Genomic DNA, 57,671 nt, shown 5'->3' with positions numbered 1-57,671 from the left:
ATCATCGCAGGGAATGACGTAATATCGCCCATAGTGACTAAAGTGGCAGGACTTGCAACCACAATACCAGCACTTTTTAAGCCAATTAACGCTAAAAATAAACCGATACCAGCAGCAATACCAAAACGAAGTGACATTGGAATACTGTTAACAATCCACTCTCGGATTTTCACTAACGATAAAATCAAAAAGCACACACCAGACATAAACACCGCACCTAATGCGGTTTCCCAGCTGTAACCCATCTCACCGACGACGGTATAGGTAAAAAAGGCATTTAATCCCATTCCAGGTGCTAGTGCGATGGGATAATTGGCTAATAATCCCATAATTAAACACCCCAACGCAGCGGCTAAGCAGGTAGCAACAAATACTGCACCGTGGTCCATTCCTGCATCAGCTAACATCATTGGGTTAACAAAAATAATGTATGCCATGGTTAAAAAGGTAGTTAACCCGGCAACAGCTTCTTGCTTTAGGCTGGTATTGTTTTGCTTTAATTTAAATAATTTTTCTAACATGGAACAAGGTTCCTTGGGTAAGGGTTAAGTATAAGTAATTGTTTTAAATGCATTAGGTGGGGGTTAAGCTAAATAAGTAAGCTGTCACACAACACAATAAAGCAGTATAACGGGGTCATAAAACCAACAATGTGAAGTTATGCCAACTTTAAGGTGGGGGATTATAATTATTTACAGCACCGATAGCTACAAACCGTCTTTTTATTCAAAGATTTCAGTTTTTTATACAGCGAATTAATAAATTTAAGGCAAAAAAAAGCCTACTCAATAGAGTAGGCAGACATGTTACAAGCATCCCATATGGGGAAAGGAAAGCTAACATCACTTAACGTGATGTGGCGATAAATTAACTAACTTACCACCTTGTCTAAAACGTCAAACGAGACGAACAAAAGGTTGATGGATATTAAAGCGACTTTAAGAGGGTCAATTCTTAAAGTTTCATGGCGAAAATACCGCCACGTAAAACTGATACATCAGCAAACCAAGTGTTTTGCCAATAAATTTTGCCGTTACCTGTATAAGACATGGTCTTCTCCTGAATAAAAGTTAAGTTGCATAAACCTAGTAAAGCTTGGCTCGGTTCCTTGGAACGTACATTTCTCAAATCCGTTGAGACAACTTGTCACTCAGATCCTTGGAGGCTATATCCATCCTGGATTAACTAGAGCCGACAATCACACTGCTTGCCGACGAAAAGAATTATACAAAACTGTAATTTAATTACAAGTATTATTTGATTGAATTCACAAAAATGTCATTAAAAGTTATTTAATTACCAATTTGGCACACTAAAACTATGTGTTATTATTGTTAACAGCTTGTGACGCAAAAATAAAACTGATACAAAACAATTGATTAAACCAAATCCTTATCACAAAAAACCAAACTGTAATAAAGCAACCAAAGGGTTAGCCGTTGGCTTGCCATAAAGAGGATCACCTTCAACAGCACTACCCGCGATATAAATATGAGTAAATGCCAGCTCAGATTGGGCTAATCCAGAAGCTTTTAAAAGAAAAGCCGCTGGATATTGGTGACCGCGAGCAGTAATCGATGACGGGCCATTATTAGACGACACAACATCTGCAGCACCATTTTTATCAGCCACTTTGTCAAAATCTTCTGGGCGTAGGCGAGACACTTCAAACGGCTCTCCCCATTGCTCGCCAACATCAGCTAAAGCAACTGCTATGCCTTTTTGTTTAGCCACACAATTCTCTACCAATGCTGTATAGCCGCCATAAGCTCGAACGACATGGCCTGTTAGCGTTGCAACTGAAAATAACTGAGGATTCACTTCATGCTCAGCTTGACTACGCAAATGCGATAATAAATCGGCCAGCACAAGTCGACCCTCGGCATCAGTATTACCAATCCGCACTCGCACTCCTGCATGGCTTTGTATTATTTCATCGGTAACAAAAGCATCGCTACCAATACTGTTTCTCACTAGCCCTAACTCTGCCACCACTTTAATGCCTTTAGGTTTTAGGATAGATAGCGCCTTCATTAGTCCAGCAACGGCTGCCGCGCCGCCTTTATCGCGGCTCATTCCAGCCATAGAGCCTGCAACTTTAATGTCTGCGCCGCCCGTATCGTAAACAACGCCTTTACCAGCAAATAATAAAGTTTTAGTTATAGTACCTTCGCCAACATATTCTAGTTTTACCACTCGCGGGTGATGACGTTCCACACCAAATGAGCTGCGACCTACCGCACTTAACAATGGATAATCATGCTTTAGTTGCTCAAGTTCATCGACTACCGACACCGTTAAACCGCTACCAGTAAAAGCATTGACACAATATTGAGCAAAACCAATAGCAGACATGCGTTCTGGTTCTGTGCCACAAAGATCACGAGCCAGCACTCTTCCTGACTCGGCAGCGTTAATCAGTAAGCTATGAGTATCGCTATTGAGTAATCCTATGGCGCTAAAACTTGGGGCTAATGATTTCGCTTCTCTTGCTTCTAGTGGTTGCCATAACTCTTGGCCACACGCCAGCGCTGCGACTTGCTGCGCATTTTTAAACCGAGAGTCACTCAAACTAGGTACAACAAGCAATGGCTTACTGGCTCCAGCCGCTTTTGCAATAGCAATCCCTTCTCTGGCCGCTTTAGCAAAAATTCGCACATCATTGTATGCATCATCAGCGCCTACAACTGGCGAAATAATTAAACGCCCCCCCGCTAAACCTGGCGCTAATAACAAAGTCGCACTTTTACCGACGCGCAGATCGATTTGACTAGCATGGGCTGCCAGTAAATTAATTTCATCCTGCTTAATATCAGCCAATCTTGGTGCTACGACCACAACGGCGTCCCAGCCCTCCCCTTCAAAAATGGCATCGTCATTTGTTACATCGATAAACGGCACTTGAAATGCCTGAGCAATTTGATTTGTTTGAGACATAAAATTCCTTATTCACGTTTAAAATTGCGGGTTCATAATTATTTACAGATTTATGATCTAAACCTTGGCAAATTGGTGCGCCAATATCAAGTAACGCCACAGAATATGTTAAAATACACGCCGTATTATCCGATTGAATTCTTCTTAGAGGGCGTTTCGTGACTGCATTAACTCAATTATATCCTCAGCCACTATGGCAATGGTTCGAACAAATTTGTGCAATTCCACATCCATCAAAACATGAACATGCGTTGTCGCAACATATTCAACAATGGGCTAAAGCACAAGGACTTGCCGTAGTTGAAGACAAAGTCGGTAACCTTATTATTCGTAAACCTGCATCGGCGGGAATGGAAAATTGCAAAACCGTGGTGCTACAAGCTCACATCGATATGGTGCCACAAAAAAATGCCGACAAAGTGCATAATTTTGAAACCGATCCAATCGAAGCCTATGTTGACGGCGACTGGGTTAAAGCTAAAGGCACAACATTAGGCTCAGACAACGGTATTGGTATGGCTTCAGCATTAGCCGTACTTGGCAGTACTGACATCAAACATGGGCCACTCGAAGTATTACTAACTATTGATGAAGAAGCTGGCATGACAGGCGCCTTTGGTTTAGAAGCCGGCTACCTTGATGCTGAAATCTTAATTAACACAGATTCAGAACAAGAAGGCGAAATTTACATGGGCTGCGCCGGTGGTGTTGACGCGCAAATCAGTGTACCCATGTCTTGGCAAGCGCCAGAGCATAGCAATGCCAGCTTTTCACTAACCTTATCAGGTTTAAAAGGTGGACACTCCGGCGTTAACATTCATCTTGGCCGCGGCAATGCAAACAAACTTCTAGCTCGTTTTTTGTTTAAATACAGTGATGAATTAGCTTTAGAGTTAGTGAGTTTTACAGGCGGTTCACTTCGAAATGCCATCCCACGCGAAGCCAATATTCACTTTATGTTACCAACCGAGAATATTGACGCGCTAAAGCAAGCTGTAGCTTCGTTTCAAGCATTAGTTCGTGAAGAGTTAGCGGTAGCAGATCCTGGCATGCTATTAGCACTTGCTGATATTGATCCTCCAACAAAAGTCATGGGCGAAGATGCACAAAACACCCTGATAGATTTACTTCATGCAAGCCCCAATGGCGTTATTCGTATGAGTGACGAAATAGAAGGTGTGACCGAAACCTCGCTCAATGTTGGTGTCATTAGTACCGAAGATGAAAGTGTTGAAGTGCTTTGCCTTATTCGTTCATTAATTGATTCAGGCCGAGAAGAGGTCGCAGGCATGCTTACCGCCCTAGCTAACCTGTCGGGCGCAAGTATCGACTTAAGCGGTGCTTACCCTGGATGGAAGCCAGACACAAGCTCGCCTGTAATGGCGATTGTACGTGACACCTACAATGATATTTACAAAAAAGATCCAACCATAATGGTTATCCATGCTGGTCTTGAATGTGGTTTATTTAAAGAGCCATACCCTCACATGGACATGGTATCGATTGGCCCAACCATTCGTTATCCACATAGCCCAGATGAGATGGTAAACATTACAACTGTGGGCCAATATTGGGAGCTACTACTAGCCGTATTAGCACGCATCCCAGCAAAAGCTGCATAAATGGGTTATTTATTTTAACGTTAGCAATACTAGCAATAAAGGCGACAATGATGTCGCCTTTATTGTATACCCAATCAACTAGAAGATACGTGTTTGAGAGCTTCACCGTGTTTTCAATACTAGCCGCGTTTATTCTTTGTTATTGATTTTGGAAAGGGAACAACCATTACCTACAATCAATGCCTTGCCTAAACGAGTGTAAACTCTTGCTGAAATCGCTAGGTCGATTGGGTATAAATACAAACATCTTTAAAACTGTAAATCCAGTTGGGTAATTTGATGGGTATTAACATCTGAATTATTTGTTGTTATGTCAGCTAGGCCAACACTCACACCCAGTAACCGAATACCTCGTCCATGGCTTCGCTGTAAAGCTTGTTGCAGTAACTCATGAAACATATTGATTGAAATTTCATCACTGCGATGTTCTATCGTGGTTTGTTTAAAATCATTAAATTTCAATTTCACCACCTGCTTATGAATTTTACGTTCTTTAGCACTTCGATGTACCCGAGCGCTCAATTCTTGAATAAGTTGCGGTAAAACTTGATGGCATTGCTCTAGGGTAAAAATGTCTTTAGCCAATGTAGTTTCAACACCAACTGATTTACGTACTCTGTGAGGGCTAATTTGCCGAGGATCAATGCCTTGAGCACGCTCAATCAATACGCGGCCAAATTTACCAAAGGCATCAATCAATTTAGCTTGGGGATACTGCTGTACGTCATAACAGGTGGATAAGCCAATATCAGCCAGTTTTTTAGAGGTTACTTTACCCACGCCAGGGATTTTACTCAAAGGTAAGTCCCTTACAAAGTCGCTGATTTGGTTGGGAGTGATTACAAATTGGCCATTGGGTTTATTTAAATCTGAGGCAATTTTGGCTAAAAACTTTATTGGCGCGACACCAGCAGATGCGGTTAACCCTGTAACGGCAAAAATCTCATCACGAATAGCGCGAGCGATTAAAGTTGCACTGCCCTGGTGGGCATCGCAATCAGTCACATCGAGGTAGGCTTCATCTAATGACAAAGGTTCGACTAAATCAGTGTAGCGATGAAAAATCTCACGGATTTGTAATGAAACAGACTTATAAACATCCATGCGCCCCGGGACTAACACCAAATGAGGGCACAATTGAAGGGCCTGATAACTGGACATTGCGCTTCGTACACCAAAGTGACGAGCTTCATAATTGCATGTACTAATCACACCACGGCGATCGCTTCTGCCGCCAACGGCAATGGGTTTTCCCCGTAACTCAGGAAAATCACGCATTTCCACAGCCGCAAAATAACAATCCATATCAATGTGAATGATTTTACGCATTATTAAACCATCACTGAATATTTAAACTAATCACATGTTACTGTATATAAAAACAGTATTCAATCAATCAGACACAAAAAAGCCCAAACACAGTTGGGCTTTTGATTACGTCGCATATAGCAATAAATTACATTTGCTTTTGTAGGTAGTTTTGCAAGCCTACACGGTCAATTAAACCTAATTGCTTTTCTAACCAGTACATGTGATCTGATTCAGTATCATCTAGCAACACTTCTAAGATTTCACGAGTTTGGTAATCGGCCTTTTCTTCACATAACTTAATCACTTTACGTAAATCGTTTGCGACCTTGTATTCATACTCTAAATCGTTTTTAAGCATTTCTTGCACATCTTTACCGATGTTTAATGCTTCACGACTAGCCACATCAGGTGTGCCTTCAAGAAATAAAATACGTTGAACAAGTTTTGCTGCATGTAATTTTTCGTCATCAGACTCATGCAAAATACGGGTATATAATTCGTTAAATCCCCAATCTTCGTACATATGAGCATGAACAAAGTACTGGTCCATTGCAGATAATTCGCCAGTTAACAGTAGGTTTAGGGCGTCGATAACTTCTGGATTGCCTTTCATGATAAATCCTATTAGTCGTTAATTTGTGATTGAAGATAGTTTTGAATACCGGTTTGGACGATGAGCCCTTGTTGTGACTCAATCCAATCTAAATGTTCTTCTTCGTCTTCTAGTAAATCCTCAAGCAGATCACGGCTAACGTAATCTTGCTCAGTTTCACACACAGAAATGGCTTCACGTAAAAGGCTTATCTGCTCGGTTACAGCTTGTAAATCACAGCTGAGCATTTCTTCTGCATGCTCACCAATACGTAACTTATCTAATTGCTGCAGATTAGGTAATCCTTCAAGAAACAATACTCGTTCAATCAGTTTGTCAGCATGCTTCATGTCTTGAATCGACTTTTTATACTCTTTTTCATTCAGCTTTTCTAAACCCCAATGCTTAAACATACGCGCATGCAAAAAGTACTGGTTAATTGCTGTCAGCTCGCAGGTGAGCACGCGATTAAGCTGGCTGATAACTTTAGGATGACCTTTCATAGTATTGTCCCTTGATAAAAAGTTTGATCTCGATCAATTCACTACAGAATAGAACAATGTAGAGGCAAAGGCAAATTTTCCTTTAATTTCACCAACTTACAATTGATAACCATTATCATTATAACTAAGCTTTGTAACTCTACTGTATTAAACTCGCATAAAAAAAGCCTTCATAATGAAGGCTCTTTACATTGTAAGCTATAAAATGATACGCAATACAAATTAAATAATTCTGTTTTGATTGAGCATGTCTTTGCGCTCTTGCTCTTTTTGCATGCGCAACTTACGCGCATCACATGGGTCATCACAGTCGCATGCTTTTTCAATACCGAGCACACCTAAACCACCACAACTGCCTTCTACCGCTTTCTTTTTCACGATATAACCGACAGACATCAACAAGAAAAAAATTAACAATACCACAAATGCTGCAATAAATGTGCTCATAACCAACTCCAATTAACATATTCTAGGCAGGGCTTAAGCATTAGCAAACCCTATTCCAGATTATTTTACATATGCCTTAAATGCATCACTGTAATGGACCTTAAAACCTTGCTCCTGCTTTTCAATCAGCATTATTGCTAAATTCTTTTCTTTAGCAAGTGCCAACGAAGCTTGTGTACCTAACACCATCATGGCGGTGGCATATCCATCTGCGGTCATACAACTAGAGTGTAGCACGGTTGCAGAAGCAAGTTTATGCTTAATCGGATATCCGCTACGAGGATCAATTAAATGTGAAAAACGTTCGCCATTCTCTTCGTAAAAATTACGGTAGTCACCAGAAGTCGCCATCGACATGGTTCCTGGCTCAATAACTTGCTGCACAGCTTGACCTTCATCAGTGGGTTGCTCAACAGCAATGCGCCAGGCAACACCGTCTGCTTTGGTGCCTTTAACATTTAACTCGCCACCAATCTCGACCAAATAACCACTGGCATTGTATTTATCTAAAATTGCAGCAATTTTATCCACACCAAAGCCTTTAGCTATTGATGATAAATCAACATACAAATCGGCATTATGCTTAGTTAACATCACCCCATCTATCGATAATTCATTAATGCCCATTTTAGTTTTGGCGGAGTCGATTTGCGCCTGAGTGGGTACCGATGTTGGCCGCTTATCAGGACCAAATCCCCATAAATTAACCAATGGCCCTAAGGTGATATCTAGTGCACCATCGGTTTCTTGGTGTAGACGTATACCCTCATTAATCACTTTAAGCGTATCGGCAGACACTTTAACGCTTTGCTTTACCTGCAACTGATTAAACTTTGATAATTCCGAGTTTGGTCGGTAAGTGGACATTTGCTCGTTAACGACTTCTAGCGCCATGTCTATTTCGGCTTGCAATAATTGCGCTTCTGGTAGGCTATCGTTAGGCACAACTTTTACATGGTAAGTGGTCCCCATTGTGCTACCAGACAAAGAAATAATAGGTTCAGGTGAGCTACAAGCGCTCATACCAACCAACAATAACGATGTTAACAACAACTTAATAGCATTTACGATCATGTCTAATTTCACTGGTTAAAATCAATAAAAAAAATTGCAGCTTGCAGACTCGTGATTTAACACCCTGTCTGCATTGCTGCAATTTCATGACTTACTTGTCAATGTAATGAGTTAACTCATTAGCCACCGAAATCATCGAGTAAGATGTTTTCGTCTTCAACGCCTAAGTCTTTTAGCATACCAATTACCGCTGCGTTCATCATTGGAGGTCCACACATGTAGAACTCACAATCTTCTGGCGCATCGTGGTCACGTAAGTAGTTCTCGTACAATACGTTATGGATAAAACCAGTGTAACCGGTCCAGTTATCTTCAGCTTGCGGATCAGATAACGCAACATGCCACTTAAAGTTATCATTTTCAGCTGCTAGGCCGTCAAAGTCTTCAACGTAGAACATTTCACGCTTAGAACGTGCACCGTACCAGAAGCTCATTTTACGTTTTGATTTAAGACGCTTTAATTGGTCAAAAATGTGAGAACGCATTGGAGCCATACCGGCACCACCACCAATAAATACCATTTCAGCATCGGTATCTTTAGCGAAGAACTCACCAAATGGGCCTGAAATTGTGACTTTATCGCCAGCTTTTAAGCTCCAAATGTACGAAGACATTTTACCACAAGGTAGGGTTAAATTACGTGGCGGTGGCGTAGCAATACGCACGTTCAACATAATAATACCAAACTCTTCTGGGTAGTTAGCCATTGAGTATGCACGAATGGTTTCTTCGTCAACTTTAGACTCTAATTTAAAGAAACCAAAGTGTTCCCAGTCGCCACGGTATTTTGCTGGTACATCGAAATCAGCGTATTTAACATGGTGAGCTGGCGCTTCAATCTGAATATAACCACCGGCGCGGAAAGGTACAGATTCACCATCAGGGATTTGCAGCTTAAGTTCTTTAATGAACGTTGCTTTGTTATCGTTAGAGATAACTTCACATTCCCATTTCTTGATGCCGAAGATTTCTTCGTCAAGTTCGATTTCCATGTCAGATTTAACGTTAACCTGACAAGATAAACGACAGCCTTGACGTGCTTCACCTTTACTAATGTGATCAAGTTCAGTAGGCAGAATATCACCACCGCCTGATTTAATGTGTACACGACACTGACCACATGAGCCACCGCCACCACACGCACTTGATACGAAAATACCGTTGTCAGCTAATACGCCAAGTAACTTGCCGCCTGCGCCAGTTTTAATTGCTTTATCTGTGTCACCGTTAATACCAATAGTGATATCACCGCTTGCAACTAGTTTTGACTTAGCGAATAAAATCACTAACACCAACACTAATACAATCACAGTAAACATACTCACACCTAGATATACATCTATTGGAGTAGATTCAAGAATACCCATTCACTTATCCTTAAAGGTTCAAATTAATGCGTCGTCTCAATGCTTTTCTTAAAGAGAAACACCAGAGAATGACATGAAACCTAGAGCCATAAGACCTGCGGTTACAAAGGTAATACCTAAGCCACGCAAGCCATTTGGCACGTCAGAATATTTCATCTTTTCGCGAATACCGGCTAGCAATACAATTGCCAATGCCCAACCAATACCAGAGCCGATACCAAATACCACGCTCTCGCCTAGGTTGTAATCACGTTCTACCATGAAAGATACTGCACCAAAAATCGCACAGTTCACGGTAATCAAAGGTAAGAAAATACCTAACGCGTTGTACAAAGGTGGAAAATATTTGTCTAACGCCATTTCCAAAATTTGTACAAGTGCTGCAATCACACCGATAAAGGTGATGAACTTCAAGAAGCTCAAATCAGCATCAGGCACACCAGCCCAAGCTAAAGCGCCAGGAGCAAGTAAACCTTGATAAATAATTTGGTTAGCAGGAACCGAAATAGCCAGTACCACGATAACTGCAACACCTAGGCCCATCGCAGTAGTTACTTTCTTAGACACAGCTAGGAAAGTACACATACCTAAGAAGAACGCTAGCGCCATGTTTTCAATGAAAACGGAGCGAATTAACAAACTAATATAATGTTCCATTGCGTTTACCCTTTTGCTTCAACTTGCTCTGGCTTATAAGTACGGATCAACCAAATCAAACCACCGATCAAGAAGAACGCACTTGGTGGAAGCAGTAATAAACCGTTAGGCTGATACCAACCACCGTCAGAGATTTTGCTGAGGATTTCTACGCCAAATAATGAACCATTACCAAATAGTTCACGCACAAAACCAACTGATAACAAAATAGCACCGTAACCTAAACCGTTACCGATACCATCCATAAAGCTCATCATTGGGGGTGTTTTCATAGCGTAAGCTTCTGCACGGCCCATTACGATACAGTTTGTAATAATCAAACCAACGAATACCGATAACTGTTTAGCAATCCCGTATGCATAAGCTTGTAATACTTGGTCAACCACAATTACCAATGAAGCAATAATGGTCATCTGTACAATAATACGCACGCTACTAGGAATGTGATTACGAATAAGCGAAATAAACAGGTTAGAAAACGCTGTTACCGCCGTTAACGCAATCGTCATTACTAATGCTGTTTCCATTTTACTGGTTACAGCAAGCGCACTACACACACCCAAAATTTGCAGTGCAATTGGGTTATTGTTAATAATCGGTCCGGTCAGAACCTGTTTAAGTTCTTTAGCGTCAGCCATTAGCTTAACCCTCCGTTGCGTGCTTTAGCGATAAAGCTTGCAAAGCCTTCTTTACCTAACCAAAACTGCAATGAGTGTTGAACACCGTTACTGGTTAAAGTTGCACCAGAAAGTGCATCCACACCATGTACAGAGCTAGCCACTGCAGGATTTTTAGTTACGCTGATAGCTAAGTCGCCTTGAGCATCGAATAACTGTTTACCTTTCCACAATGCTTTCCATTTTGGATTTTCAACTTCACCACCTAAACCCGGTGTTTCAGCTTGGTCGTAATACACTAAGCCTTGAATCGTGTTTAAGTCAGCTTCTAAAGCCAAAAACGCATACATGGTCGACCATAGGCCATAACCATGAACAGGTAGAATAACGCTGGTTAATTTACCTTCGTCATCACGAACTAAATAAACAACGGCTTTATCAGCTACGCGCTTAATTGAAGCGATGTCGTTTTCAGGGATAGAAGACATGCTTGTGTCACGCGATGCTTTACGTTGGTCGTAAAGATTCGCATCACCTTCTGCAAACTCACCGGTTTTTAGGTCAACTAAACGCGCTTCAACATACTGATTATACTTGCTCAGAATGTCTTGCTTTGTCACTTTACCTTCTTTGGTGTTGATTAAGCTTGCCGCTTCAAGAATGTACTTTTGCTTATCGAGTAGCTTATTTTCTTGCTGAGTTGGTTTTAAAACAACCGCAGCAGTCGATACAAGCACAGAACAAATAAGACATAAGCCGACAACAACAAATAGCGTTCTACCGAACGAATCTTTATTACTAGCCACGAGCAATCCTCCGCTTGATATTTGCCTGTACTACGAAATGGTCAAATAAAGGAGCAAATAGGTTAGCAAATAGGATAGCTAACATCATACCTTCAGGGAATGCAGGGTTAATCACACGGATAAACACAACCATTGCACCGATTAAGAAACCGTAAGCCCATTTAGCAGTATTAGTGAACGAGGCAGAAACAGGATCTGTCGCCATGAACATCATACCGAAAGCAAAACCACCAAGTACCAAGTGCCAGTGCCAAGGCATAGCAAACATAGGGTTAGTGTCGCTGCCAATGGCATTCAACAACATTGAAATCGCCACCATACCTAACATCACGCCGCCCACAATACGCCATGAAGCGATGCGAGTGTAGATGATGACCAAACCACCTAACAAAATAGCAAATGTAGAGACTTCACCAACAGAACCAGGAATAAAGCCCATAAAGGCATCTAACCAGTTTGCATTTGAGCTGTAGTCAAAAGTACCTTGTGCCGCTTGGCTCAATGCTGTTGCGCCAGAATAGCCGTCGGCAACTACCCATGAGGTATCACCAGACATGCTTAATGGGTAAGCAAAGAACAAGAAAGCACGGCCTGCTAAGGCTGGGTTTAAGAAGTTACGCCCTGTACCACCAAAGATTTCTTTTGCTACAACCACACCAAAGGTGATACCTAAAGCCACCATCCATAATGGGATAGTAGCGGGTAAGGTTAAGGCAAATAGTACAGAGGTGACGAAGAAACCTTCGTTTACTTCATGTCCACGCACAGAGGCAAACAGTACTTCCCAGAAACCGCCGACAACAAACGTCACTGCGTATATCGGTAGGAAGAAACAGGCACCATAAAACATCAAGGATGCTACGCCTGAATCAGCGCTAAGCTGTGCACCCAATAGTTCAAATAAGCCAACTTGCCACACATCTGGAGTACCAAAACCGGCTGCCAGAGCAATTTGCGCTTGTAGGCCTACGTTGTACATACCAAAAAACATCGCTGGGAATGTACAAGCCCAAACCGTAATCATCATACGTTTTAGGTCAAGGTTATCGCGAACATGGGTTTTACCGTGGTTCACTTTACCTGGAGTGTAGAATACAGTAGCTGCCGCTTCATAAAGGGCATACCACTTTTCGTACTTACCGCCTTTTTCAAATTGCGGTTCAATACGCTCGATAAAATCTTTCAAGCTCATTAGCCTTCCCTCTCGATCGTATCTAGACAATCACGTAAATATGAAGCGTAATCATACTTACCTGGACATACGAACGTACACAATGCCAAATCTTCTTCATCTAACTCTAATGCGCCTAAACGAGCTGCACCATCAAAGTCCCCAGAGACAAGGTCACGAAGTAGCATAGTAGGTAAAATATCTAACGGCATCACGCGTTCGTAGTTACCAATCGGTACCATTGCACGATCAGAACCACCCGTACTGGTGGTCATGTTAAACAAACGTGATGGGCTTAGGTGACCTAAAAATGCACGAGTGATAGAGAACTTGTTGGCACCTGGCATTGCCCAGCCAAACAATTCTTTTTCGGTACCTTCTTCAAGTACACTCACTTGCTGATGGTAACGACCTAAATAAGCATGAGGTCCAACGGCTGTGCGGCCACTTAATACCGAACCAGACACAACACGTACTGCATCACCTACGGTTTCATTTGCAGTAAGTTCAGCCGTGCTTGCACCCAATACAGTACGAACTAGACGAGGTTGTTTTGCACTTGGACCGCCAATAGCCACTACACGCTCAGTGTTTAACACACCTTGGGTGAATAACTGGCCAATCGCAATCACATCTTGATAACCTACATGCCATACACTGCGGGTTGCAGAAGCTGGGAGAACATGATGAATGTGGGTACCCACTAAACCTGCTGGGTGTTTACCCGCAAATTCTTCAACTTGCGCGTTAGCTGCAGGGATATCAGCACCTGACGCTTTACATAGGTAAACTTTACCTTCAGTTAATCGTGCTAACACCTTAAGGCCATTAGCAAAATCGTCTTTATGTTCAGCGATGACTACCACAGGATCGGCAGCAAGAGGTTGAGTATCAATTGCAGTAACGAAAATACCAGCAGCAGTAGCATCTACAGCAGGCACTTTACTGAAAGGGCGTGTACGCAAAGCGGTCCACAAACCTGATTCAATCAGATTATCACGAACTGCCTGGCCGTCTAACGTGTCTAGTTTATCTGCATCATATTGAGCAAAAGTAACGCTATCGTTACCTTCTACAGCAATAACTACAGACTGAAGTACACGTCTTGCACCTCGGTTGATTTCTAATATAGTACCACTGGCTAAAGCCGTATATTTAACGCCTAAATTCTTTTTATCTTCAAAAAGAACCTGGCCTTTTTGCACTTTATCGCCCACTTTGATCTTCATCGTTGGACGTAAGCCAATATACTCTTCACCCAAAGTAGCTACGTGTCTAATGGCTGGGCCATTATGGATAACTTGCTCTGGTCCGCCTGCTATAGGCAGTTCCAATCCTTTCTTAATTGTAATCATATCCACAAGCACTACGTTTGAAGGAAAGACAATGCGCCACGTTCCGCTGCAAAAACAAAGTATTAACAAATACTTGCCATTTGAGCTGGCGCAGATTTAATACGAAAATGCGATCGCAATCACGCTGGTCGCGCGCATTTTACCGTAAATATGAGACTATCGCCACGAAAATTATAGGTGTTTTCATACCTATACCTTAGTCGAACGATAGAATTTAACTCGAGCTCACTGTATAAAGTAAGTGTTTGAAACCATCACGACAAATCTTCAATTTGACATACTATAGCATTAATATTTATCGAAATAATTTTATCTATCTTGTCATCCAAAAAAACAGCAACTCACGTTTTAGTACGCTTGAGTTGCTGATATTGTTTTATTTATTGAATAAATTTCAGTGAGGCAAGACTTAGAAACGAGCTTGATATCCAATATAGGTTGTCATTTCTGATTGAGCCTGACGGCCAGCTACTGTTCTACTTGCCACTAAGGTTTCGTCAAATAAATTTTCTACACGCAAATACACTTCATGCTGCTGAGTAACCTGATAACTCGCAGCAAGATCGACTTTCCACTGACTATCAACAGCACCAAAGTCATTTAGATTACCTGCATATTCTAATTCTGACTGGTATAGCGCCTGTGCTATTACAGAGAGATCCCCCACAACAACACCAGAACTTAACGTTAATTGCTGTTTAGGTACCCAAGGTAACTGAGTATCACCATCAAAACACCCATTGTAACTTGAGCAATAACCAACATCAGACTCAGCTTGGGTGTATTGATATTTTGCTTTTAAAGGAATGGAGAAACTGTCAAACATCAAGCCATATTCAACAGAAAAATCAAGACCGTTTACCGTTACATCCTCAATGTTTTCTTGCAATGTAATTTGCTCAACACCACAAACCATACCAAACATACAACCTACATGTTGATTATCATAATCATGCATATAGGCGGTCATAGCCAACGCTAATGAGTCTTGCTTGTAAGCTACGGCTAATTGATATTGCAATGCTTCTTGCGCTTTTTGCTCAAGGTTTCCAGCTGATGCTGCAGTCCAAGCTTGTTTAGCCTGTGCTGCTGCAGACCAGCCCCCAGCGGTATAAGCCACTTCAACTGAAGGCATCCAACCATCGTCAGAGAAGTCTGCAGACACCAGATCATAATCATCACTGACACTACGAGAAACGCTTACATGCTCATACCCTAACCCTAAATTGACTGACAATTGGCCATAGTTGAGTTTGGTATCTACCGCGGACAAAAATGAAGAAGCATCATCTTTGTATACCGCAATAGCGGCATTATCACTGGCTGACGTTAACGATAAGTCTTGACCCCACATCCAATCTTGGTTGCCTAACTCCATTTCAGCTTTATCAGTATGATAACGAGCACTGTATGTCACTTGATGCTCACCATACATACTCACGCCTTTGGTTTGCACGCCAAATCCAGCAAAATCGTTATCTTTAGTTAATGCACCTAAGTTCATGCCGTCTGTTGTTGGGGTGATTTCAAACGCCGCAATCTCACTTAACAAAGCATTACTTATCGTTTGACCATCAACAAACATCATGTCCGCTGTTTTTTGTGAATAGGTTTGATAATAAAAATCGGTTGCGACTGTTGACGTTTTCGACAATAACAGTTTATGCGCTAACACATAGCGTTGGCGCTCACCGTCAGTAAAATCAATATTTGCAGCAGCATAGCGTTGATTTGGGACTAGCTCAAAATCAGTGTTGGTTAAACCGAGCGTACCTTGCTGTGTTTCTTGGCTAGAGTACTGATAACTGAATTCTGTGGTTTGTTTATTTCGCGCCCCTGGTAGGCTATCAGCATCAATCTTGAACATAATATCGGTTTGTTTGGTATCAGCATCTTTATCTAATGCATAACCCACTTCATCCGATGCCGATTGATAATCAAGGGCCAATAACATGCCGTATTCTTTAGTGGTACCGCTAACGACAACACCACCGCCATAGTCGGCGTCATCATTAACCTCAACATTAAACTTACCAGCATATTTTTTATCACTGATCGCAACAGACTGATATTCAAGTTTACCAAAAGCAGCTTCTGAGCCATCGACCACACTAGTCATGCCAGACAGGGTCGCACTTTGTTGTTGCTGTAAATTGGGTTGCAATACTAAATTTTGGCCAGAATATGGCGCAGGAGAAAAGAAAATACCATCTTGCATGATTGCAACACCGTCAGATACGCCACGATGCATTAACTCAAGGTTAGCTTGAGAAGCGCCAGGCAATACAGTTGCACCAGTTAGACCTATGGCAATATCACTTTGGCGATAATGAAATTGATGTTGACTTGATTGCGCTATATCAAGCTGATTATTTGCTTTATCAATTGATTCAGTAACGGTTTCAGCAACAGCTTGAGTTGAATGGCAAGCAAAAAAGACGGCTGCCGCAATGACTGACAAGCCAAATGGATGGTTAGACATGTTTATCTCCGTATATGTGTCTGGTCGTGCAAAATACAATATCTCTTATTATGCTCGATACAATAACGGTTTCAGTGACATAAAAACAGCATACTGATAACGTTTAATCCATAATTTGGCGATTTAATAACAAAAAAAGCGGCCTAAGCCGCTTTCTAATGCTAAATAAATGTTTATAGATTACCTAAAATTTCATCGCTTAGCTTTAAATCATCATTTAGGTTAACACTTACACCAGCAGCAATAATCATTCGGGCAATGTCTTGTGCTTCCGTTAGAGAATGCATTTCGTAAGTACCACATTGATATTCATTCAACTCAGGAATGTCTTTTTGATCAACCACATTAGTCACATCAACCATAGCAGCAAGCCATGCATCGGCAACGGCACTTTCAGACGGCTGACCGATCAAACTCATGTAAAAGCCTGTACGGCATCCCATTGGCGAAATATCGATAATTTCAACACCGTTACCATTTAAGTGATCACGCATAAAACCGGCAAATAAATGCTCGAGCGTATGAATACCGCGCTCGCTTAAAATGTCTTTATTCGGCGCGCAAAAACGCAAATCAAACACAGTGATTGCATCGCCACTTGGGGTGCTCATGTGTTTTGCAACCCGCACAGCAGGAGCATTCATGCGAGTATGATCTACGGTAAAACTGTCTAATAAAGGCATTGTTCTCTCCAGAATATAAAGTTAATTGGCGATGTTTCAGCTCAATATCTAAATAATATCACTATTGCGGCTACGCTACAGCTTGTGTGTGCATCATTTTATTCAACATGGTTTAAGGCAGCTTCTGTATAGTTAAAGTAACGTTTAACAGACGCTTCATTCGTTAGATATGCCTGTAATACTTTAGCAAATAATGGATCTTTAGCAGCCTCTTGCGCCAACACCTCATCTCGTGCATTTTTTAACGCAAAAATCACAGCGTCTGGAAACGGCTTAACCGTCACGCCATGTTCATTAATCAGAGTGTCCATTGCAGATATATGGCCTTGGGTGTAATCGTCAAGCATATCTTGATTCACCGCACGAGCAGCCACTTTAACAATCATTTGTAAATCATTTGGTAATGCTGCAAACGCTTGCTTATTGATTAAGAATTCCATGGTTGAACCCGGCTCGTGCCAACCGGGATAATAATAATATTTAGCCACCTGATTCAGCCCTAATGGTAAATCGTTATAAGGTCCAACCCATTCGGCGGCGTCTATCGCCCCCGTTTGTAATGCGCCATATAACTCTCGACCAGCCAAAGCATCAACTGGCACTGCACCCAACTTTTTGAGCACTTCACCGCCAATGCCTGGCAGGCGCATTTTTAGCCCTTTAAAGTCGTCCGGAGACACAATAAGCTTATTAAACCATCCGCCCATTTGCATGCCCGTATTACCTCCAGGTAAAGGTAAAATACCGAATGGTTGATAGACCTCCTCCCACAACTCTAAACCGCCGCCATAAAAAAGCCATGCGTTCATTTGTTGAGCGGTTAATCCAAAAGGAATTGAAGAGAAAAACTGCGAAGCCGGGGCTTTGCCTTTCCAGTAATAAGCAGCGCTGTGCCCCATTTCTACCGTGCCAGTGCTAACACCATCAAAAACAGATAATGCCGGCATCAACTCCCCTGCACCATAGACATCAATTGATAAACGCCCATTAGACATTTGCTCAACTAACTCAGCAAACCGCTCAGGAGCCATGCCCAAACCTGCAAGATTTTTGGGCCAAGAAGTTGCTAAACGCCACTTAATCACTTGATGTGGTATCACAGATGATTCAGTAACAGGCGTCGACATAGGTGGTTCTGGTTCACAACCTAATAAAAAAACTAACCCGATTACCCAACCGGCCTGTTTCAGCATACCCATGATAATATCCTTAGTTTTTAGAGCATAATGGTTGCTCTACATCATAAAAATCAACCTCATAGCGACAAGAACAATGCTTTTAGTAACCGAAAAATTAACGAATGCACAAGCGTTGACTGACGGTAAACGAGCGGTGAATACATCACTGCGTCAAATTTAATAAGAGCGATACTCGTTGCGCAAAGTATGAACGGTTTAATCTGCATATCGCATATTTTGCACCATGTTAAGGTTAATTTAACATATTCGTCACATCTGGCAACGATTGCACCAATAAAAAAACCTCACTAACTTGTGAGGCTTTATCGCTTAACGTACTGATTAAATTAATTTTGTTATCTCAAGCTGAACGTTGATATTAGTGAATCTCAGCGAGTGTTAACCCCTATCCTTTGCAGTTAGGTGTTCTTGGTACCGCATCTAATGACTGCCATTCAGCTTCAGTGTAAACATTAATTGATAAGGCATGTACACCGCTTGCTAGTTCATCTGCTAAAGCTTGATTAACTAAACGATGGCGAGCCAATAAACGTTGCTCGTTAAACAGCTCGCTGACAATGACTACTTTAAAATGGGTTTCTGAGTTAGGCGGCACATGATGACGATTACTTTCATTAATCACCTCAAGGTGCACTGGTGCAAAGGCTTGACTCAATTTATCTGTAATGATTTGTTCGACAGACATAGTGATACTCTTGTTAATTCATATCAATGAAACCGAAGGGTACTGGTTTGCACAATAAAGGTCAAACAAGCAAACCAAAACTGATTAGCAGTGCACAAAATATGACGTGCCAAAAAATACCAATCGCTTTATTAACAAGGCCAATCGGCCATGTCGACACCATCAAGTTCGCTAACGAGCTTAATGCTATTTTGCTGCAAAGCCACACTGCCAAGCCAAGCTTTAATAAACTGACCTTGAGGATCATATATCTGTTGCTGCTTGGCGAGATTAAACCGTCTAGATCCTCGAGGATCGGCCCCCACACCAGCTAAATATTGCCAATTACCCCAATTAATTGCTACATCATAATCGATTAATTGTTGCTGAAAGTAAGCCGCACCGTAACGCCAATCACATTGCAATTCATGAATTAAACAACTGGCCACTATTTGTCTTCCACGATTAGACATATAGCCTGTTTGATTTAACTGCGTCATTAATGCATTTACTAGCGGGTAAGGAGTGGTTGCCGTTTTCCATGATTGCAACCGCTTGGCATAAAAACTGGTTAAAGGCTTTTTGCCCGTTATCCCTGAAAACCAAAATAGTTTGTTGTTAAATTTATGTGCATACCAATGAAAATATTCGCGCCACAATAACTCATATTCAATCCATCGAGATGACTCATTAGCCCCATGTTGCGATTCAAATTCGTGTAATGCAGACAACACTTGTCGAGCAGATAAACAGCCATTAGCCAACCAAGGAGAAAACTTAGTTGAGTGCTCCCATCCAGCGAGTTCGTTTCGCACAATTTTGTAACTGTGGGCTAAGTTTGATGCAAAATAACTTCCTAATTGCAGTTTGCCTTGTAATTCGCCGCCGCTAAAGACATTACTAAGCATATGTGTTTGTGGTAACCAATCAGGATAAGCGACCCATTTTTGTATTAATTTATCTTGTGACTTTAGAGCAACCATAGGCGGCAACCAAGTGACTTCATCTTTCACTGCTTCAAAATGGCTGTTGTTCACTAGTTTTCGAAATTGGCTAAAGCTAGGTGGAAGTTCATCTAACTCAAAAGGAAGTTGCTGTGAGCTAAACAAGGTTTGGGTAGTAAATGTTGTAAATTCAGTATTTGAATCGCACTGTTGTTTAATCGCTTGCCATTTGGCGCGCTCATCTGCACCGCCATGGTCGCTTCGGTAAACTCGCGTAATATCATGAGTGTTAATTAAATATGGTAAACACAGCTGCGCCTGACCATACATTATATGCAGTTGCTGACCATATTGACTCAGTGCCTCGTCTAACGCTTGCAACGACTCAAGTAAGAATTTTAGCCTATGTTTCCCCAAATACTGTGCTTGGTATTGGGCCTTTGCAAACCATTGCGGCTCAATGCAGTACACAAGCATAAGCTGTTGAGCATTTTGGGAAATATCTGACAAAATGGCATTGTCAGCTAAACGAAGATCATCGCCAAGCCAATAAAGCGCCTTAGCTTTTTTGGCTGAGGACGTCGTATTACAGTCAGTTAAAGGTTGAACGTTTGCGTTACTCATGTATGACAGCCCTTATCAGGTGTTTTATACCTCATTGATACGGTAATAAACGGCAATAAGGTTCAAAACAGGCTGCTTTTTATCGTTAACTGGACTGAGATTAGCGGTAGTATTGAGGGGTAATATGCCTAAAGGTAAAGTTAATCCTAGGCTCGGTCACTTTAAGTCGCTTTGGTAACGCGTGTTGCCAATCTTGCTGCATACCTGGATGCATAATCAACAAGTCACCTGACGCCAAAGCAAAACTCACTTTAGTTTGTGTTTTTTTATGGCGCACAACAAAGTCTCTACAGGCGCCAAGCGTTACAGAAGCAATAGCAGACCCTGCTACAATTTCAGGTTCATCATCACTGTGCCAGCCCATACAGTCTCGCCCATTAGCATAACAATTTACGAGTACTGAATTGCTTTGTAGTTGATGGTCAGTAAGCAATTTTTGACGTAATCGGCTAAGTACCTTAGGCCATGGCAAGGCACTAATGTGCAATTTAGAATAATGATAATCACAACCTGGATCGCCAAACCAAGCTTGCGTACGCGGAATGAGGTGCTGTTTACCAAAGACCTCAATCGACACTCTTTCTAGTGGATAATGAGTGACTTCATTTAGTAACAACTGTTGCTGTTTACTGGACAAAAAACCTTTAATCCAGGTCACGGGGGGCGTTACTGCGTGATGCCTATGACCATTAACATCCAAGCTACTTTGTGGTGCGTCAAAGTCAAACCCTTGTTGCCAACCTGACAAGTTTGCCTCCTTGGTATTAAAACCAGCGCTTTAATTTAGCAATCCACAAACCAGATACGACAATTGCTGCCATTATGATCAATATTGCATAATAACCATATTGCCATGTTAACTCTGGCATATGTTGAAAGTTCATCCCATAAATACCCGCGATGACCGTTAGGGGTAAAAATATTGCCGTCACTAAGGTTAAGGTCATCATCACCCGATTAGTTTTATGGGCACTTACCGAAATAAAACCATTAATTAAATTACTCACCAGACCTTGGTACAAACTGGCACGACTCGATAAACGCTCAAATTGATTATACAAATAGCTTAACTGTTGATAATCAAACTCAATATGTTTTTGCGCTTCATTGTCTAACATTTGTTGCAAGAGTTCTTCATGATAGGTAAACGAGCGCTTTGCCTTTTGCAACTTACTGCTGTAAGCCAGCAGTTCTGCAAGTAAGTCGTCGCTTGATGCATCAAAAATCTCATCTTCTATGTCATTTAAGCGTTCTTCTAATGCCAGCATTACCGCTAAAAAATCTGTCACAATTTGGCGCATGATCAAAAAACATATCGAGCTCATATTTTGTGATTCAATGCTACGTTTATCATTTAAGCGCTCAATAACACTATTAACACTCATAGAGGATGCCAAATGCTGAGTAATTAAAAACTGTTGATTGACGTGTATCAGTAAGTGACTTCGGTCGAGTAAAAGATACGATTCTCGCGCCTTTAACTCATGAGTTAATAGGTAAGTATGATCACTATAAAATTCAATTTGAGGAGGGTGCCGCTCTCTATGAGCGTCATCAAAATCTAGGTTATCAATACCAAACTGAGGGTTATCTTGAAAAAATGCTCGATTATTCGGTCCATTAATATCTATCCATATTAAATGGAGTTCAGGATCATATTGCGCCATCAAATCAGCGTCACCAGATGATAACAACAGCCCTTGAGTATCAAATAATAAAATGCGAATGGTCATAATAGACTCAGAATAAACAAGATTAACACTCAATGTCTAACACGCTACGCCCTGACACTCACCCTCTTCTATCACTGATTGTATCAGTTGAAAATGGCTGCTTACCCATGCGCTGCTAATAGGCCCCCAAGTTGAAATACGATAAAATCCCTCATTATGTCGCTGACCATGTTGAATAAAATCAACTTGAATACCAATATCAGAAAAAGCTGAAATAGCATCCTGCAAGGTTCGCCTTGGCATGCCTGTTAACTTTTGTAAGCTTAATAAATTATGTTGTTCTTCATCGAGCAAATGCGCTAAATACAGCTTTCTTAAGAAGGCTTTTTGCGACTTACTGGCCTCACTAAGCTCAGAAAACATCATGATAACGTCCTATAAATAGTAGCCCTTAACTTGAAATTACTGCATGTGTTGCCCTGCATGCAAGTAATATCAACTGCTAAGCAATAATCAAACTGCGGCTTGAGATAAACATTTACAACCTTGAGATCGCAAATTGCCCTAAAACCATGGCAGTATGATAAGGATACGGTAACAAAGGTATAACATAATAATGAACATGGACCCGACACAAAAAAGCCAGCCTTTAGTCGCACAAGCCTCAGATTCAACAGCTGAGTCTGCGGCAGAGTTAAATCATTATCAACATGGCCCAAAGTTAACCCAGGTACAATATACCCCTTTAGCCGAATTAACTTTGCAAGCCGTTGATGCTAACTACCCTAAATTACTGTTGATTATTAGCATCACCATCGCCGTGATAATCATGCTAGCCCTAGGCATTGTCAGCCAAATTGCCCTCAACATCCCAATCAATGTAACCTTATCTATATTAACTGCTTATGCTTTGCTTGCATTGATTATCATTAAACTTATCCACCTAAAAGCTAAGCGGATAAGCTATGGGGTATTTGAGCATGAACTGGTATTGCGTGAAGGGCTGTTTTGGGTATCCACAACGGCATTACCTTATACCCGCTTACAACATGTTAATGTATCTCAAGACCCACTAGAGCGAAAATATCACCTTGTCACATTAAAATGCTTTAGTGCTGGCAGTGGCGTAGCAGAAATTGACCTCCCCGGCCTCAATGCTGACCTAGCCGAGCATCTTCGCCAGCATTTATTGGTAAAGGCAGCCACGAGTCATATGCCACAAAAAAGTGCTGCAATGCCAGACTCGCAAGCTCAGCAAAACAACAACTCAGAGCATGTAGACGAGGTTCGCCCTCATCATGAATAATCAACACAATATGACACCCCAAAATGTAAATATTGCTGATAATAGCCATCATTTTGCGGAGCAACTCACCCACTGGCAGGCATTATCGCCATGGTCAATTATTACTTATATTTTCAGCACCCTTAAAGGCATTCTTAGCAATGGATTTGCAGTGATACCCTTAGTGTATACGGGCTGGAAACAAGGATTTGATGCCCAATGGTTCATCATGGCTGTAGGTGCATTAATCATCCTTGTGAGCATTGCTGCCACCATAGAATGGCGAAAATTTCGTTTTCGTTTAAATGGCGAACAACTCGAAGTAAAACGTGGGCTTTTTTTTACTAAAAAAGATGAAATTCCATTAAGCAAAATCCAAAACATTCGCTTTGAACAACCCTTTTATTTTAAACCCCTATCACTAGGCACGTTAATCATAGAGACGGCCGGCTCCAAAAACGATGAAGCGCAGCTTGCCGCACTAGATACCTTACAAGCACAAACACTTAAACGCTTATTACTCAATTTAAAACGAACCATCCATACACACAATGAGCCTATAAACAATGGCGCAAATCAAGATACCGAGTCCGTAACTCATACACAGTCATTAATAGAAGATGACTTAGCTGAAAATGACTCAAAACCCATCGTTCGTAAATCATTTCGCGATTTATTATTGTTTGGTTTTTATCATAATAATTTTATTTGGTTTGCCGTTATTGCAGGTCCCATCGCTGGCCAAATCGATATGGAAAAGATATTTGACTCACCATTAGCCAAACAATTTTGGCTATGGATTGAAACCCAAACCCATCAAAACATCGGCTTACAAAGCTTATTTTTTATTCTTGGCGCACTGTGTTTATATGGACTCTTTTCGCTTATTTCGATTATCGCCGCCGTATTAAAATATTATCCTTATAAACTCGACAGACACGACGACACCTTACAACGCAGTGGCGGCATAATTTCACATCAACAAGATGCATTAGCCATCAAGCGGGTACAACTTATTCATGCCCAGCAACCTGCTTTAGCGCGCCTATTTAAACGTTGGACCTTATATTTTAAACAGGTCAAAGGCCAAGAGGTTGAGCAAAAAACCAAGCAACATATGCTTATACCCAGTGTACAACCCAGCGAAGTTGAAGCCATATTAACAGCCATGCCAAAGCTCAGTGGCGGCGCCAGCGCTTTACCCGATAAATACACACAAATCCACATCAATTGGTTTACAAGAAGAGCACTAATACCACTGGCAATCGCAATTTTGATATCAATAATTGGCGGGCTCAATGGGCGCAACTTACACTTTTTTGAAACCACCTGGCTCATCACATCAGTGATTATCGGTTTAATGTATTTACGCTATAAGCATTGGGGATATGTACTGCAAGATAAGGTGATTTGGCAGCACACAGGTTTATTAGGCAGGCAATGGAAACGCATTGCTTTTGACAAAGTACAGCATGTTAAAATAACCCAAACTCAAGGGCAAAAACGGGCAAGGCTTGCTTATGTTGAAGTCGGTCTTGCCAGCGGAAGTGTGGTGTTTCCTTACATTCCAGCGCATATTGCAGATCAAATTGTATCACGCTCACTGCATTCGGTGAGTCGTAACTCGCAAAACTGGATTTAAGTAACCTCAACTCTGGATAAGAGATGTATTGATAACGATATAAATCAATAGATTGACTAAAATCCACTGTCAAGCTTGTGATTTGTTTTGCTAACAAGACGAATTAACGCGTCAATAGCTAGCCTATTGCAAGTTAATTCAACGCAGTGAGGAAGGCAAAGGACTGCTTGAAAGGCGTTTGTTATCCAGAGCTGAGGTTAAGTAAGCACGATAAACTAAAGGGCAACCATGGATATCAGCTCTAACGACATCATTGATTTGTGGTTTAAACAAATAAGCCTCAAACAATGGTGGCTAAAAGACGGTGAGTTTGATGCTTTAAATTCACAGCTTTACACGATGCAGCAGTAAAAGGGGAGTTATACTCGTGGCGCAAAACGCCTTTAGGTCGTTTAGCTGAAATAATCGTATTAGATCAATTTTCCCGCAACATTTACCGAAACACCCAGCGTGCATTTATTGCAGATGCAACCGCATTCGTGCTATCTCAAGAAGCCGGTGTCCTTGGATGCTTAACACAACTCCCGCCACAACAAGCGCTATTTTTAATCATGCCGTATATGCACAGTGAATCAACATTAATTCATCAACAAGCATTACCACTTTTTGCCCAATACGCCCCAAACAATCTAGCGATTGAACAAGATCACCAAGCGATTATTACTCAATTAAAGCTACCCTCACCGTAATGCAATTTTAGGACGCACCTCAACCCCAGCTGAAATCGACTTTCTAAATGAGCCAGGGTCAAGTTTCTAGAGTCTGTTGTGGTTACTTTTACTTAACCACTAACACTGGGCACTTGGCTTTGTTTGCGACTTCTTCAGCCACATTATCATGTAAAAAGTGAGCAAGCCCAGTTCGACCATGGCTTGCAATCACCACCATACCAATCTCGTCGCTATTCGCTTCGGCTAAGATTTCTGTAATTGCATCACCACGACGGATAACCGTCTCGATTTTTAAATCGGTTTTTAACTGAGCCAGCAATTCATGCATTTGTTTCGCTGCAGCGTCTTCCATTGATTGGGCCAATTCTTCTGGCGTAATAGCAAGTATCATATAGTTTTCATCACCAAGAGGTTGATCGACTACATGTAAAATACGGATGCCAACATGATATAAATTGGCCATTTCAATGGCATATCGTAAAGCATGTGACGCCGTATCAGAAAAATCTGTAGGCCATAAAATATTTCGTGTACGCATTTTGTTATCCTCCTAACACGTGAACCACAAAAGAGTGAATTAACCACTTACTCCTTTACTGCTAATACAATCAATTTGACTCTATTAACATCCTTCACTCCTCTTATATTTAGTGTAGACATGAATACGTGACTTTTTAGTGATCACAATCAAATCAGTGTCTAAAACTTGCATTTGTTCAAAATACACCCTAAAGTTAGACCGACCAATCAGTCGGTTTATTGTGTTGTATGATTGCAAATCGCTATTTATTACACTTGTTTTAAGCTACATGGCGCAAACAACCGACTCAAACAACCCGCCGGAGAACAATATAATGAACATGGCAGTTGAACAAACCGTAAACTCACTCGCTCAATTACTCGACTTACAACGAAGTCGGTATCTGTCAAATCCGGCACCGAGTTATGAGTCTCGGGTAAAAAAATTAACTCAACTCAAACTCGCATTGCTTGATAACCAACAAGCAATCATCAATGCGCTTAATCAAGATTACGGTCACCGATCATCGAATGACACCGTTATCTCTGATATTTTGCCTTGCATTAACAATATCAATTACACCATAAAACACCTTAAGTCATGGATGAAACCCAGCCGTCGCCATGCAGGTATGTTGCTCTCACCGTCTAAAGTGTCAGTGCAGTATCAACCATTGGGGGTGATTGGTATTATCGTGCCATGGAATTTTCCCATCATGTTATCTATGGGGCCGTTAGTAACCGCTATTGCCGCCGGTAATAGTGCCATGCTTAAAATGTCTGAATTTACTCCAGAAACAAATACCGTGCTAAGGCAATTATTGGCCAGTATTTTTGACACATCTGAAGTGGCCATCGTTGAAGGTGAAGCAGAGGTCGCCGCTGAGTTTTCATCTTTAGCGTTTGATCATATTTTGTTTACCGGCTCAACTGTTGTAGGTCGTCATGTTATGCGCGCAGCAGCCAATAACTTAACCCCTGTCACCTTAGAGTTAGGCGGTAAATCACCGGCAATTATCGCCCCAGACATGCCCATAGAAACAGCCGTTGAACGGCTCATTTTTGGAAAATGTTTAAATGCCGGTCAAATCTGTGTTGCACCTGACTATATACTCTGCCCAGCCGACAAAGTAAGTGAGTTTATTGAAACTTACCGCGCTAGGTTTAACAAAATGTACCCTGACTTTGTTAACAATCAAGATTACGGCAACGTCATTAATGATCGCCAGTTTCAACGCTTATTGAAAGTGCTTGACGATGCTAAAGCCAAAGGTGCAAAAGTCGTGTCTGCAACAGATGCCCCTATTTCGTCAAATAATAGAAAACTAGCCACGCAACTGATCACCGACACAACAGAAGACATGTTGCTATTGCAAGACGAAATTTTTGGGCCACTATTACCCATTATTGCCTATCAAGACATCTCTGAAGCCATTGGTTATGTTAATCAAAGAGACCGACCTCTAGCACTATATATCATGAGCTTTGATAATAAGACCCAACAACATATTTTACAGCAAACCCATTCTGGCGGTGTCTGCATTAATGACACTGTATTCCATGTGGCCGCAGACGACGCGCCATTTGGTGGTATTGGTCCCTCTGGCATGGGACATTACCATGGCAAAGAAGGCTTCTTAACTTTTAGTCACGCAAAAACAGTGTTAAACAGTGGTAAAATCAACACCGGCATATTTGTCCACCCACCTTATGGCGGAGTCATTCAGCGACTATTAATGAAGTTTTTCTTACGTTAACCTCGCGACTGCCCACAATGAATCAGAATCATTGTTGGGCAGTTCATCACGTTCAACCACAGGCAGTTTGACTTAATGAGCAGTAACTCCACTACCACAGATAAAAAGCAAGCCATTTTAGACGCAGCGCTGCAACTGTTTGTCAATAAAGGCTTTAATGCAACATCGACCGCATCTATTGCTAAGGCGGCGGGCGTTGCTACGGGCACCTTGTTTCATCATTTTCCGACCAAAAACGACATAATGAATCAAGTTTTTTTAGCGATTAAACAAGAGTTTGCAGATAATATGGTCACCAGCACTCAGTTTAGTGGTGACATCGAGCAAGATGCCTATACCCTATGGCAAAAAGCTATCGATTGGGCCATTGCGCAGCCACTTAAGCAATTGTTCTTTTTACAATATTCAATGTCTGCCGATATTGATGTGATGATAAGAAAGCAAGCAATGACAAGTATTTTAAGCTTTGTCGTTGAGTTAATTGAGCAAGGTAAACAACAAGGCATTATTGCCAATTTCCCCAGCGAATTATTACTCGAAAATTGTCATGGTCAGTACTTAGCCGCCATTCGTTTTTTTACCGACAACCCACATTTAGGTGGAGATAAAATCCATCGTGATGCTAGCTTTACTTTGTTTTGGCATGCAATGAAAGCGCAATAGAATTGAAATTGGGATTAATCATCTAAACTAAAATCAGCTAGGTCGACATCATCAACCGAGTTTTGCTTGTCTTCAAAATCTAATTGAGGAGTGTGAGCCATTTGCTGATTAAGTAATTCTTGCTGTCTTGCTTTATGCAGAGCAAATTGACGACGTTTTTTGCGCTGCAAGCATAAACGAATGACATCTTGCTTTTGTAATTCACTAAAACTCATCCAGTTAAAGCGTTCATCCCGGCTTCTAAGGCATCCCAAACAATACCCGCGACTGTCAGACTGACAAACGCCAACGCAAGGGCTGGGCACGGCAAAAAAACTTAACTGTTCCATAATTAGTGAGATTAACTCCAGTACATAAATGCAGACTATTTATTGATATGCGATATATTGATATAAGCTTCGCAATGTTAAGGCAAACAATCGAAGTATATTAAGGTTATACTAATTGAGTTAATTTTGTACATTATTACACGTTTTAGGAGGTCATATGACAACATCAAAGCGTTTCGTGTTAAGGGAAAACCGCCCAACCTGGCACTACCTAACACTCATGATATTTAGCTTATTTATTCTCGCTGCCTGCGCGGCAAAACCCAAACAAGATTATGATGTTAATTATGATTTCTCAACTTTGAAAACCTTTAGTCAATTAACCTTAAAGCAAACTGACGACCCACTCACAGCCGACAGAATCAATGACGACATCAAGCAAACATTACTTAACCAAGGTTATATTTACCAGGCAGAAAATCCAGACTTTCTAGTTAATTACGCCTTTGTCACCCAAGACAAAGAAAAAGACTCAGGGCTCTCAATTGGTCTAGGTTCAGGTACATGGGGCTCGGGTGGTGGCATTGGAGTTGGTACCAGTATAGGTATTCCGATTGGCAGCGACACCGCTAAAACACAAACCATTCAAATTGACATTATAGACCCAACAGACAAACGCTTAATTTGGCGTGGTAATAGTCAATATCACTTTGATCAGGGCGGCGAAGAAAAAGCCCAAGGAATAAATCAAACCGTTGTGGCTATATTGGCGCAGTTTCCACCTAAAAAATAATCGTTTATGGCCATTGAGTCACCCAACAACTCTCTGGCCGACTCCCAAAGATAAAATATCTATTTAGCAATTAGCAGCCTCGCGGTAAACTAGCCTTTAAACTACATTATTGATTAGCGCTAATGACCACCGAAACCTATAACCAAGCCTTACTCACTTTAGCACTTGCAGGCATAGAGGCTCTTAACGCCTCAGCTTCACAACACAAGGCGACTCGAACCCCAGCACAAGAAAGCCATTATTTATGCAATTGGATGGTCGAGTCATTAAAAACAAAACGCTTTTCTAAGTTAGTCGCCGACGATTTAACAACCTGGATCCGTCAAGCCCGAAGTCAGGGTGCTGGGGCGCAACTAAAGCGCTTATTAACCTGCATTGCAGATCAATACCAACAAGCTAATAACAGCACAGTAGCAACCGGTGAAGGGCTTAAAAATCTATTAGTTGAGTTAGCGCAACAAGATTGGCTAATCATCACAGATACCGATATAGATGCTAAACTTAAGCTAGACAGCGATGGGCAATCAAGCCTTATCATCGCTAAAAAAGAGTTCGAACAACACATCGTAGATGACGTGATTATTAAGCCTATTTCAATGTACATACGTGGGGATGAAACGCTCGTTGCAGCACTTGCACTTAAACAGGGAATGTTACTGAGCCAGGGAAACAAGAAAACCACCTTAATCAAACACCACAAAACATATACATTAAGGCCAAATAACCAACATTCTAGTTTGTGTTTACTGTGTCTTGAACAATATTAGGTATGATTGACAAAACCCAATTTAATTTCGTCGTAGGCGTATGCTGAGGTACTACAATGAAAAGATGCATTATTGCTGTAATTTATTTCGTATTGTGCTCTTTTTGCTCACCGGTCAAAGCTGAAACGGTCCTCAAATACAATGTCAACGGCTCAAGTAATTGGGTTCCTTATTACATTGCTCACTCTCCTGATAATCCAGGCATTTTAGGTGAGCTAGTGCCACTTATACTTGCCACCGCAAACATCAAAATTGAAAAACATAACTTTCCTCCCAAACGAACCAACCATGCATTAGGCAATGGTTTATTAGACTTCGATTTTGTTAGCCCAAGTTGGTTTCCAAATGACGATTTAGGCGAACTATTTGTCCAATCATCGCCGCTTCTTATCATCCAAGAGAATATTATTACTTTAGATGAACATGCCAAAAACTGGCAAAATATCGACCAACTCAAAGGCAAAGAAATAGGCACCGTTAGGGGATATTTGTATCATGATGACGCAAATTTCACCCGGGTAGATTTCATCTCAGAGCGCGAGCTCATAAAAGCACTGTATAAAGACAGAGTAAAAGCAGCTATATCAGGTGACTTACCCGCATTGTACTGGGCAAAACAACTCAACAGCCCTATTACATTAGCGGCCGTCCATTCTAAAGGTCAGTTAGTCATGCGCCTTCGCAAAGAACACGCAGCATTGTTACCCCGTATTAATGCCGCGATAGACGAGCTGCAATCAAATGGCACCATCAAACGCATTATCGACAAATACACCAAACAAGAAGTCTTTGAGCATTTAGCCCAATAACTTTCTCACCTGAGATTTAGAAAGGGTTAACGCTATAACCTTCTTGAGCTAATATCGCATGGGCAGTCAATGCCGATAGCGCCATATCAACACCAGGAAGCAATTCTTCAGACGTGATGCCGTAGTAAGCCGCAGTTTGACCACATACATAAAACTTTACACCTTGCTTTACTAGCTGAGCAACGAGGTCAGCATTGGCATTATGCTTATTGGCATTTAACATTTGATAATATCTGGTCTGGGTCATATCACTTGCAGCTTGTCCATGCACAACCATTGCCAGAGATATGTCTTCTAATTTTACCCCAGCAGCCACGTGCATATTAATAAAACGCGCCAGGGTATCAATACTGCGGTTTAACTCACCAGGTTTAGCGGCTGTACCTAAATCAAAAGCCACTTTAAACTTCATCCCTTTGGGGATCACTAAGCTGCTATTCACTTGTGCAACCTTGCCATAATCTTTAATGACGGTGCCAGGCTTAAATGCCTCAATACCCGCCGTTGCCATAAAAGATGGGCAAGCAAGCACACTTAATAACGATATATAAACTGCTCTTGTAGACAAAAAAGGTAAATGGATTGCCATTGTGTTGATGTTCCTTCTAACAATAAATAGCATTAGCCAGCTAAAGCATATGAGTAAAACATAGCACTGTAGCATAGATAAACGTGTAGATATTTAGTTAGTGCTTGCTAACTTAGGGTTTTGTTTAACAACATGTTATTGGTTAATTTTACCAGTCATCAACGCTACTCACCTTTAACGCGACAACAAGCAGTAATAACACCAAGCCAATAACCGCCGCCAGCAGATCAGGTTGAACATGTTTTTTATGTAAGCATATTAGGGCCTAGATCGCGAAGCATTGCGGCAAAAGATAAACGCTTTTAAACTCGCACAAGATTCAACCTGCAAAGACCAACAGACCCAAGTATAATCGCAGCTCGAATAAACCAAAGTAACTGATTATTAATATGCTTATACGTCCGATTTGCCCAACCGACTGGCCAAGCATAATGGCAATTCAGGCTCAATGTTATCTTGACTTAACGCCAGAGTCTTTAGCTGTAATGCAAAGTAAATGGCAAGCGTCTCCTTCAACGTGCCTAGTCGTTGAACAAAAACAGCAAGTATTAGCCTATGCCCTAGTACACCCATGGTTACGAGGTGATGCACCTTCACTGGATAGCGAAATATCATTACAAGCATCTTCTAGTTGGTACTTACATGACATGGCCATTTCACCAAAAGCGCAAGGTATGGGAATAGGCAAACAACTCATTACCCACATACTTAATCAGGCGCATAAATTAAATATTGAAGGTGTCGGTCTTGTTGCAGTCCAAGGTGCCAACACTTACTGGCAGCAACAAGGATTTAAGCCACATGAAACATCAAAAAAATTAACCCAATCGCTTACCAGCTACCCTGCAGATGCTTGCTATTTATATTTAGACTTACAACGCCAAATGACTCAATGCTAAGCTAATAAGCATAAACAGTTAAGCTAATAAATTATCAATCTGCTTGGCGTTAGGCCACTTAACATGGGACAATTATTACCTACACGCAAGATGGAACCGCTTCACTCTTGCCGTTGGGGACTGTACCGCCTTATCACTAACACCAAGGCATGACCCCTTATTCAATGCTTTACAATAATGTTAGGAGTTCGCCATGGCGCGCCAAGTGATATACACCTTCAAAGGTCAAACAAAAACGATCCCGTTTAGCTACGACATACATCACGACCTTTATGAAGCAGCAGCCGAAGCTGAAGGGATTGATTTAAAAAAATTTCTCGCAATGGAGCAACAAATAGCATTAACCTCAAAAAAAGGGGCTAAGGCCGAAAAAGAATTTCGTAAAAGCGAATTTGCACGCTTTGGTTTCACCAGCATTAAATTTGTTCGTGAAGACGATGAAATTTAACCCAGTATCTGTTTAAAGGAATACCAATGTTAAACACTGAACACGCCAATTTTCCTCGAGCCAGTTTTGTTCGCCGGTTTGGTGCAATTGTCTACGATTTCATGCTTGCTGTGGCGGTAGGTATGTGTGCCGGTGCACTTGGTTTCGGCATTTTTTTTGGATTTTATAGCGCAGGACTTGTCCAAATGAACAGCTTTGAGCATATCTCAGATGCGCTGCTAGGCACTCCATTATATAAAGGTTTTTATCAATTATGGTTAGTGATATGCGTTTGCGGTTTTTATGCCATATTCTGGAGCCGAGGCGGACAAACCCTAGGCATGAGGGCATGGCGCTTAAAGGTTCAACATCCTAATGGGCAAAACCTCAGCTTTATCACAGCTTGCGCTCGCATAGTGTGGTCATTGTTAGGTGTAGGTAATCTGTGGATTTTAATCAATAGCGACAAACTTGCCCTGCAAGATAAAATGACCCGCTCAGAAGTGGTGGTGCTATCGGTAGAAGCCAATCAAATGCGCAATTGGCACGGCGCTTAATTTAACTCAGCAACAAAAACGGCAACCCCTCTGAGTTGCCGTTTTTTTTATCGCTTAACCATTATTTACGAATATAATGCATCGCCAAAATGGTAAATAAAATACTCGGTGTCACTGCACCCACAAACGCAGGTAATTCATACACAATACTCATTGGGCCAAAAATTTGATTGCTAATATAAAAACTAAATCCAGCGACAACCCCCAATAATACCCTCGCCCCCATGGTTACCGTACGTAATGGGCCAAACACAAACGACAAGGCCACTAACATCATCACAGCAACAGTGACAGGCTGCATAATCTTACGCCATAGCGCTAGTTCATATCGGCTTGAGTCTTGTTCATTCACCTCTAAATAATCTAAATAATCCAGTAAGCCTCTAATAGACAACGACTCAGGCTTAACAGACACCACACTTAGCTTGTCTGGTGTTAGTGACGATGTCCAAGTATCTTTATCAAGATGTTCTCTTATTACTCGCTCATCTTGAACATAAGTCGTCACAACACCAGAGAGCTGCCAAACATCATCAATAAAAATCGCTTTATTGGCATGAGTAACATCAGTTAAAGCTAACTCATCATCAAAACGGTATAGACTGACATTATTAAGCATATCAATGCTTTGAACTTCGCCAATATTAACAAACATATCACCGTCTTTTGCCCAAATCCCACGATGAGACTTAATCAAACTGCCACCAGACACTTTAACGGCCTGTAACTCTTTAGCACTTTTTTCTGCTGCGGGGGCGCCCCACTCACCCAAAACCATCACCATGATCATGAGTGGGATCGCTGTTTTCATTGCCGATTGAGTGATCTGTAAACGCGACATACCGGATGCCTGCATCACCACTAATTCAGAATTAGAGGCCAGCATCCCCATGCCAATTAAGGCGCCAAGTAATACCGCCATAGGGAAAAACATTTCAACATCACGAGGAACTAAAAATAAAACGTAAATGCCCGCATCAATTAACGTGTAACTGCCACGCCCCACTACACGTAACTGATCAACCCATTTAATAATGCCCGACAAACCAGTTAAAATAAGCAAACATAACGCAGACGTGCTCACAATGACACGAGCAATATAAAAATCTAAAATTCTCATGCAGCCACCTGCTTACGTTTAAATAAGCCCAGTAATTTTTTACCTGATGGTCGCTCTTTAATTAGTAATAACAAGCCTAAAATCAATGCACAGGCGTGGATCCACCACATACCTAAATACTGAGGCACAACCTCGTCTTGTAATGCTTTACGCCCCGCGACCATCAACCCAAAATAACCTAAGTACAATAAAATGGCCGGGAACATTTTGGCAAATTTACCTTGACGAACATTAACCCGAGCCAATGGCACCGCAATTAATGTCATTAACGGGATCGCAATAGGGATAGCCAACCGCCATTGAAATTCTGCTGCGGCTTCTGGGCCAGGCGTTGCCAATAACTGCTCTACTGGCAGAGCAGACAACTTACGTCGACGCTCATCGACCTCCTGCTCCTTGATTTCCATCTTATAACCACCAAACTCAATAACCTGAATATCAAGTGATTTTGGGCTTCCTTGATAACGTACGCCTTTTTCAAGCTGCAATTGTTGGCTACCAATATTGTCCTCTATTACTCGACCTTGTTGGGCAACCACAATATTAGTTAGGCCGTCTTCGTCTTCAGGATCGGGAAGCTGAGCAACAAACACGTTATTAAGGGTATTGTCTTTATTTATGCGTTCAACAAACAACACTGCACGGCCATTTGGGCTGGCCTGGAACCGCCCTTGAGTTAATGCAGCGAGTCCGGCTTCAGACTGGGCTTTTTCTAATACTTGATTTTGACGCTCTTCGGCCCAAGGCCCCACATATACCGACAAATAAGCAGTAAAGAACAAGTTGGCAAAAGCCACTAATAGGGTTACACGCGTAACATACCATTCGCTCACCCCAACCCCATGCAGTACCACCATTTCATTTTCGGCATACATGCGCCCGTGGGCCAATAAAATGGCCAAAAAGAAACTCAAGGGTAATACTAATACTGTTAATTGAGGCAAATTCAGCCCCAACAGTGTTATGACTAAAGAAGCAGGAAATTCGCCGTCAGAAGCGTCTGCTAGCACGCGCACAAATTGCTGACTGATAAAAATAGTTAACAGTACGATTAGTACTGCAAATTGCGCTTTTAAAACTTCACCAATCAGGTATCTAAATACAATCACAAGTAGGATCCGGTGGCTAAACTTATCTTTTTACTGGTATCAGAGCAACTTTCATGTAAACTGTCTACTTTCAGCAGTTTTGCTAGTTTTCTGACCAGCGCGGAAGGTGCATTGGGGTCTTGGTTAACATTTATTTTGGCTGTCAAATTTTGCCTTTTTTTAGTTAATAATCCCAAACAGTTAACACCTTTTCGTTGATTATATGCCAGATGGCCTAATGCAAACATTATCTAATAAATATAAAAATTTGTCTTTAAGAATCTAGGAGTGCTCATGGAGTTTAGCGTAAAGAGCGGCAGCCCCGAAAAACAACGTTCAGCGTGTATCGTCGTTGGCGTTTACGAACCTCGCCGTTTATCTGGTATCGCAGAGCAATTGGACAAAATCAGTGAAGGTTACATCAGTAACCTACTACGTCGTGGTGACCTTGAAGGTAAACCAGGACAAATGCTGCTATTGCATCATGTACCAAACGTATTGAGTGAGCGCGTGTTATTGGTTGGCTGTGGTAAAGAGCGTGAGTTAGACGAGCGCCAATACAAACAAATCATCACAAAAACCATTAGTACGTTGAACGAAACAGGCTCAATGGAAGCAGTATGCTTCTTAACTGAGCTGCATGTCAAAGGCCGCGACACCTATTGGAAAGTACGCCAAGCCGTTGAAACGACTCAAAACAGCTTGTATTCATTTGACGCCTTAAAAACCCGCAAGGGTGAAACTCGCCGACCATTGCGCAAAATGGTATTTAATGTACCAACACGCCGTGAGCTCACAATTGGCGAACGCGCAATTGAACATGGCGCATCTGTTTCTGCGGGTATGCATCTGTGTCGTGATGTGGCCAACATGCCGCCTAACATTTGTAACCCAGCATATTTAGCGTCTCAAGCTCGCCAAATGGCAGAAGTGTACGAAAACCTTAAAGTGACTACCGTAGGCGAAGAGCAAATGGCCAAATTGGGCATGAACTCATACCTTGCAGTCGGCCGTGCGAGCAGCAACGAATCGATCATGACAGTGATGGAATATCAAGGTGCAGTTAACAGCACCGAGAAACCCATCGTACTTGTCGGTAAAGGATTAACCTTTGACTCAGGCGGCATTTCATTAAAACCTGGCGAAGCCATGGATGAAATGAAATACGACATGGGCGGCGCTGCAGGTGTCATTGGCACTATGAAAGCACTGTGCGAAATGAAGCTACCTATCAATGTTATTGGTGTGTTAGCTGGTTGCGAAAACATGCCATCTGGCAATGCATATCGCCCTGGTGACATTTTAACTACCATGTCTGGCCAAACCGTTGAAGTACTTAACACCGACGCTGAAGGCCGTTTAGTGTTATGTGACGTATTAACCTATGTTGAACGCTTTGACCCAGAGTTAGTTATCGACACAGCAACCCTAACAGGTGCGTGTGTTATTGCTCTTGGTAAACATGCTTCAGGTTTATTTAGTTCTCACAACCCACTTGCACATGAGTTACTTAATGCGGGTGAGCAAAGTGGCGACCGTGCATGGCGTATGCCATTGTGGGATGAATACCAAGACATGCTAGACAGCCCATTTGCCGACATGACTAACCTTGGTGGTCGTCCTGCGGGTTCTATTACGGCGGCGTGTTTCTTGTCTCGCTTTGCTAAAAAGTACAACTGGGCACATTTAGACGTAGCAGGTACCGCTTGGAATAGTGGCGCCAATAAAGGTTCAACTGGCCGCCCTGTTCCTATTTTAAGCCAATTCTTAATTAATCGCGCTGGTGTCGATATTAGCGAATAATCTGTAATTAAACGCACATTAAAAGGGTAAAGCGCTGCTTTACCCTTTTTTATACCATTTCCAATAATTATGTTTTACACCCCAAACAAGCTTAAATATTGAACAGCAAGATTAATCAGTATAAGCTAAGAGCACATTAAATTATCTCTAACCATTCACTAACAGAGCTTAACGATCACAAGGATTTGATTGCATGGTATCGCTTAATCCAAATACAAAACTGACAACTCAGGAAATGATTAAGTGAAACTTCCTTTAGTGAACATGTCAGTGTACATACCTAAATGTAACTGCCTCGACGCGTTAATATCGTCGTTAACCTCAGCGGTTATGTTAGTGCTTATACTAACGCTAGCCTTGATGCCTTCACCTGCATTTGCTCAAGCAGATGGACACATCCGCTTTATTACCCATTCATTACATCCTTTTAGTTATCAACAAAATGCTCAGTTAACGGGCTTCTCTGTTGAACTCGTTAAAGGCATGGCTCAAATCAGTGGAATGCAAGCCAATATCGAACTACTCCCATTTAATCGTGCATTTCAGAACTTAAAAACACAGCCCAAAACGGCATTATTTGTTATCGCAAAAAGGCCTGAGCGAGAAAACGACATGAAATGGGTAGGCCCAATTATCACTAGTGGTGTGTATTTTTATCAAAAACGTAACTCAGGGCTAACATTAAAAGAGTTAACCGATTTAAAGCGCGTCTCTAAAATTGGCGTGGTACAAGGTAATGCCGACCACACCTATTTAGAAACGAATGAATTCTCAAATTTAAGTACCGACAAATCGCAAATCCAATCATTGAAAATGCTCAATCATGGACGGGTTGATGTTGCCCCAATGAGCGAACTGGTGATGCCATTTTTGGCCAAAGCAGCCAATATTGATGTAAACACCATAGAGAAAACACCCATTAAACTTTATGACTCAACTTTGTATATTGCCTTTTCAAACGACACCAATGATGAAACCATCGCACAATGGCAACACGCATTTGATCAATTAAAAGCATCTGGCCATTATCAAACACTCTACCAACGATACTTTGCATCTCAAGTCCAATAACCCAGCTTAATTCATCCCCTAAAAATCGAGCATAAACAATGTTTAACTTGTTAAATTAAGTAAAGTAACCATTATATTGTTTAGCGTCTACATGGGGTTAAGATGAACCAAGCCAAAGCCCGCAGCAAACAAGGCAAAGGTAATTACTACATTTAGCCTTTTTATACCCAATACCCTCTACTTTATTGCATTAAAGTCATTGAAATGGATGTTCAGATGAAAGCGTTAAAAGTCATTATCATTACCATCGTCAGCGCGTTAGCCCTTTATGGGTTAGCGGCCATTCTATTGGGCTGGCTACTTAACTCCATGTGCGGTAATACCGTTTACACCGAATCGCTATCATTAGATAACATGTACAAAGCTGTTATCTTTGAACGAAGTTGCAGCGGCGCTTCTGGCTTCTCAACCCAAATATCAATCATAAAAGCAGATGAGCAACTGTGCGAAAACTGCGCAGGCGATGTGCTTGTTGCAGACGGCCACCCTAACGACAATAAACTCAACTTAGTCTGGTTAGGGCCACAAGATTCTGACAACCAACAACTGCAAATTCATGTTCCTGCTGATCTTACAAATGAGATAAAAGAAACCAGCTGGTCTTCTTGGTTTAACAGTATCGATATTTCATATCATGTAATTGATCAATATCCATTAGCTTGCGAACAAAACCCAAAAGCTAAAGCGTGTCAATTCATAACAAATGATCAAAATCTGATCGAAGTGTTAAAGCAATTTAAAGACTTTAACGATCACAAAGCTCTTGCTGTTGCTGTTAGCGAGAGTGGTCATATTCGCTATGGCTACGGTTTTGGTTATGACACAATGCTAAAAGCACAACGCAGAGCATTAAAAGAGTGCACCAAAGGCACAAGCCCTACCCATGTAAAATGTGAACTAATTCGCTAAGGGTAGCTAATGCAAATGTCATATAAATCGCAGAACCACAGCCATTAACCCGCAAGCGATTTTAGTGTAAACTCGTGGCCAACTTATTAACCGCTAAAAAGCTGCACAACATGACTCAAGCCTTGTTTTACCTTATGCCTGATAATCATAATCAAATGAGTGCATTAGATGCGCTTTATTTGGCTGCCTGCCGGTTAGCAGAACAACATTATCGCCAGCAAAAAACCGTCTATATTCATTGCAAAGACAAACAACAAGCCTATGCAATTGACGAGTTACTGTGGCAATTTGAGCCAAACGCCTTTGTACCGCACAATTTAAAAGGTGAAGGCCCTGTAACAGGCGCGCCTGTTGAAATTGGTTTTGACACCCTAGGGCCAAATAAAAGTCGCCAAGTTCTGATTAATCTTGCAGACCAAATGCCCACTTTTGCGGTAAACTTGCCCCATATTATCGATTTTGTCGCTAATGACGATGAACTCAAGCGCATTGCCCGCAATCGCTACCGTCAATACCAAAGTGCCGGCATCACACCTAGCACCCAAGCATTAGCAGAATAAACACTTATTTAGATAGAGAACATAACGCTCCTATGGAAAAAACATACAACCCAAAGTCTATCGAACAAGCCCTTTACCAAAATTGGGAAGAGCAAGGTTACTTCAAGCCCCATGGTGATGAATCACAAGGCAACTACTGCATCATGATCCCGCCACCGAACGTAACCGGTAGCTTACACATGGGTCATGCATTCCAAGACACTATCATGGATACCCTCACCCGCTATCAACGCATGAAGGGTAAAAATACCCTTTGGCAAGTGGGTACCGACCACGCCGGTATCGCCACGCAAATGTTGGTGGAGCGCAAGCTTGAAGCCGAAGAAGGTAAAACACGCCACGATTTAGGCCGTGACGCCTTTATCGATAAAGTCTGGGACTGGAAAGCACAGTCTGGCGGCACCATCACCAAACAACTTCGTCGCATGGGCGCCTCAGTTGATTGGGATCGCGAACGTTTCACCATGGACGAAGGCTTATCAAAAGCGGTTCAAGAAGTGTTTGTGCGTCTTTATGATGACGAATTAATTTATCGCGGCAAGCGCCTAGTAAACTGGGATCCAAAGCTACACACCGCCATTTCAGACTTAGAAGTTGAAAACAAAGAAAAGCAAGGCCACATGTGGCACTTCCGCTATCCTTTGGCACAAGGTGCGCTCACGGCCGACGGTAAAGACTACCTCGAAGTTGCCACAACCCGCCCAGAAACCATGCTAGGTGACAGTGCAGTTGCTGTGCACCCAGATGACGAGCGTTACCAGTCACTCATCGGTAAGTTCATTTTACTACCAATCGTTAATCGATTAATCCCGATTGTTGCCGACGATTATGTCGACATGGAATTTGGCACAGGCTGCGTAAAAATCACCCCAGCACACGACTTTAACGACTATGAAGTGGGTAAGCGTCATGCATTGCCTATGTACAACATCTTCACGTTAGATGCATCAGTACGTAGCTTTGTTGAAGTGATTAACACCGACGGCACGCCAAACAAAGACATCGAAATGGCCTTACCAGAGCGTTATGTTGGCCTAGATCGTTTTAAAGCCCGTGATGCAATCGTGGCAGAATTTGACACCCTAGGTTTACTTGAAAAAGTCGCGCCACACGGCTTAAAAGTGCCATATGGCGATCGCTCAGGTGTGGTGATTGAACCATTACTCACAGACCAGTGGTACGTGGCCGTTGAGTCTATGGCTAAAACCGCCATCGAAGCGGTTGAAACCGGCGAAATCAAATTTGTGCCACAGCAATACGAAAACATGTACTTTTCGTGGATGCGCGACATCAACGACTGGTGTATTTCACGCCAGTTATGGTGGGGACACCGTATTCCAGCCTGGTATGACGAAAACGGCAAAGTGTACGTTGGCCGTAACGAAGCAGAAGTACGCGCCAAGCATAAACTTGCCGACTCAGCCTTACTGCGCCAAGACGATGACGTATTAGATACCTGGTTTAGCTCAGCGTTATGGACATTCTCAACCCTAGGCTGGCCAGACAATTTAGAAGACTTAAAAACCTTCCACCCAACAGATGTGTTGGTCACAGGTTTTGACATCATCTTTTTCTGGGTTGCCCGTATGATCATGATGACCATGCATTTCATTAAAGATGAAAACGGCAAACCACAAGTGCCTTTTAAAACCGTTTACGTGACCGGTCTTATCCGTGACGAAGCCGGTAACAAGATGTCAAAATCTAAAGGTAACGTACTTGACCCATTAGACATGATTGACGGTATTGAACTCGAAGCGCTAGTTGAAAAACGTACCGGCAACATGATGCAGCCACAGCTGGCCGCAAAAATTGAAAAGAGTACCCGCAAAGAGTTTAGCGAAGGCATTGAAGCGCACGGTACTGACGCATTGCGCTTTACTTTAGCTGCAATGGCATCAACCGGTCGCGACATTAACTGGGACATGAAGCGCCTAGACGGTTACCGTAGTTTCTGTAATAAGTTATGGAACGCATCACGCTACGTGCTGATGAACACAGAAACTCAAACCAACCCAGACAGCGACGAAGCTGGCACACCACTTGATTGCGGCCAAATCTTAGTTGACGGCAAACCAGGTGAAATGGAGCTGTCATTAGCCGACCGTTGGATTATTGGTTTATTCAACCAAACCGTAAAAACCTTCGACGACCACATGGCCGCTTACCGTTTCGACTTGGCAGCTAACACTTTATACGAGTTCACCTGGAACCAATTCTGTGACTGGTATTTAGAGCTCACCAAGCCTGTAATGCAAAGTGGCAGCGAAGCGCAAATGCGTGGCACACGCCATACATTAGTGACCGTGCTTGAAAAAATGCAGCGTTTAATGCACCCAATCATGCCATATATTACCGAAACCATTTGGCAGCGTGTTAAGCCGTTAGCCGGCGTAACCGGTGACACCTTGATGTTGGCCACGTTCCCAACCTATCAAGCTGATCAAGTTGATGCCACAGCAATGGCCGATTTGGAATGGGTTAAACAAGTGATTGTGGCAGTACGTAACATTCGCGCCGAGCTAAACATTGCCCCGTCTAAGCCACTTAATGCCTTAGTGCGTGGTGTAAGTTATCAAGACCGTATTCGCCTTGAAGCCAACCAAGCTTTCTTTGCAAGTCTTGCCAAGCTTGAAACCATCACAGTGCTTGAGGAAGGTGACAGCGCGCCAATGTCGACAACCCAGTTAGTGGGCAATATGGAGCTACTCATTCCAATGGCCGGCTTAATTGATGTAGCTGCTGAAATGGCGCGTATCGACAAGCAACTAGAAAAGCTAGCGCAAGAAATTGCCCGTATTGAAGGCAAATTATCTAACGAAGGTTTTGTGGCCAAAGCCCCTGCCGCCGTTATTGATAAAGAGCGCGCAAAAATGACCGACTTAACTCGTGATATTGAAAAATTAAACGAGCAAAAAGTTGAGCTGGCTAAAATAGAAGCGTAATCAAATATACCAATCAGGATAAATAAGTGATCAGAGATTGCGTAGTAAAAATCGCTTAGAATAAGGCAGAAATTGCAGCGAGCTAGTTATTCTACCTTCAAAATTTCTAACGACCTTATAAGCGATTTTAACCAGTAAGAATGATCACATTCTTGTGCTGATTGGTATTAGTTACATTGACACTAAAAACCAGCGATGTGTCGCTGGTTTTTTTATTTTATACTTATAGCAAACTTTAATATCCCATTTTGCGTTTTTGCTGTATAAGCTTGCGCCAATATCATCATTCTATTTAATGGGTCAAAACCATGTCTGATAAATTCTTTTTTAAAGGTCGCAGAACCCCAAAGCCAGCCTATGGCGAAAGCGGTTATAACACCAAACGAGCGACTAAACCGGGTACTGAAATTTCACCGCTAAACCTCACGGTGCAAACTGAAGATCGCAAAGCAGAAGTTGCCACCATGGTCGCTGAGCACAAGCTATTTGCTAACATTACTGTTGATGCCGATAAAGCCGAGAACATTGTTGAGCTAACAGGTTTACTGAACAAACCTAAAACCGTTACGTTTGACGCAAAACCTAACCGTAATGATGTATGCACTTGCGGCAGTGGCAAAAAATATAAAAAATGTTGTGGCGCCTAAATATCGGCTAAAATGCACAGCAATTGACAATAAACAAAGCGGATCTCACGATCCGCTTTTTGTTTTTTGGATATTTTCCCTCAACTTAGGTAGAGTGTCTTGCGTTAACTCAACACACAATAATAAAGGGTGACTTATGAGCACTAATTCGCATTCAGGCAACGACCTGAGTGAAGTAAAACAACTGGGAATGTGGGCATCAATCACTAGCCTCGGTTATATTTTTTGGCTGGTCGGCGGCATGGAGCTGGTTGAACGTATCGCCTACTATGGCGTAAAAGCCTCTGCCGGTTTATATGCCAAATCCCCCGTATCTGAGGGTGGTTTAGGCATCGATTTGCACGATTACGGCATCATCATTGCTGTATGGGCTATGCTACAAACCTTTATTCCAGTATTAACTGGTGGTATTTCCGATCGAGTTGGCTACAAAGAAACCATTTTTGTATCAACCATTATTAAAATCATGGGCTATCTCACCATGGCGTTTTTCCCAAACTTTTGGGGATTTTTAGCCGGAGCCATGTTGCTTGCCGCAGGTACAGGGGTATTTAAGCCCGGTATTCAAGGCACATTAGTGTTGTCGACTAAACGCGAAAACACCTCAATGGCCTGGGGCATATTTTACCAGGTAGTTAATATCGGTGGTTTCTTAGGGCCATTGGTTGCTGTGCATATGCGTCAGTTATCGTGGGACAATGTGTTTTATGCCTGTGCAGCCATCATCTCATTCAACTTTTTGTTTTTACTGGCTTATAAAGAGCCAGGTAAAGATGAACGTTTAGAACGTGCCAAAAAAATAAAATCTGGCGAAATCCAACAAGAAGCATTATGGAAAGACGCATTAAACGAACTTAAAAAGCCAGTCGTGATTTACTACATGTTGGTATTTGCAGGCTTCTGGTTTTTATATAACTCGTTATTTGACGTACTGCCTATTCATATTGCCGAATGGGTTGATACCAGCATTATTGTCACCTCATTATTTGGCCCAGAAGGCACCAGCAACGGTATTTTACAATTCTGGCTTGGCCTAAATAATGAAGGGACTAAGGTCATGCCAGAAGGCATGTTAAACCTTAACGCCGGTATGATCATGACTACCTGTTTCTTGGTGGCTGCATTTACTGCCAAGTACCGTATTACCACCGCAATGTTAGTGGGCTGTATCTTAAGTATTACCGCTATCATGCTGGTAGGCGCATTTAATGCTGCCTGGATGATTGTATTGGCCATCGCCATGTTCTCTTTCGGTGAAATGATGATTAGCCCAAAGAAAAACGAATTTATGGGTAATATTGCCCCTGAAGGTAAAAAAGCCATGTACCTAGGCTTTGTGATGTTACCGCAAGGGATAGGTTGGACATTAGAAGGCTACTTTGCCCCTAAGCTTTACCAAATTTATGCCTCTAAAGAGATTATCTCGCGTAATGAATTAGTCAGCCGTGGCATGAGCCAAACTGATGTTGATGCGATTCCACAAGGTGAAGCCTTTATGCGTTTAGTCGATTTTACCGGCATGGAAGCACAACAATTAACCCATATGCTTTATGAAGCCAATAACATTGGTATGGCATGGTACATCATTGCCGCTATCGGGATTATTTCGGCTGTGGGTATCTTTATCTACGGTAAATGGTTATTGACCATGCAGCGCCAACAAACGGCAGCATAATCGCTAATAGCACTCGATTAGCACCGCTAATCATCAATTCCAAGGGAGGCAGCAATGCCTCCCTTTTTGTATCTACGATAAAATGGCGATCACTCCTCTTGAGTCTAAAGCTAGAGTCTAGAACCTAGAGCGCTACGCTGCTAGGACGCTGCGCGGCTAGAATCTATAAAATCTTAGAAGCAAAGCGACCTAGCAGGACGAAGTCCGCTCTCTGGCGAGCTTGCGAGTTCCTAGGATCTAGAACCTAGTACCTAAGCCCCAAAAGCCAACACCTGGGTCCCGGCTCAAAAGCGTTACCGGGACGACGTAGTACTCTAGCAGCGTAGCGACCTAGCAAGACGAAGTCCGCCCTAGCAGCGAAGCGCCCCTAGCTACACCGAAAATCAAACAAAAAAAAGAGGGCGACATTGCTGCCGCCCTCTTACTTAGTTTCTTATGTGATGATTAAGAAATTGTATTTTGTATTAACCTAGTGAGCCACAGTTGAATGCACTGTATCAATACCGTAAGTTTTACCTTCAGCATGACAAGTTGCACAAGACTCTACAGGTAAATCAGCAGTAGTATCAGGTTCACCTTCAACTGTTGCACCATTCGCTTTAAAGTGAGCCAGTGCTGCGGCATCAGAGTGAGCGTGACAAGTACGGCATGACTCTGCAACTGGAGAGATAAACTGAGTACCAGCAGAATTAACCGCAATAGCACGTTTACCTGACGCTAAACCACCATCAGCAGCAAAGATATTCATGTCGTCTTTATGACAAGCTGAACATTCAGTCGCAACAGCAGGGTAACCTTGGGTTTCCATATTTGAATTTAAGTTAATTGCAGGGAAACCACGGTTATCGTCCCATAAACCACTGTGGAAGCGGTGAGAAACAGTCATTAAGTCGCGGTTGTTGTAAGTTAAATCATCAATGGTTGCAAATACAGGTTCACCATCGTCATTAACTTCATCTGTTTTGTATTCAACAGTAACATGGTAAGAACCACCCCATGTGTTGTTATGACAACCCATACATTGGTCAAAACGTTCGTTACCATAGTGTTTTGCAATGCCAAGAGAAGTATGACAAGTGCTACATTTCGCTTCATCTGCGGTCACCATTGATGGCACACTTTGACGAGCAATGTTAGCACCAGAACCATCTGCATTAGCTAGATTCCAGTATTTGGTGTCCATAGTAACTGCAACATATTCAACAGCATATTGGTCTTCACCGCTGGCATCTTGACAGGCAACTAATTTAGCATCTGAATCAGCACACACCGAGAAGCGAGGTGTAATTGCGATAGTTTGACCAGCAACATTGAAGTTAGCCACTTTAGTCACCACAAACTTACCACCAGATGAAACTACACCAGATAGGTTTACAGAAGTACCCACATAATAAGTACCATCAGCGTCAACTGTACCTGTTTTGATTTCGTCGTAGTTTGCATAATCTGCAAAATCAAATCCATCAACAATTGGAGAGCCATCAACTGTTACATCAAATGTAATTGTCATTTGGTCTTGCATTACACCGCTTACATCAACTGCATCTTCAGCATAAACCACATTGCTTACGGACATGACAATTGAATCAGTCGTCATTGCACGTACGCCGACATTATGAGCTTGCATAGGGCTTAAACTACCCGCACCATGACAACCAGAACATACAGCGTCACTCGCAGGAATAATGCCATTATGGTTATCACCCGTGGTTAAGTCGACATCAACGTGACAAGACACACAAGCTTCAGCATAAATGTTATCGTTCCACTGAGTACCGTTATCATGACATGCTGTACACTCATTTAACTCAGATGGGAAACCAATTTCACCAAACATTTCTTTGGCTTCGCCAGTGAGTGAATCTGCAATTTGATGTCCCGCATGAATGGTGTGGATCATGGCGTTGAAATTAGCGTTATAGCCTTTTTCAGGATCATCTTGTCCGCCCGCATAGGCTGGGTTATGACAAGCCACACAGTTTTCCACTTTTTGATAATTATGGTGAGCATCAATATTAGCAATACGCATGTCAGTATCAGCGTAACCATCTAATGAGCTGTGACATTTAATACATGCCGCATTCGACACAGAGTCTTTTTCAGAAACAGCTAGCTCACCCGTTGCAGGAATAAAATCTAACGGTGTTGATAAAATTTTATCGCTGATACTTGTTCCGTCTGCGTCTACTACATCATAAGCACGAATAATTACACGAACTAAATCGTTAGCATCACCGTCGGTTAATACGACTGGCGCATTACCTTCGTGAGTCCAAGAACCAGTATAGGTACCAGGATTAGCGGTATCTTCAACAAGCGTACAGGCATTAACCACAGAGCCATCACGCGCTGTAGTGCTACCGGTTAAGTTACAGTACATGCTACTGCCAAAATCATTGGCTAAAGTATGACTGGTCCATAACATAGGAGCGCCAGTATCAGTGGTATTTTCTGATTGGCTCATCACATATAAAGCCACTCTTTCAAGCCCAGAAAAAGGAACAACTTTGTTACCTGTACCAATCCCAGAAACAGTAAACTTAATGCTAAATGGATCGCTACCCACCACCACAATATCTGCTGGGTCGAGCGTTAAATTAAAGTCATATGCATTTTCTACGGTTGTTACAGTCAATGCAGCAGACGTACCGTCAGCACCATCTACTCCGTCAACGCCATTAACACCATCAACGCCGTCGGCGCCATCGGATCCGTCCGAGCCACACCCTGCAATACCAAAAGCTGCAATAAACGCTGCAGCCAGTAAAGTTCTATTATATTTTTTCATCTTAAATCCCCCGATTTAGATTTGTAGGTCTTACACATACAAAATATAAGGAATTACGCCAAAATACCCGTGCGAGATAGTAAAGCTGTGACGATTGGTTGCAAATTCGTTAACAGAAATCTGCAGTTTTATTATCGGATATACTGATAGATGAAAAGGGGGATTTCATTATTTGCAACCCTAAAGAGGTATTTGAAAAGACAGAATAAATCCAGTTGTGGAAACCAATCAACTACCAACTCCAAATGATTGATTTTTATAAAATTAAAATATTATCCTGCATGGTGGTAAATAAGACATCCTTGTCCGTTCGTCCATTGAGATTTTGAATCCGCTCACATTATTATTGAACGAGTGATATTGATTATCATTTGCTTCACATCTGCAGAATATCTGCGGTAATGCTCTGCTCGTTCAATTAAACAGTAATCCGGCATAGGCATCACAGAATTAAGCCGGGCAAACTCTGAGGCGGCTAATCGCTCAACGCGCAATTGGGGGATCTGGCTTGCAAAAGAACCCTCATTACAAATCGTTAGCGCCAAACTGTCCAGGGTAAGTATGTGCCAATACCAATCTTCAAGTTTTTTAACACATTCAATATCTTCTAACGGTAAGCCATGTGTTTGGCAATACAGTTCTAGTGGATCGATACGATTGTTAAAACCTCGACATTTCAAATACACAATAGAGTGTTGGATCACATCCTCAAGTGTAATTTCATCGGCATTATCCCATACAGAATGTTGTTGCTTACCCACTAAACACAATGACGTGACACGGCCAATAGTGTGCACTTCTAAACCATGGGCATCTTGAGTATCAAACCCAATGCCAAAATCCAACTCACCATTATAAATCAGCTCTTCGGTGTCACTCTGCCAACTGTGTAACTTGACTTTACCTATCGTATCGCGAGGACACTGGCTTAAGGCAATGGCAACACTGGTAATAATACTTGGCGATACAGCCACATGTAATATTGACGTTTGTTGGTGACTAGACTTGTCTTCGGCTACACGCTCAATTTGCCCAACCATGTCACATAGCTGGCACACAGGCTGATACAAACGATCTGCCAGTGGCGTGGGTTTTAGACCTTGTTGGCGACGAAAAAACAGCTCATCATTAAAAATGACCCTTAGCGAGGTCAGGCAACGACTGATTTTTGGAGCAGAAACAGCTAACTCTTTAGCGGCGCAATTAGCAAACCCAGTTTCATAGATAATCTTAAATACCAGCAAACTAAACACATCGAGCTCACTGACTTTTTTCAATGCTTGAAAATTCACATGTCACCTATGGCCTATTGAGATGACCTTAAATTAACATGTTGCAGGTAAGAAAAAGTTGATCTAGTGCTGAATAATGCAATCAACTTCAGCTTTTGTTAATGAACGAAACTGCCCGGGTAACAGTGTGTTATCCAATACTATTTCCCCTATAGACACTCGATGCAGGGCAACAACAGGATTACGAAAACGGCCAAACATGCGTTTTATTTGATGGTACTTTCCTTCACGCAACACCACTTTGGCCTGGTGGCTCGACAAGATGGTAAGTTGCGCAGGCAAAGTTGTAATGCCCTCGTATTCAAAATACATCCCTTGTGCAAATGCCTCGATATAGTCATCACCAATAGGGTTGGCCAAAGTAACAATATATTGTTTGGCCACTTTGTTTTGTGGCGCCATTAATGCCGCTGACCATTTCGCGTCATTGGTCACCAATAATAACCCCGTTGAATGTAAATCTAGCCGCCCTGCAATATGCAGCATGTCATGGTCAATGCCCGTTAATAAACTCAAAGCCGTTGGGTGTTGTTCATCAATAGTTGCACTCACTACCCCATCGGGTTTATTAAGCATAAAGTACTGTTTTTCATACTGGCGCAACACCACCCCGTTACATTCAACATGCGTAAATTCATCAATTTGCAAATCAGGTGACTTTGCCAACACACCATTAACCAATACTTTATTATCAATCAGTAAATTACGGACCGCTTTTTTCGAAATCTGTAACGTACGGGCGATAAACTGGTCTAAGCGACCTCGTTTAGACACCATAAAACCTCATAAAATAGAGTGATACCATTTTGGGTAAGAATACCTTATTCTGTAAAAGGACTACACAACTAAGGAGTAACATGCTTTCGCAACCTGGCAGTACAGATTTGCGCCCAGACATGAGCACTGCAGAACTTAAGCAGGCAATAAAGTCACTGGATCAATTTTTACAAGATAACATTTTTCAGAGTGCGATTAATGACACGTTAAACAAGCGTTCACAATTTTTTGATACTCTCCTTTGCCAACGTTGGCAATCACTTGGTTTAGATGATCGTCACATTTCACTCAATGCTGTTGGCGGCTATGGCCGGCAAACCTTGCATCCCTTCTCCGACATTGATATTTGCATCATTCACGACGGTGAACTTAGCGCTAACGACGGCGCAAAAGTCAGTGAATTTTTAACTCAGTTATGGGATATTGGCCTCGACCTCGGCCATGCAGTGCGTAGCTTAAAAGATACCTTTCAAGCCTGTAAAGACGATGTCACCATTGCCACCAGCCTGCTCGAAATTCGCCATTTGTATGGCAATAGCGACCATCAACAACAAGTGCTAACCGCGCTATACGGCCAAGATTTATGGCAAAGCCAGGCATTTTTTAATGCCAAATTGAGCGAACAACAAGAACGCCACGCCAAAGCACAAGGTACCGCATTTAGCATCGAACCCAATTTAAAAACCAGCCCAGGCGGCATTCGTGACATTCAAACCCTCACCTGGGTGGCTCGTAAACATTTTGGTGTGGCAAATATGCAATCACTGCGTCGCTTCGGTTTTTTAACCAACGACGAATACGCCGAGCTAATGGAATGCCAAAACTTTTTGTTTAGAGTGCGCTTTGCCCTGCACCAGGCCGCTCAGCGCTCCGAAAACCGCTTATTACTGCAATACCAAGCTGAAGTCGCCAAACTAATGGGCTTTGGTGACAGTGTGTCCATCGGCGAAAGCGGCAGTATTGCAATTGAAAAAATGATGCGTCAGCTTTTCAGGGCAATGAAACGCATTGGCGAATTAAACAAAATATTAATGGCCTATTTTCAACGCGAAATCATCCCAGAGCTCAATCCAGTTATTATTGCCATTAATGACAACTTTGAAATTGTCGACCAGTACATTCATGTTCGTGATGAAACGGTATTTATTGACCGAACTCAAATCATGGCGTTATTTGAATTTATAGCCATTCACCACGACAAAATCATCGGCATTACTGCAGAAACACTGCGCTTATTGCGCCAAGTTAGACGCCGCCTCATGGGCGACTTGCAAGACTTTCAACGTTGCCGCGAGCAATTTAAAGCCATTTTTGCCCACCCAGAAGGCATGGGGCTGGCCATTACCTTAATGCACCAACACGGTATTTTGGCATCGTACCTGCCGCAATGGCGTGAAGTGGTTGGCCAAATGCAATTTGATTTATTCCATGCCTACACCGTCGATGAGCATACTCATAAAGTATTGAAAAACATTTATGCATACAGCAAAAATATAAAAAGTCTTGATAAAGATTTAGCCTTAGCGGCAGACATTTACCAAAAAATGTCCAACAAATCTAACTTACTGTTTGCAGCATTATTTCATGATTTAGCCAAAGGCCGTGGTGGAGACCACAGTGAACTAGGCGCAGTAGATGCGAGCATGTTTGCCAAATTTCATGGCTTAAAAGCGTCTCAAGAAGCACTAATTTGTTGGTTGGTAGAAAACCATCTATTGATGTCAATCACCTCACAAAGGATGGACATTTACGATCCAGACGTTATCAACACCTTTGCAAAAAAAGTCGGCACCCTAACCCGTCTCGATGCGCTTTATTGCCTCACTATTGCAGACATTCAAGCCACCAATGATGATTTATGGAATGACTGGAAAGCCTCATTGTTGCAAGATCTGTATTTTATCACCCGTAAAGCGTTGCGAGGTGGTTTTGAAAACGTTCTTCAAATCCGCACCCTTGTGCGCGAGCACAAGCAAGAAGCGCTTAACTTGCTCAACTGCGATACAGACACCACAAACGATATCAAAACCTTATGGAAGCGATTACCCATTGCCTTTTTCAGCAATGCTGAAGCCGATGATATAGCTAGATACACACAGGCAATGCTGCAACACAACCCAGTACCAACAGAAGATAATCAGTTTAATACATTAATTTTACTCGATGATGCCATTGTAAAAGGCTGCAGCGACGTATTTGTGTATACCAAAGACCGCCCTGGATTATTTGTAAAGCTGTTTAACACTCTAGCGGCACTGCGAATTTCAGTAAAACAGGCTCAAATTGCCCGCACAAAAGACGGTTATGTGGTTGAGTCATTTAAGGTGCTCGATTTTGACGAAAAGCCCATTACCAGTGCCCAGCGCCGCAAACAAGTATTAAACAAATTGCATCAAGTGCTAGACAAAGGCTTAGCGTTGCCAAAAAAACGAGCTTCAAGACGTCACCAAAGTTTTGATAATCATCCTACAATTGAATTTTTGCACTCACGTAAATCAACACGCTCTTTAGTGAATGTGTCTGCACTGGACACCAGTGACTTTATGGAGCAAATTGCCAGTGCATTTCGCTTACTCGAACTCAATATTCACTCAGCCACCATCAGTACGGTTGGTGAACGAGCAGATAACGTGTTTTCATTATCAAATAAAGAAGATAAACAGCTCACAGCAGAAGAGCAGCAACAATTATCTGTGGCATTGGTCAGTTCAATTACAGGTTAATTAGGCCGGTTTGCTTCAAGCTTTGAGCAAACTGGCGACTATGCGATAATCTTGGTAATTCCATTGCAGTCATAGGTCATCATGTCATCAGCTTTTAATTACACCGCAGAGTATGTGCTCGATAAAACCTACTTTGAAGAATGCTTTACTCAGTCGGTAAATACCGCTCCCAGCCTAAAACAATACAGCAAAACAGCTATATTTGTAGTGATTGGTTTGGCCATTTTAATGCAAGAAAGTATTGGCCAATTACCTGCCAATACAAAAGAAATGTATTACTTAGGCTACTTTTTTATTGGCTTAGCCGTTGTCGAGTGGTTAAGCATTCGTTTTAAAAAAACCTGGTGGTTATGGCGGCAAATGATCAGTAAAGCCGCTGGCGATACAGTTACATTAGTCGTTGATGATAGCGGGATCCACAGCAAATCGACTCATGTAAATCAACAGATTTTATGGACCGATGTGTACCGCATCACCCAAACCGACGCAGGCTTTTTAATCGCCATGCAAAAAAGCACCACTTATTTGTCTAAGCGTTGTTTATCACCAAGTGCCATTGATTTTATCGCCAGTAAACAGGCCTAGGCCAATGCTTTAGCGACACGCAGTTTTATGTCGCTAAGCAAGTCTTTTTCAAACCATGGATTGCGGCTCAACCAAATATTATTGCGAGGGCTTGGGTGGGGCAACGGTATATAGCGAGGCCCAAAGCTGTGCCATTGTTTTACCGTTTCGGTGAGCGTTTTAGGTTTATTTATTAAGGAATTCCTACCAAGGTAATACTGCTGAGCATAATGGCCTACCAACAAAATCAACTCTACATTCAGCAAGCGCTGCAATAATAAATCATGCCACCTAGGCGCACATTCCGATCGAGGCGGTAAATCACCCGATTGACCTTTTTTAGCTGTAGTCGCAGTATAACTCCCAGGATAACAAAACCCCATTGGCATAATGGCAACCTGCTTAGCATCGTAAAATACTTCTCGGCTTACGCCTAGCCATTCACGTAACCTGTCACCACTGGCATCATTAAAAGGAATACCCGTTTCATGCACTTTACGCCCAGGCGCCTAGGGTCTGTTGATCTTTCAAGGTTGTTTTTGCAGCGAATTGTTGGCCATTTCTACAAGGCAGAGACTTTGAGGTGTAGTTATTCTACATAAAAAGTCGATAACGCAGTAAAAATGACCAACAAACGCTGCCCGAAGGGTTCGGCTAAAAACGTTTTACTCTTTGTTGAATGGATTTTGCTTAGATGACTAGGCATCAATCCATTCGTCTCGATTAAAACGTTTTTAACTCGAACAAAATTCAATCAGCAAAGATCAATAGACCCTAGCCAATTATCAATATTTTTGCTTGAGGATCGAGTTGCACCACAGGGCGAACACCATCAGTTAATGACGCCGCACAAAGTTGACATTGATTAACTTGGTTGAGTAACACCTCAAACTCGGTCATAACATTATTACCTAAATCGATTTAGACACTACCCAAAGGAACTAAGCTACAGTAATATTTGTCAAAATAACAAAGTTCTCCCAAGAAGGAACAATTATGTCAACATCTATTACCCTTTCTCGCATAGCCATTGCTGCCTTATTTACTAGCGGTTTAGCCTTAAGCTTCAATGCAAGTGCGCTGCCTCAAGCACCAATGAAAGACATCGTTTCGTTAAAAGAAGCCTGTCAGCAAATAGCGGTAGAAGATCAATTACCTGAAACCGAAGTCGCTGCATTTTTACTTGACTGCGTTAACGATCAGCTTACCGAAATGGGCTACGAGCGTATCGCCAGCCTAGACGCTCCCCAATAGCAAACTCGCATTAACTCACAGCCATAAAAAAACGCCAACAAGGCGTTTTTTATGGTTATTACAACGTTTATAGCCTTTAAAAAGCCTGGCAAAATATCGCTATCGACGCGCCTATCGCCACAAACCAAGATAACGACCGCATTGTGCTGTAATCTAATAAATACAACACATGGTACACCACTCGGGCAACCACATGGACAATGGCCAGTAATGCCACCACATCGGTGACATTATTGGTCACTAATGCCGTGAGCACAGCCACCCCAAACACGATTAATGACTCAAACGCATTTTGATGCCCTGCAACGGCTCGCGCGCCAAAACCGGTTAATTGCGCTTGCTGCGCGCGCGGATGGTTGTTGTCATAACGGCCTAACTTAGCCATCGCCATCGCAACAGGCACTTTAGCGGCATATGGCAATAACATAGCTATAAGTAAACAAATCAAAATCGTGTGCATGGTATCCCTTCATTTTTGTGAGAGTTAATTAGTCCGCATTAACGGCGTTTTTAATCTTATACCATTTCCATTAATTATGTGACCAATCAGATAATTAGTGGAATTGGTATTAACATCGATTACGACGTCTTCAGCTATTTATGTAAATTATAAAAAATCAATACTCAATGAAATCGCTTCTATGACACGCGGTAAACCCATCCATGGGCGCTCTGCGAAACCACCCATGTTTTCGAAGGTCATAGCCGCGATTACATCCGCCGTATAGCTATCTTCGATTCAACCTTGTTTGTTAAAAGAACTAACGCATTTCTGGACAAAGGCATGTTAGCTACTGTCTCATGGTCCTAACTTTAATATCGTCCTAACTCTAACGTCGTCCCGGCAATGCTTTTGAGCCGGGACCCAGGTGTTTTGCTTTTTATGATTTTAGGCAACGATACTCAATGAAATCGCTTCTATGACACGCGGTAAACCCATCCATGGGCGCTCTGCGAAAACATCCATGTTTTCGAAGGTCATAGCCGCGATTACATCCGCCGTATAGCTATCTTCGATTTAACCTTGTTTGTTATTTAAAGATTTAACGCATTTATGGACAGAAAATGGTTTGAGGGACAAGAGTGTTTTTATAAATGTTTACCCTGACCCCACTAAATTTTGACCCCACTAAATGTTTTCACTAAATGTTTTTACTGTGAAGGCAACCAGACTTTGACACTTAAACCGCCTTCTACACGGTTTTGCATACTAATTCGGCCACCGTGGGCTTCGATTATTTCGCGGCATAAAGGTAAGCCAATACCAGTACCCGACTGCTTAGTTGAATAAAACGGTAACAAGGCTTGCGACAATACCTCGGTCGACATTCCGCTACCCTGGTCTTCGACTTTAACCAATAACCCGTTAACGGGATGAGTTACTTCTTCAAACATTAACGACACTGTGTCGGCCTTAGCGCCAGACTCGTGAGCGTTTTTAAGCAGATTGATAAAAACTTGCTCTAATTGCACTGCATCTAGCTCGATTGGCATCGTAGGTAAAGGGGATAACAGGTTAAATGGATATTGCTGCGCTAATTGCTGAGTCATCTTAGCCCAATCAATCAAGGTTTTTTGTGGCAGCGGTAATTTAGCAAACTGTGCATAATGAGAAATAAATTGGCTAAGGTGTGTGGTGCGGTTTTCGATGGTATCAAAAATTAATTGTAATTTAGGGTTATCTAAATGCTGAGTTAAATGCTTACCCGAGTTAACCATAGACGCAATGGGCGCCACCGAATTATTCAGCTCATGGCTAATAATCCTTATCACCTTTTTCCATACGGCCACTTCTTGGCGGTTAAGCTCTTTTGTGAGCTGTTTGAGCAAAATTAAATGGTGTTGTTGGTTGTTTTGGGTAAAGCGCCCACGTGAAATATGCCAGGTTTCAACATCACCACTGTCGGCATGGCTGTCGCTTACCTTGCCACCCTCAATCGAAAACAGCCCTTCTTGCTTAACACCGATCAGTTAAGAAACTGATCGGTTGACAGCAAAAATGATCCTACGAAAATGACTCCTTCTTTTGAACGGAGTTATTTTTTATGCTGTCTAACTGGCTTATTGATACTGAACTACT

At 42.1% G+C, this 57,671-nt stretch carries 53 protein-coding genes and 2 pseudogenes (1 of these 55 running past the window's edge); 22 read left to right on the top strand and 33 right to left on the bottom strand.

What is annotated here, in order from left to right:
* Together IEW93_RS15725 and IEW93_RS15720 are read right to left on the bottom strand one after the other, a co-directional pair.
* Positions 1 to 521, bottom strand: partial view of an NCS2 family permease gene (locus tag IEW93_RS15725; protein WP_188740245.1) — the beginning only. The gene continues 769 nt to the left of window position 1, outside the view; the window shows 521 of its 1,290 coding nt (coding positions 1-521); it begins with the start codon at positions 519 to 521; the stop codon falls past the left edge of the window.
* Positions 522 to 1,395: 874 nt separating this feature from the next.
* Positions 1,396 to 2,937, bottom strand: coding sequence for a M17 family metallopeptidase (locus tag IEW93_RS15720; protein WP_188740244.1), 1,542 nt, complete (start codon positions 2,935 to 2,937; stop codon positions 1,396 to 1,398).
* A gap of 158 nt (positions 2,938 to 3,095) precedes the next feature.
* Between IEW93_RS15720 and IEW93_RS15715 the strand changes: the two genes are divergently transcribed.
* Positions 3,096 to 4,559, top strand: a complete 1,464-nt coding sequence (locus IEW93_RS15715; RefSeq protein ID WP_188740243.1) for an aminoacyl-histidine dipeptidase — start codon at positions 3,096 to 3,098, stop codon at positions 4,557 to 4,559.
* Between the two features lie 249 nt (positions 4,560 to 4,808).
* Here IEW93_RS15715 and dinB read toward each other — a convergent pair whose 3' ends face one another.
* The 19 genes from dinB to IEW93_RS15620 all read right to left on the bottom strand — a co-directional run bounded on the left by dinB (position 4,809) and on the right by IEW93_RS15620 (position 23,151).
* Positions 4,809 to 5,888, bottom strand: a complete 1,080-nt coding sequence (gene dinB / locus IEW93_RS15710; RefSeq protein WP_188740242.1) for a DNA polymerase IV — start codon at positions 5,886 to 5,888, stop codon at positions 4,809 to 4,811.
* Positions 5,889 to 6,015: 127 nt separating this feature from the next.
* Positions 6,016 to 6,483: a bacterioferritin gene (gene bfr / locus IEW93_RS15705; RefSeq protein ID WP_188740241.1), complete on the bottom strand. Its 468-nt coding sequence runs from the start codon at positions 6,481 to 6,483 to the stop codon at positions 6,016 to 6,018.
* Between the two features lie 11 nt (positions 6,484 to 6,494).
* Positions 6,495 to 6,965, bottom strand: a complete 471-nt coding sequence (gene bfr / locus IEW93_RS15700) for a bacterioferritin (RefSeq protein ID WP_188740240.1) — start codon at positions 6,963 to 6,965, stop codon at positions 6,495 to 6,497.
* Between the two features lie 222 nt (positions 6,966 to 7,187).
* A complete protein-coding gene (nqrM, locus tag IEW93_RS15695; RefSeq protein ID WP_188740239.1) occupies positions 7,188 to 7,412 on the bottom strand; it encodes a (Na+)-NQR maturation NqrM in 225 nt (74 codons plus the stop codon).
* Between the two features lie 60 nt (positions 7,413 to 7,472).
* Positions 7,473 to 8,486 (bottom strand): FAD:protein FMN transferase, encoded by a 1,014-nt coding sequence (locus tag IEW93_RS15690; RefSeq protein ID WP_188740238.1) that lies wholly within the window; start codon positions 8,484 to 8,486, stop codon positions 7,473 to 7,475.
* Between the two features lie 119 nt (positions 8,487 to 8,605).
* Entirely contained in the window at positions 8,606 to 9,853 is a 1,248-nt protein-coding gene (nqrF, locus tag IEW93_RS15685) for an NADH:ubiquinone reductase (Na(+)-transporting) subunit F (RefSeq protein WP_188740237.1), read from the bottom strand.
* Positions 9,854 to 9,901: 48 nt separating this feature from the next.
* The gene (gene nqrE / locus IEW93_RS15680; RefSeq protein WP_160055340.1) at positions 9,902 to 10,510 is read right to left on the bottom strand and encodes an NADH:ubiquinone reductase (Na(+)-transporting) subunit E; all 609 of its coding nucleotides are present in this window, start codon (positions 10,508 to 10,510) and stop codon (positions 9,902 to 9,904) included.
* A gap of 5 nt (positions 10,511 to 10,515) precedes the next feature.
* Positions 10,516 to 11,148, bottom strand: a complete 633-nt coding sequence (locus tag IEW93_RS15675; protein WP_188740236.1) for an NADH:ubiquinone reductase (Na(+)-transporting) subunit D — start codon at positions 11,146 to 11,148, stop codon at positions 10,516 to 10,518.
* Positions 11,148 to 11,933, bottom strand: coding sequence for a Na(+)-translocating NADH-quinone reductase subunit C (locus IEW93_RS15670; protein WP_188740235.1), 786 nt, complete (start codon positions 11,931 to 11,933; stop codon positions 11,148 to 11,150). Before IEW93_RS15670 ends, IEW93_RS15675 begins: the two co-directional genes overlap by 1 nt.
* Positions 11,926 to 13,125 carry an NADH:ubiquinone reductase (Na(+)-transporting) subunit B gene (locus IEW93_RS15665; protein WP_188740234.1) on the bottom strand — a complete coding sequence of 400 codons (1,200 nt, stop codon included), beginning with the start codon at positions 13,123 to 13,125 and terminating at the stop codon, positions 11,926 to 11,928. Before IEW93_RS15665 ends, IEW93_RS15670 begins: the two co-directional genes overlap by 8 nt.
* Positions 13,125 to 14,459: a Na(+)-translocating NADH-quinone reductase subunit A gene (locus IEW93_RS15660; RefSeq protein ID WP_188740233.1), complete on the bottom strand. Its 1,335-nt coding sequence runs from the start codon at positions 14,457 to 14,459 to the stop codon at positions 13,125 to 13,127. The genes IEW93_RS15665 and IEW93_RS15660 overlap by 1 nt, the downstream gene beginning before the upstream one ends.
* 409 nt (positions 14,460 to 14,868) lie before the next feature.
* Entirely contained in the window at positions 14,869 to 16,941 is a 2,073-nt protein-coding gene (locus tag IEW93_RS15655; protein ID WP_188740232.1) for a TonB-dependent receptor domain-containing protein, read from the bottom strand.
* A gap of 173 nt (positions 16,942 to 17,114) precedes the next feature.
* On the bottom strand, positions 17,115 to 17,624 hold the full coding sequence (gene luxS, locus IEW93_RS15650; RefSeq protein ID WP_188740231.1) for an S-ribosylhomocysteine lyase: 510 nt from the start codon (positions 17,622 to 17,624) through the stop codon (positions 17,115 to 17,117).
* Positions 17,625 to 17,722: 98 nt separating this feature from the next.
* Positions 17,723 to 18,823, bottom strand: coding sequence for a TRAP transporter substrate-binding protein (locus IEW93_RS15645; protein WP_188740230.1), 1,101 nt, complete (start codon positions 18,821 to 18,823; stop codon positions 17,723 to 17,725).
* Between the two features lie 385 nt (positions 18,824 to 19,208).
* The gene (locus tag IEW93_RS15640) at positions 19,209 to 19,508 is read right to left on the bottom strand and encodes a BolA family protein (protein WP_188740229.1); all 300 of its coding nucleotides are present in this window, start codon (positions 19,506 to 19,508) and stop codon (positions 19,209 to 19,211) included.
* A 131-nt stretch (positions 19,509 to 19,639) separates the two neighbouring features.
* Positions 19,640 to 21,055 carry a DASH family cryptochrome gene (locus IEW93_RS15635; RefSeq protein ID WP_188740228.1) on the bottom strand — a complete coding sequence of 472 codons (1,416 nt, stop codon included), beginning with the start codon at positions 21,053 to 21,055 and terminating at the stop codon, positions 19,640 to 19,642.
* Positions 21,056 to 21,155: 100 nt separating this feature from the next.
* The gene (locus tag IEW93_RS15630; RefSeq protein WP_188740227.1) at positions 21,156 to 21,803 is read right to left on the bottom strand and encodes an alpha-ketoglutarate-dependent dioxygenase AlkB family protein; all 648 of its coding nucleotides are present in this window, start codon (positions 21,801 to 21,803) and stop codon (positions 21,156 to 21,158) included.
* Positions 21,804 to 21,819: 16 nt separating this feature from the next.
* Entirely contained in the window at positions 21,820 to 22,788 is a 969-nt protein-coding gene (locus IEW93_RS15625) for a magnesium transporter CorA family protein (RefSeq protein WP_188740226.1), read from the bottom strand.
* 36 nt (positions 22,789 to 22,824) lie between these two features.
* Entirely contained in the window at positions 22,825 to 23,151 is a 327-nt protein-coding gene (locus tag IEW93_RS15620; RefSeq protein WP_373284937.1) for a winged helix-turn-helix domain-containing protein, read from the bottom strand.
* Between the two features lie 193 nt (positions 23,152 to 23,344).
* On the opposite strand from IEW93_RS15620, the gene IEW93_RS15615 reads away from it, so the two are divergent.
* The 3 genes and pseudogenes from IEW93_RS15615 to IEW93_RS15605 all read left to right on the top strand — a co-directional run bounded on the left by IEW93_RS15615 (position 23,345) and on the right by IEW93_RS15605 (position 26,414).
* Positions 23,345 to 24,034, top strand: coding sequence for a PH domain-containing protein (locus IEW93_RS15615; protein WP_229706705.1), 690 nt, complete (start codon positions 23,345 to 23,347; stop codon positions 24,032 to 24,034).
* A complete protein-coding gene (locus IEW93_RS15610) occupies positions 24,027 to 25,655 on the top strand; it encodes a PH domain-containing protein (RefSeq protein ID WP_188740224.1) in 1,629 nt (542 codons plus the stop codon). The genes IEW93_RS15615 and IEW93_RS15610 overlap by 8 nt, the downstream gene beginning before the upstream one ends.
* A gap of 228 nt (positions 25,656 to 25,883) precedes the next feature.
* Positions 25,884 to 26,414, top strand: a pseudogene (locus IEW93_RS15605) (DUF924 family protein).
* An 18-nt stretch (positions 26,415 to 26,432) separates the two neighbouring features.
* On the opposite strand, the gene IEW93_RS15600 reads toward IEW93_RS15605, so the two are convergent.
* Positions 26,433 to 26,864 carry a universal stress protein gene (locus IEW93_RS15600; protein WP_188740223.1) on the bottom strand — a complete coding sequence of 144 codons (432 nt, stop codon included), beginning with the start codon at positions 26,862 to 26,864 and terminating at the stop codon, positions 26,433 to 26,435.
* Positions 26,865 to 27,180: 316 nt separating this feature from the next.
* Here IEW93_RS15600 and IEW93_RS15595 point away from each other — a divergent pair, with 316 nt between their 5' ends.
* Together IEW93_RS15595 and IEW93_RS15590 are read left to right on the top strand one after the other, a co-directional pair.
* On the top strand, positions 27,181 to 28,602 hold the full coding sequence (locus IEW93_RS15595) for a coniferyl aldehyde dehydrogenase (protein ID WP_188740222.1): 1,422 nt from the start codon (positions 27,181 to 27,183) through the stop codon (positions 28,600 to 28,602).
* A gap of 75 nt (positions 28,603 to 28,677) precedes the next feature.
* Positions 28,678 to 29,265, top strand: a complete 588-nt coding sequence (locus IEW93_RS15590; RefSeq protein WP_188740221.1) for a TetR/AcrR family transcriptional regulator — start codon at positions 28,678 to 28,680, stop codon at positions 29,263 to 29,265.
* Between the two features lie 14 nt (positions 29,266 to 29,279).
* On the opposite strand, the gene IEW93_RS15585 is transcribed toward IEW93_RS15590, so the two are convergent.
* A complete protein-coding gene (locus tag IEW93_RS15585) occupies positions 29,280 to 29,594 on the bottom strand; it encodes a DUF1289 domain-containing protein (RefSeq protein WP_188740220.1) in 315 nt (104 codons plus the stop codon).
* Between the two features lie 157 nt (positions 29,595 to 29,751).
* Between IEW93_RS15585 and IEW93_RS15580 the strand changes: the two genes are divergently transcribed.
* From IEW93_RS15580 to IEW93_RS15570, 3 genes are all read left to right on the top strand, one after another.
* Positions 29,752 to 30,327: a DUF4136 domain-containing protein gene (locus IEW93_RS15580; RefSeq protein WP_188740219.1), complete on the top strand. Its 576-nt coding sequence runs from the start codon at positions 29,752 to 29,754 to the stop codon at positions 30,325 to 30,327.
* 122 nt (positions 30,328 to 30,449) lie between these two features.
* Positions 30,450 to 31,094, top strand: coding sequence for a DUF2913 family protein (locus IEW93_RS15575; protein WP_188740218.1), 645 nt, complete (start codon positions 30,450 to 30,452; stop codon positions 31,092 to 31,094).
* 56 nt (positions 31,095 to 31,150) lie between these two features.
* Positions 31,151 to 31,903: a substrate-binding periplasmic protein gene (locus IEW93_RS15570; RefSeq protein ID WP_188740217.1), complete on the top strand. Its 753-nt coding sequence runs from the start codon at positions 31,151 to 31,153 to the stop codon at positions 31,901 to 31,903.
* Positions 31,904 to 31,919: 16 nt separating this feature from the next.
* Here IEW93_RS15570 and IEW93_RS15565 read toward each other — a convergent pair whose 3' ends face one another.
* Positions 31,920 to 32,492: a DsrE family protein gene (locus IEW93_RS15565; protein WP_188740216.1), complete on the bottom strand. Its 573-nt coding sequence runs from the start codon at positions 32,490 to 32,492 to the stop codon at positions 31,920 to 31,922.
* Between the two features lie 389 nt (positions 32,493 to 32,881).
* Between IEW93_RS15565 and IEW93_RS15560 the strand changes: the two genes are divergently transcribed.
* The 3 genes from IEW93_RS15560 (at position 32,882) to IEW93_RS15550 (ending at position 34,375) form a co-directional block, all read left to right on the top strand.
* Positions 32,882 to 33,391 (top strand): GNAT family N-acetyltransferase, encoded by a 510-nt coding sequence (locus IEW93_RS15560; protein ID WP_188740215.1) that lies wholly within the window; start codon positions 32,882 to 32,884, stop codon positions 33,389 to 33,391.
* 193 nt (positions 33,392 to 33,584) lie between these two features.
* Positions 33,585 to 33,839: a DUF2960 domain-containing protein gene (locus tag IEW93_RS15555; protein ID WP_188740214.1), complete on the top strand. Its 255-nt coding sequence runs from the start codon at positions 33,585 to 33,587 to the stop codon at positions 33,837 to 33,839.
* 26 nt (positions 33,840 to 33,865) lie between these two features.
* A complete protein-coding gene (locus IEW93_RS15550; protein ID WP_188740213.1) occupies positions 33,866 to 34,375 on the top strand; it encodes an RDD family protein in 510 nt (169 codons plus the stop codon).
* 61 nt (positions 34,376 to 34,436) lie between these two features.
* On the opposite strand, the gene lptG is transcribed toward IEW93_RS15550, so the two are convergent.
* Entirely contained in the window at positions 34,437 to 35,495 is a 1,059-nt protein-coding gene (gene lptG / locus IEW93_RS15545; RefSeq protein WP_188740212.1) for an LPS export ABC transporter permease LptG, read from the bottom strand.
* Positions 35,492 to 36,604 carry an LPS export ABC transporter permease LptF gene (gene lptF / locus IEW93_RS15540; protein ID WP_188740211.1) on the bottom strand — a complete coding sequence of 371 codons (1,113 nt, stop codon included), beginning with the start codon at positions 36,602 to 36,604 and terminating at the stop codon, positions 35,492 to 35,494. Before lptF ends, lptG begins: the two co-directional genes overlap by 4 nt.
* A gap of 273 nt (positions 36,605 to 36,877) precedes the next feature.
* On the opposite strand from lptF, the gene pepA reads away from it, so the two are divergent.
* From pepA to IEW93_RS15505, 7 genes are all read left to right on the top strand, one after another.
* Positions 36,878 to 38,386 (top strand): leucyl aminopeptidase, encoded by a 1,509-nt coding sequence (gene pepA / locus IEW93_RS15535; protein WP_188740210.1) that lies wholly within the window; start codon positions 36,878 to 36,880, stop codon positions 38,384 to 38,386.
* 243 nt (positions 38,387 to 38,629) lie between these two features.
* Positions 38,630 to 39,457: a substrate-binding periplasmic protein gene (locus IEW93_RS15530; RefSeq protein ID WP_188740209.1), complete on the top strand. Its 828-nt coding sequence runs from the start codon at positions 38,630 to 38,632 to the stop codon at positions 39,455 to 39,457.
* A gap of 216 nt (positions 39,458 to 39,673) precedes the next feature.
* Complete coding sequence (locus tag IEW93_RS15525; RefSeq protein ID WP_188740208.1) at positions 39,674 to 40,366, top strand: hypothetical protein; 693 nt, start codon at positions 39,674 to 39,676, stop codon at positions 40,364 to 40,366.
* 110 nt (positions 40,367 to 40,476) lie between these two features.
* A complete protein-coding gene (locus IEW93_RS15520; protein WP_188740257.1) occupies positions 40,477 to 40,926 on the top strand; it encodes a DNA polymerase III subunit chi in 450 nt (149 codons plus the stop codon).
* A gap of 32 nt (positions 40,927 to 40,958) precedes the next feature.
* A complete protein-coding gene (locus IEW93_RS15515) occupies positions 40,959 to 43,871 on the top strand; it encodes a valine--tRNA ligase (RefSeq protein WP_188740207.1) in 2,913 nt (970 codons plus the stop codon).
* Between the two features lie 308 nt (positions 43,872 to 44,179).
* On the top strand, positions 44,180 to 44,518 hold the full coding sequence (locus IEW93_RS15510) for a PBPRA1643 family SWIM/SEC-C metal-binding motif protein (protein WP_188740206.1): 339 nt from the start codon (positions 44,180 to 44,182) through the stop codon (positions 44,516 to 44,518).
* 136 nt (positions 44,519 to 44,654) lie between these two features.
* Positions 44,655 to 46,193, top strand: a complete 1,539-nt coding sequence (locus tag IEW93_RS15505) for an MFS transporter (RefSeq protein ID WP_188740205.1) — start codon at positions 44,655 to 44,657, stop codon at positions 46,191 to 46,193.
* A gap of 469 nt (positions 46,194 to 46,662) precedes the next feature.
* Here IEW93_RS15505 and IEW93_RS15500 read toward each other — a convergent pair whose 3' ends face one another.
* The 3 genes from IEW93_RS15500 to IEW93_RS15490 all read right to left on the bottom strand — a co-directional run bounded on the left by IEW93_RS15500 (position 46,663) and on the right by IEW93_RS15490 (position 51,050).
* The gene (locus IEW93_RS15500; protein ID WP_188740204.1) at positions 46,663 to 48,981 is read right to left on the bottom strand and encodes an OmcA/MtrC family decaheme c-type cytochrome; all 2,319 of its coding nucleotides are present in this window, start codon (positions 48,979 to 48,981) and stop codon (positions 46,663 to 46,665) included.
* 335 nt (positions 48,982 to 49,316) lie between these two features.
* Complete coding sequence (locus IEW93_RS15495; protein ID WP_188740203.1) at positions 49,317 to 50,273, bottom strand: LysR family transcriptional regulator; 957 nt, start codon at positions 50,271 to 50,273, stop codon at positions 49,317 to 49,319.
* A gap of 63 nt (positions 50,274 to 50,336) precedes the next feature.
* Positions 50,337 to 51,050, bottom strand: a complete 714-nt coding sequence (locus IEW93_RS15490) for a 16S rRNA pseudouridine(516) synthase (RefSeq protein ID WP_188740202.1) — start codon at positions 51,048 to 51,050, stop codon at positions 50,337 to 50,339.
* An 80-nt stretch (positions 51,051 to 51,130) separates the two neighbouring features.
* Here IEW93_RS15490 and glnD point away from each other — a divergent pair, with 80 nt between their 5' ends.
* Both glnD and IEW93_RS15480 read left to right on the top strand, forming a co-directional pair.
* Positions 51,131 to 53,773 carry a [protein-PII] uridylyltransferase gene (gene glnD, locus IEW93_RS15485; protein ID WP_188740201.1) on the top strand — a complete coding sequence of 881 codons (2,643 nt, stop codon included), beginning with the start codon at positions 51,131 to 51,133 and terminating at the stop codon, positions 53,771 to 53,773.
* An 81-nt stretch (positions 53,774 to 53,854) separates the two neighbouring features.
* Positions 53,855 to 54,358 (top strand): YcxB family protein, encoded by a 504-nt coding sequence (locus IEW93_RS15480; RefSeq protein WP_188740200.1) that lies wholly within the window; start codon positions 53,855 to 53,857, stop codon positions 54,356 to 54,358.
* Here the strand turns inward: IEW93_RS15480 and IEW93_RS15475 are convergent.
* Complete coding sequence (locus IEW93_RS15475; RefSeq protein ID WP_188740199.1) at positions 54,355 to 54,831, bottom strand: uracil-DNA glycosylase family protein; 477 nt, start codon at positions 54,829 to 54,831, stop codon at positions 54,355 to 54,357. The genes IEW93_RS15480 and IEW93_RS15475 overlap by 4 nt on opposite strands.
* Positions 54,832 to 55,111: 280 nt before the next feature.
* A complete protein-coding gene (locus IEW93_RS22275) occupies positions 55,112 to 55,237 on the bottom strand; it encodes a hypothetical protein (RefSeq protein ID WP_263283587.1) in 126 nt (41 codons plus the stop codon).
* A gap of 96 nt (positions 55,238 to 55,333) precedes the next feature.
* On the opposite strand from IEW93_RS22275, the gene IEW93_RS15470 reads away from it, so the two are divergent.
* Positions 55,334 to 55,591: a hypothetical protein gene (locus tag IEW93_RS15470; protein WP_223419435.1), complete on the top strand. Its 258-nt coding sequence runs from the start codon at positions 55,334 to 55,336 to the stop codon at positions 55,589 to 55,591.
* Positions 55,592 to 55,667: 76 nt separating this feature from the next.
* Here IEW93_RS15470 and IEW93_RS15465 read toward each other — a convergent pair whose 3' ends face one another.
* Positions 55,668 to 56,051 carry an MAPEG family protein gene (locus IEW93_RS15465; RefSeq protein WP_188740198.1) on the bottom strand — a complete coding sequence of 128 codons (384 nt, stop codon included), beginning with the start codon at positions 56,049 to 56,051 and terminating at the stop codon, positions 55,668 to 55,670.
* A gap of 692 nt (positions 56,052 to 56,743) precedes the next feature.
* Positions 56,744 to 57,526 (bottom strand): annotated as a pseudogene (locus IEW93_RS15460) (sensor histidine kinase); the annotation flags it as partial.
* Between the last annotated feature and the right edge of the window lie 145 nt (positions 57,527 to 57,671).

The sequence above is a fragment of the Shewanella inventionis genome, from assembly GCF_014641855.1.
Taxonomy (GTDB): Bacteria; Pseudomonadota; Gammaproteobacteria; order Enterobacterales; family Shewanellaceae; genus Shewanella; species Shewanella inventionis.
Note: the sequence above shows the minus strand (reverse complement) of the source record. Positions and strands in the feature narration are given on the sequence as shown.

What these genes read in the sequence shown, in the direction of transcription:
- IEW93_RS15520 (WP_188740257.1), top strand. Translation starts at nt 40,477, where the DNA reads ATGACTCAAGCCTTGTTTTACCTTATGCCTGATAATCATAATCAAATG.
- IEW93_RS15660 (WP_188740233.1), bottom strand. Translation starts at nt 14,459, where the DNA reads ATGATTACAATTAAGAAAGGATTGGAACTGCCTATAGCAGGCGGACCA.
- luxS (WP_188740231.1), bottom strand. Translation starts at nt 17,624, where the DNA reads ATGCCTTTATTAGACAGTTTTACCGTAGATCATACTCGCATGAATGCT.
- nqrE (WP_160055340.1), bottom strand. Translation starts at nt 10,510, where the DNA reads ATGGAACATTATATTAGTTTGTTAATTCGCTCCGTTTTCATTGAAAAC.
- IEW93_RS15505 (WP_188740205.1), top strand. Translation starts at nt 44,655, where the DNA reads ATGAGCACTAATTCGCATTCAGGCAACGACCTGAGTGAAGTAAAACAA.
- IEW93_RS15585 (WP_188740220.1), bottom strand. Translation starts at nt 29,594, where the DNA reads ATGGAACAGTTAAGTTTTTTTGCCGTGCCCAGCCCTTGCGTTGGCGTT.
- IEW93_RS15480 (WP_188740200.1), top strand. Translation starts at nt 53,855, where the DNA reads ATGTCATCAGCTTTTAATTACACCGCAGAGTATGTGCTCGATAAAACC.
- IEW93_RS15465 (WP_188740198.1), bottom strand. Translation starts at nt 56,051, where the DNA reads ATGCACACGATTTTGATTTGTTTACTTATAGCTATGTTATTGCCATAT.
- IEW93_RS15690 (WP_188740238.1), bottom strand. Translation starts at nt 8,486, where the DNA reads ATGATCGTAAATGCTATTAAGTTGTTGTTAACATCGTTATTGTTGGTT.
- IEW93_RS15610 (WP_188740224.1), top strand. Translation starts at nt 24,027, where the DNA reads ATGAATAATCAACACAATATGACACCCCAAAATGTAAATATTGCTGAT.
- IEW93_RS15500 (WP_188740204.1), bottom strand. Translation starts at nt 48,981, where the DNA reads ATGAAAAAATATAATAGAACTTTACTGGCTGCAGCGTTTATTGCAGCT.
- IEW93_RS15615 (WP_229706705.1), top strand. Translation starts at nt 23,345, where the DNA reads ATGAACATGGACCCGACACAAAAAAGCCAGCCTTTAGTCGCACAAGCC.
- IEW93_RS15640 (WP_188740229.1), bottom strand. Translation starts at nt 19,508, where the DNA reads ATGTCTGTCGAACAAATCATTACAGATAAATTGAGTCAAGCCTTTGCA.
- IEW93_RS15590 (WP_188740221.1), top strand. Translation starts at nt 28,678, where the DNA reads ATGAGCAGTAACTCCACTACCACAGATAAAAAGCAAGCCATTTTAGAC.
- IEW93_RS15635 (WP_188740228.1), bottom strand. Translation starts at nt 21,055, where the DNA reads ATGAGTAACGCAAACGTTCAACCTTTAACTGACTGTAATACGACGTCC.
- nqrF (WP_188740237.1), bottom strand. Translation starts at nt 9,853, where the DNA reads ATGGGTATTCTTGAATCTACTCCAATAGATGTATATCTAGGTGTGAGT.
- IEW93_RS15515 (WP_188740207.1), top strand. Translation starts at nt 40,959, where the DNA reads ATGGAAAAAACATACAACCCAAAGTCTATCGAACAAGCCCTTTACCAA.
- IEW93_RS15595 (WP_188740222.1), top strand. Translation starts at nt 27,181, where the DNA reads ATGAACATGGCAGTTGAACAAACCGTAAACTCACTCGCTCAATTACTC.
- IEW93_RS15550 (WP_188740213.1), top strand. Translation starts at nt 33,866, where the DNA reads ATGTTAAACACTGAACACGCCAATTTTCCTCGAGCCAGTTTTGTTCGC.
- IEW93_RS15665 (WP_188740234.1), bottom strand. Translation starts at nt 13,125, where the DNA reads ATGAGCTTGAAAGATTTTATCGAGCGTATTGAACCGCAATTTGAAAAA.
- IEW93_RS15555 (WP_188740214.1), top strand. Translation starts at nt 33,585, where the DNA reads ATGGCGCGCCAAGTGATATACACCTTCAAAGGTCAAACAAAAACGATC.
- bfr (WP_188740241.1), bottom strand. Translation starts at nt 6,483, where the DNA reads ATGAAAGGCAATCCAGAAGTTATCGACGCCCTAAACCTACTGTTAACT.
- IEW93_RS15625 (WP_188740226.1), bottom strand. Translation starts at nt 22,788, where the DNA reads ATGACCATTCGCATTTTATTATTTGATACTCAAGGGCTGTTGTTATCA.
- IEW93_RS15470 (WP_223419435.1), top strand. Translation starts at nt 55,334, where the DNA reads ATGTCAACATCTATTACCCTTTCTCGCATAGCCATTGCTGCCTTATTT.
- IEW93_RS15600 (WP_188740223.1), bottom strand. Translation starts at nt 26,864, where the DNA reads ATGCGTACACGAAATATTTTATGGCCTACAGATTTTTCTGATACGGCG.
- IEW93_RS15510 (WP_188740206.1), top strand. Translation starts at nt 44,180, where the DNA reads ATGTCTGATAAATTCTTTTTTAAAGGTCGCAGAACCCCAAAGCCAGCC.
- IEW93_RS15570 (WP_188740217.1), top strand. Translation starts at nt 31,151, where the DNA reads ATGAAAAGATGCATTATTGCTGTAATTTATTTCGTATTGTGCTCTTTT.
- IEW93_RS15525 (WP_188740208.1), top strand. Translation starts at nt 39,674, where the DNA reads ATGAAAGCGTTAAAAGTCATTATCATTACCATCGTCAGCGCGTTAGCC.
- pepA (WP_188740210.1), top strand. Translation starts at nt 36,878, where the DNA reads ATGGAGTTTAGCGTAAAGAGCGGCAGCCCCGAAAAACAACGTTCAGCG.
- IEW93_RS15675 (WP_188740236.1), bottom strand. Translation starts at nt 11,148, where the DNA reads ATGGCTGACGCTAAAGAACTTAAACAGGTTCTGACCGGACCGATTATT.
- IEW93_RS15560 (WP_188740215.1), top strand. Translation starts at nt 32,882, where the DNA reads ATGCTTATACGTCCGATTTGCCCAACCGACTGGCCAAGCATAATGGCA.
- lptG (WP_188740212.1), bottom strand. Translation starts at nt 35,495, where the DNA reads ATGAGAATTTTAGATTTTTATATTGCTCGTGTCATTGTGAGCACGTCT.
- IEW93_RS15620 (WP_373284937.1), bottom strand. Translation starts at nt 23,151, where the DNA reads ATGTTTTCTGAGCTTAGTGAGGCCAGTAAGTCGCAAAAAGCCTTCTTA.
- IEW93_RS15580 (WP_188740219.1), top strand. Translation starts at nt 29,752, where the DNA reads ATGACAACATCAAAGCGTTTCGTGTTAAGGGAAAACCGCCCAACCTGG.
- glnD (WP_188740201.1), top strand. Translation starts at nt 51,131, where the DNA reads ATGCTTTCGCAACCTGGCAGTACAGATTTGCGCCCAGACATGAGCACT.
- IEW93_RS15565 (WP_188740216.1), bottom strand. Translation starts at nt 32,492, where the DNA reads ATGGCAATCCATTTACCTTTTTTGTCTACAAGAGCAGTTTATATATCG.
- IEW93_RS22275 (WP_263283587.1), bottom strand. Translation starts at nt 55,237, where the DNA reads ATGACCGAGTTTGAGGTGTTACTCAACCAAGTTAATCAATGTCAACTT.
- IEW93_RS15645 (WP_188740230.1), bottom strand. Translation starts at nt 18,823, where the DNA reads ATGGGTATGCTGAAACAGGCCGGTTGGGTAATCGGGTTAGTTTTTTTA.
- nqrM (WP_188740239.1), bottom strand. Translation starts at nt 7,412, where the DNA reads ATGAGCACATTTATTGCAGCATTTGTGGTATTGTTAATTTTTTTCTTG.
- IEW93_RS15720 (WP_188740244.1), bottom strand. Translation starts at nt 2,937, where the DNA reads ATGTCTCAAACAAATCAAATTGCTCAGGCATTTCAAGTGCCGTTTATC.
- IEW93_RS15490 (WP_188740202.1), bottom strand. Translation starts at nt 51,050, where the DNA reads ATGGTGTCTAAACGAGGTCGCTTAGACCAGTTTATCGCCCGTACGTTA.
- IEW93_RS15575 (WP_188740218.1), top strand. Translation starts at nt 30,450, where the DNA reads ATGACCACCGAAACCTATAACCAAGCCTTACTCACTTTAGCACTTGCA.
- dinB (WP_188740242.1), bottom strand. Translation starts at nt 5,888, where the DNA reads ATGCGTAAAATCATTCACATTGATATGGATTGTTATTTTGCGGCTGTG.
- bfr (WP_188740240.1), bottom strand. Translation starts at nt 6,965, where the DNA reads ATGAAAGGTCATCCTAAAGTTATCAGCCAGCTTAATCGCGTGCTCACC.
- IEW93_RS15655 (WP_188740232.1), bottom strand. Translation starts at nt 16,941, where the DNA reads ATGTCTAACCATCCATTTGGCTTGTCAGTCATTGCGGCAGCCGTCTTT.